Annotated in this window: 56 protein-coding genes and 1 tRNA gene; 30 read left to right on the top strand and 27 right to left on the bottom strand. The window is 63.7% G+C overall.

Annotated features, from left to right (window positions below):
* Positions 1–24: 24 nt before the first annotated feature.
* The 6 genes from QKW60_RS11585 to QKW60_RS11560 form a co-directional block, all read right to left on the bottom strand.
* Positions 25–504 carry a UPF0262 family protein gene (locus tag QKW60_RS11585; RefSeq protein ID WP_282368887.1) on the bottom strand — a complete coding sequence of 160 codons (480 nt, stop codon included), beginning with the start codon at positions 502–504 and terminating at the stop codon, positions 25–27.
* Positions 505–510: 6 nt separating this feature from the next.
* A complete protein-coding gene (gene hisD / locus QKW60_RS11580; protein ID WP_282368886.1) occupies positions 511–1,815 on the bottom strand; it encodes a histidinol dehydrogenase in 1,305 nt (434 codons plus the stop codon).
* Positions 1,816–1,987: 172 nt separating this feature from the next.
* Positions 1,988–2,464 (bottom strand): GNAT family N-acetyltransferase, encoded by a 477-nt coding sequence (locus QKW60_RS11575; protein WP_282368884.1) that lies wholly within the window; start codon positions 2,462–2,464, stop codon positions 1,988–1,990.
* The gene (locus tag QKW60_RS11570; protein WP_282368883.1) at positions 2,461–2,940 is read right to left on the bottom strand and encodes a DUF2948 family protein; all 480 of its coding nucleotides are present in this window, start codon (positions 2,938–2,940) and stop codon (positions 2,461–2,463) included. The genes QKW60_RS11575 and QKW60_RS11570 overlap by 4 nt, the downstream gene beginning before the upstream one ends.
* Positions 2,940–4,208, bottom strand: coding sequence for a UDP-N-acetylglucosamine 1-carboxyvinyltransferase (gene murA, locus QKW60_RS11565; RefSeq protein WP_282368882.1), 1,269 nt, complete (start codon positions 4,206–4,208; stop codon positions 2,940–2,942). The genes QKW60_RS11570 and murA overlap by 1 nt, the downstream gene beginning before the upstream one ends.
* Positions 4,209–4,215: 7 nt before the next feature.
* Positions 4,216–4,368 (bottom strand): hypothetical protein, encoded by a 153-nt coding sequence (locus QKW60_RS11560; RefSeq protein WP_282368881.1) that lies wholly within the window; start codon positions 4,366–4,368, stop codon positions 4,216–4,218.
* Between the two features lie 89 nt (positions 4,369–4,457).
* On the opposite strand from QKW60_RS11560, the gene QKW60_RS11555 reads away from it, so the two are divergent.
* From QKW60_RS11555 to QKW60_RS11530, 6 genes are all read left to right on the top strand, one after another.
* Positions 4,458–4,532: transfer RNA gene (locus tag QKW60_RS11555), tRNA-Thr, on the top strand.
* 143 nt (positions 4,533–4,675) lie between these two features.
* Complete coding sequence (locus tag QKW60_RS11550) at positions 4,676–4,897, top strand: hypothetical protein (protein ID WP_282368880.1); 222 nt, start codon at positions 4,676–4,678, stop codon at positions 4,895–4,897.
* A 104-nt stretch (positions 4,898–5,001) separates the two neighbouring features.
* A complete protein-coding gene (locus QKW60_RS11545) occupies positions 5,002–6,003 on the top strand; it encodes a hypothetical protein (protein WP_282368879.1) in 1,002 nt (333 codons plus the stop codon).
* Between the two features lie 156 nt (positions 6,004–6,159).
* Positions 6,160–7,542: a trypsin-like peptidase domain-containing protein gene (locus tag QKW60_RS11540; protein WP_282368878.1), complete on the top strand. Its 1,383-nt coding sequence runs from the start codon at positions 6,160–6,162 to the stop codon at positions 7,540–7,542.
* A 104-nt stretch (positions 7,543–7,646) separates the two neighbouring features.
* On the top strand, positions 7,647–7,775 hold the full coding sequence (locus tag QKW60_RS11535) for a hypothetical protein (protein WP_282368877.1): 129 nt from the start codon (positions 7,647–7,649) through the stop codon (positions 7,773–7,775).
* 89 nt (positions 7,776–7,864) lie between these two features.
* The gene (locus tag QKW60_RS11530; protein WP_282368876.1) at positions 7,865–9,151 is read left to right on the top strand and encodes an O-acetylhomoserine aminocarboxypropyltransferase/cysteine synthase family protein; all 1,287 of its coding nucleotides are present in this window, start codon (positions 7,865–7,867) and stop codon (positions 9,149–9,151) included.
* 46 nt (positions 9,152–9,197) lie between these two features.
* On the opposite strand, the gene QKW60_RS11525 is transcribed toward QKW60_RS11530, so the two are convergent.
* Positions 9,198–9,899: an SIMPL domain-containing protein gene (locus tag QKW60_RS11525; RefSeq protein ID WP_282368875.1), complete on the bottom strand. Its 702-nt coding sequence runs from the start codon at positions 9,897–9,899 to the stop codon at positions 9,198–9,200.
* Between the two features lie 157 nt (positions 9,900–10,056).
* Between QKW60_RS11525 and QKW60_RS11520 the strand changes: the two genes are divergently transcribed.
* The 3 genes from QKW60_RS11520 (at position 10,057) to QKW60_RS11510 (ending at position 14,827) form a co-directional block, all read left to right on the top strand.
* On the top strand, positions 10,057–12,870 hold the full coding sequence (locus tag QKW60_RS11520) for a hypothetical protein (RefSeq protein WP_282368874.1): 2,814 nt from the start codon (positions 10,057–10,059) through the stop codon (positions 12,868–12,870).
* Between the two features lie 140 nt (positions 12,871–13,010).
* A complete protein-coding gene (locus tag QKW60_RS11515; protein ID WP_282368873.1) occupies positions 13,011–13,241 on the top strand; it encodes a hypothetical protein in 231 nt (76 codons plus the stop codon).
* A 53-nt stretch (positions 13,242–13,294) separates the two neighbouring features.
* Positions 13,295–14,827 carry a winged helix-turn-helix domain-containing tetratricopeptide repeat protein gene (locus QKW60_RS11510; protein WP_282368872.1) on the top strand — a complete coding sequence of 511 codons (1,533 nt, stop codon included), beginning with the start codon at positions 13,295–13,297 and terminating at the stop codon, positions 14,825–14,827.
* A gap of 40 nt (positions 14,828–14,867) precedes the next feature.
* Here QKW60_RS11510 and hppD read toward each other — a convergent pair whose 3' ends face one another.
* The gene (hppD, locus tag QKW60_RS11505) at positions 14,868–15,962 is read right to left on the bottom strand and encodes a 4-hydroxyphenylpyruvate dioxygenase (RefSeq protein ID WP_282368871.1); all 1,095 of its coding nucleotides are present in this window, start codon (positions 15,960–15,962) and stop codon (positions 14,868–14,870) included.
* A gap of 117 nt (positions 15,963–16,079) precedes the next feature.
* Between hppD and QKW60_RS11500 the strand changes: the two genes are divergently transcribed.
* The 4 genes from QKW60_RS11500 (at position 16,080) to QKW60_RS11485 (ending at position 19,764) form a co-directional block, all read left to right on the top strand.
* Positions 16,080–16,553 (top strand): Lrp/AsnC family transcriptional regulator, encoded by a 474-nt coding sequence (locus tag QKW60_RS11500; protein WP_282368870.1) that lies wholly within the window; start codon positions 16,080–16,082, stop codon positions 16,551–16,553.
* A gap of 6 nt (positions 16,554–16,559) precedes the next feature.
* On the top strand, positions 16,560–18,446 hold the full coding sequence (locus tag QKW60_RS11495) for a monovalent cation:proton antiporter-2 (CPA2) family protein (protein WP_282368868.1): 1,887 nt from the start codon (positions 16,560–16,562) through the stop codon (positions 18,444–18,446).
* Between the two features lie 116 nt (positions 18,447–18,562).
* Positions 18,563–19,000, top strand: coding sequence for a type II 3-dehydroquinate dehydratase (gene aroQ / locus QKW60_RS11490; RefSeq protein ID WP_282368867.1), 438 nt, complete (start codon positions 18,563–18,565; stop codon positions 18,998–19,000).
* Positions 19,000–19,764 carry an HpcH/HpaI aldolase family protein gene (locus tag QKW60_RS11485; RefSeq protein WP_282368866.1) on the top strand — a complete coding sequence of 255 codons (765 nt, stop codon included), beginning with the start codon at positions 19,000–19,002 and terminating at the stop codon, positions 19,762–19,764. Before aroQ ends, QKW60_RS11485 begins: the two co-directional genes overlap by 1 nt.
* Positions 19,765–19,842: 78 nt before the next feature.
* Here the strand turns inward: QKW60_RS11485 and QKW60_RS11480 are convergent, their stop codons facing one another.
* The gene (locus QKW60_RS11480) at positions 19,843–20,886 is read right to left on the bottom strand and encodes a DUF475 domain-containing protein (RefSeq protein ID WP_282368865.1); all 1,044 of its coding nucleotides are present in this window, start codon (positions 20,884–20,886) and stop codon (positions 19,843–19,845) included.
* A gap of 234 nt (positions 20,887–21,120) precedes the next feature.
* Here QKW60_RS11480 and QKW60_RS11475 point away from each other — a divergent pair, with 234 nt between their 5' ends.
* From QKW60_RS11475 to QKW60_RS11465, 3 genes are all read left to right on the top strand, one after another.
* Positions 21,121–21,270, top strand: a complete 150-nt coding sequence (locus QKW60_RS11475) for a hypothetical protein (RefSeq protein ID WP_263741686.1) — start codon at positions 21,121–21,123, stop codon at positions 21,268–21,270.
* Between the two features lie 119 nt (positions 21,271–21,389).
* The gene (gene ferA, locus QKW60_RS11470) at positions 21,390–21,884 is read left to right on the top strand and encodes a flavin reductase FerA (RefSeq protein ID WP_282368864.1); all 495 of its coding nucleotides are present in this window, start codon (positions 21,390–21,392) and stop codon (positions 21,882–21,884) included.
* Between the two features lie 124 nt (positions 21,885–22,008).
* Positions 22,009–22,368, top strand: a complete 360-nt coding sequence (locus QKW60_RS11465) for an ArsR/SmtB family transcription factor (RefSeq protein ID WP_412175657.1) — start codon at positions 22,009–22,011, stop codon at positions 22,366–22,368.
* A 14-nt stretch (positions 22,369–22,382) separates the two neighbouring features.
* Here the strand turns inward: QKW60_RS11465 and QKW60_RS11460 are convergent, their stop codons facing one another.
* Together QKW60_RS11460 and mce are read right to left on the bottom strand one after the other, a co-directional pair.
* Positions 22,383–22,667, bottom strand: coding sequence for a DUF1467 family protein (locus QKW60_RS11460; RefSeq protein WP_263741684.1), 285 nt, complete (start codon positions 22,665–22,667; stop codon positions 22,383–22,385).
* A complete protein-coding gene (gene mce, locus QKW60_RS11455) occupies positions 22,667–23,071 on the bottom strand; it encodes a methylmalonyl-CoA epimerase (protein WP_282368863.1) in 405 nt (134 codons plus the stop codon). Before mce ends, QKW60_RS11460 begins: the two co-directional genes overlap by 1 nt.
* 153 nt (positions 23,072–23,224) lie before the next feature.
* On the opposite strand from mce, the gene QKW60_RS11450 reads away from it, so the two are divergent.
* Positions 23,225–23,944 (top strand): response regulator, encoded by a 720-nt coding sequence (locus tag QKW60_RS11450; protein WP_282368862.1) that lies wholly within the window; start codon positions 23,225–23,227, stop codon positions 23,942–23,944.
* 21 nt (positions 23,945–23,965) lie between these two features.
* Here QKW60_RS11450 and QKW60_RS11445 read toward each other — a convergent pair whose 3' ends face one another.
* Positions 23,966–24,670 carry a GNAT family N-acetyltransferase gene (locus QKW60_RS11445; protein WP_282369070.1) on the bottom strand — a complete coding sequence of 235 codons (705 nt, stop codon included), beginning with the start codon at positions 24,668–24,670 and terminating at the stop codon, positions 23,966–23,968.
* A gap of 268 nt (positions 24,671–24,938) precedes the next feature.
* On the opposite strand from QKW60_RS11445, the gene QKW60_RS11440 reads away from it, so the two are divergent.
* Entirely contained in the window at positions 24,939–25,067 is a 129-nt protein-coding gene (locus tag QKW60_RS11440) for a hypothetical protein (protein ID WP_282368861.1), read from the top strand.
* Between the two features lie 162 nt (positions 25,068–25,229).
* Here QKW60_RS11440 and QKW60_RS11435 read toward each other — a convergent pair whose 3' ends face one another.
* Positions 25,230–25,922 (bottom strand): hemerythrin domain-containing protein, encoded by a 693-nt coding sequence (locus tag QKW60_RS11435; RefSeq protein WP_282368860.1) that lies wholly within the window; start codon positions 25,920–25,922, stop codon positions 25,230–25,232.
* A 119-nt stretch (positions 25,923–26,041) separates the two neighbouring features.
* On the opposite strand from QKW60_RS11435, the gene QKW60_RS11430 reads away from it, so the two are divergent.
* Positions 26,042–27,001 (top strand): LysR family transcriptional regulator, encoded by a 960-nt coding sequence (locus QKW60_RS11430; protein ID WP_282368859.1) that lies wholly within the window; start codon positions 26,042–26,044, stop codon positions 26,999–27,001.
* Here the strand turns inward: QKW60_RS11430 and aspS are convergent.
* Entirely contained in the window at positions 26,985–28,763 is a 1,779-nt protein-coding gene (gene aspS, locus QKW60_RS11425) for an aspartate--tRNA ligase (RefSeq protein WP_282368858.1), read from the bottom strand. The two genes, QKW60_RS11430 and aspS, sit on opposite strands and share 17 nt — an antisense overlap.
* Positions 28,764–28,955: 192 nt before the next feature.
* Between aspS and QKW60_RS11420 the strand changes: the two genes are divergently transcribed.
* Both QKW60_RS11420 and carB read left to right on the top strand, forming a co-directional pair.
* Complete coding sequence (locus QKW60_RS11420; RefSeq protein WP_282368857.1) at positions 28,956–30,236, top strand: glycosyltransferase family 87 protein; 1,281 nt, start codon at positions 28,956–28,958, stop codon at positions 30,234–30,236.
* A gap of 69 nt (positions 30,237–30,305) precedes the next feature.
* A complete protein-coding gene (carB, locus tag QKW60_RS11415) occupies positions 30,306–33,647 on the top strand; it encodes a carbamoyl-phosphate synthase large subunit (RefSeq protein WP_282368856.1) in 3,342 nt (1,113 codons plus the stop codon).
* A gap of 199 nt (positions 33,648–33,846) precedes the next feature.
* Here carB and QKW60_RS11410 read toward each other — a convergent pair whose 3' ends face one another.
* Both QKW60_RS11410 and QKW60_RS11405 read right to left on the bottom strand, forming a co-directional pair.
* Positions 33,847–34,254 (bottom strand): hypothetical protein, encoded by a 408-nt coding sequence (locus tag QKW60_RS11410; protein ID WP_282368855.1) that lies wholly within the window; start codon positions 34,252–34,254, stop codon positions 33,847–33,849.
* Between the two features lie 327 nt (positions 34,255–34,581).
* Positions 34,582–35,148, bottom strand: coding sequence for a hypothetical protein (locus QKW60_RS11405; protein WP_282368854.1), 567 nt, complete (start codon positions 35,146–35,148; stop codon positions 34,582–34,584).
* A 373-nt stretch (positions 35,149–35,521) separates the two neighbouring features.
* Here QKW60_RS11405 and QKW60_RS11400 point away from each other — a divergent pair, with 373 nt between their 5' ends.
* Entirely contained in the window at positions 35,522–36,811 is a 1,290-nt protein-coding gene (locus QKW60_RS11400) for a DEAD/DEAH box helicase (RefSeq protein WP_282368853.1), read from the top strand.
* 46 nt (positions 36,812–36,857) lie between these two features.
* Here the strand turns inward: QKW60_RS11400 and QKW60_RS11395 are convergent, their stop codons facing one another.
* On the bottom strand, positions 36,858–37,316 hold the full coding sequence (locus tag QKW60_RS11395) for a hypothetical protein (protein ID WP_282368852.1): 459 nt from the start codon (positions 37,314–37,316) through the stop codon (positions 36,858–36,860).
* A 381-nt stretch (positions 37,317–37,697) separates the two neighbouring features.
* Between QKW60_RS11395 and QKW60_RS11390 the strand changes: the two genes are divergently transcribed.
* Positions 37,698–38,297, top strand: a complete 600-nt coding sequence (locus QKW60_RS11390; RefSeq protein ID WP_282368851.1) for a thymidine kinase — start codon at positions 37,698–37,700, stop codon at positions 38,295–38,297.
* 301 nt (positions 38,298–38,598) lie between these two features.
* On the opposite strand, the gene QKW60_RS11385 is transcribed toward QKW60_RS11390, so the two are convergent.
* The 4 genes from QKW60_RS11385 to QKW60_RS11370 all read right to left on the bottom strand — a co-directional run bounded on the left by QKW60_RS11385 (position 38,599) and on the right by QKW60_RS11370 (position 40,788).
* Entirely contained in the window at positions 38,599–38,934 is a 336-nt protein-coding gene (locus QKW60_RS11385; RefSeq protein ID WP_282368850.1) for a tRNA-binding protein, read from the bottom strand.
* The gene (proC, locus tag QKW60_RS11380; protein WP_282368849.1) at positions 38,931–39,743 is read right to left on the bottom strand and encodes a pyrroline-5-carboxylate reductase; all 813 of its coding nucleotides are present in this window, start codon (positions 39,741–39,743) and stop codon (positions 38,931–38,933) included. The genes QKW60_RS11385 and proC overlap by 4 nt, the downstream gene beginning before the upstream one ends.
* Positions 39,744–39,824: 81 nt before the next feature.
* A complete protein-coding gene (locus QKW60_RS11375) occupies positions 39,825–40,328 on the bottom strand; it encodes a type III secretion system chaperone family protein (protein ID WP_263741662.1) in 504 nt (167 codons plus the stop codon).
* A gap of 211 nt (positions 40,329–40,539) precedes the next feature.
* Entirely contained in the window at positions 40,540–40,788 is a 249-nt protein-coding gene (locus QKW60_RS11370; protein ID WP_282368848.1) for an accessory factor UbiK family protein, read from the bottom strand.
* Between the two features lie 116 nt (positions 40,789–40,904).
* Between QKW60_RS11370 and lgt the strand changes: the two genes are divergently transcribed.
* From lgt to QKW60_RS11350, 4 genes are all read left to right on the top strand, one after another.
* A complete protein-coding gene (gene lgt / locus QKW60_RS11365; protein WP_282368847.1) occupies positions 40,905–41,783 on the top strand; it encodes a prolipoprotein diacylglyceryl transferase in 879 nt (292 codons plus the stop codon).
* Positions 41,780–42,853 carry a class I SAM-dependent methyltransferase gene (locus tag QKW60_RS11360; RefSeq protein ID WP_282368845.1) on the top strand — a complete coding sequence of 358 codons (1,074 nt, stop codon included), beginning with the start codon at positions 41,780–41,782 and terminating at the stop codon, positions 42,851–42,853. The genes lgt and QKW60_RS11360 overlap by 4 nt, the downstream gene beginning before the upstream one ends.
* 5 nt (positions 42,854–42,858) lie before the next feature.
* The gene (gene pgeF / locus QKW60_RS11355) at positions 42,859–43,614 is read left to right on the top strand and encodes a peptidoglycan editing factor PgeF (protein ID WP_282369068.1); all 756 of its coding nucleotides are present in this window, start codon (positions 42,859–42,861) and stop codon (positions 43,612–43,614) included.
* A gap of 755 nt (positions 43,615–44,369) precedes the next feature.
* The gene (locus QKW60_RS11350) at positions 44,370–45,056 is read left to right on the top strand and encodes a Hint domain-containing protein (protein ID WP_282368844.1); all 687 of its coding nucleotides are present in this window, start codon (positions 44,370–44,372) and stop codon (positions 45,054–45,056) included.
* A 55-nt stretch (positions 45,057–45,111) separates the two neighbouring features.
* On the opposite strand, the gene QKW60_RS11345 is transcribed toward QKW60_RS11350, so the two are convergent.
* Positions 45,112–45,612 (bottom strand): Lrp/AsnC family transcriptional regulator, encoded by a 501-nt coding sequence (locus QKW60_RS11345; RefSeq protein WP_282368843.1) that lies wholly within the window; start codon positions 45,610–45,612, stop codon positions 45,112–45,114.
* A 249-nt stretch (positions 45,613–45,861) separates the two neighbouring features.
* Between QKW60_RS11345 and trxB the strand changes: the two genes are divergently transcribed.
* Positions 45,862–46,830 (top strand): thioredoxin-disulfide reductase, encoded by a 969-nt coding sequence (trxB, locus tag QKW60_RS11340; RefSeq protein WP_282368842.1) that lies wholly within the window; start codon positions 45,862–45,864, stop codon positions 46,828–46,830.
* 12 nt (positions 46,831–46,842) lie between these two features.
* On the opposite strand, the gene QKW60_RS11335 is transcribed toward trxB, so the two are convergent.
* Together QKW60_RS11335 and QKW60_RS11330 are read right to left on the bottom strand one after the other, a co-directional pair.
* Positions 46,843–48,351: an ABC-F family ATP-binding cassette domain-containing protein gene (locus tag QKW60_RS11335; RefSeq protein ID WP_282368841.1), complete on the bottom strand. Its 1,509-nt coding sequence runs from the start codon at positions 48,349–48,351 to the stop codon at positions 46,843–46,845.
* Positions 48,352–48,625: 274 nt separating this feature from the next.
* A complete protein-coding gene (locus QKW60_RS11330) occupies positions 48,626–49,312 on the bottom strand; it encodes a winged helix-turn-helix transcriptional regulator (RefSeq protein WP_282368840.1) in 687 nt (228 codons plus the stop codon).
* A 118-nt stretch (positions 49,313–49,430) separates the two neighbouring features.
* On the opposite strand from QKW60_RS11330, the gene QKW60_RS11325 reads away from it, so the two are divergent.
* Together QKW60_RS11325 and QKW60_RS11320 are read left to right on the top strand one after the other, a co-directional pair.
* Complete coding sequence (locus QKW60_RS11325) at positions 49,431–50,231, top strand: class I SAM-dependent methyltransferase (protein WP_282368838.1); 801 nt, start codon at positions 49,431–49,433, stop codon at positions 50,229–50,231.
* Between the two features lie 177 nt (positions 50,232–50,408).
* Positions 50,409–52,472 (top strand): bifunctional sulfate adenylyltransferase/adenylylsulfate kinase, encoded by a 2,064-nt coding sequence (locus QKW60_RS11320; protein WP_282368837.1) that lies wholly within the window; start codon positions 50,409–50,411, stop codon positions 52,470–52,472.
* A gap of 76 nt (positions 52,473–52,548) precedes the next feature.
* On the opposite strand, the gene QKW60_RS11315 is transcribed toward QKW60_RS11320, so the two are convergent.
* From QKW60_RS11315 to QKW60_RS11305, 3 genes are all read right to left on the bottom strand, one after another.
* The gene (locus tag QKW60_RS11315; RefSeq protein ID WP_282368836.1) at positions 52,549–53,034 is read right to left on the bottom strand and encodes a cytochrome b; all 486 of its coding nucleotides are present in this window, start codon (positions 53,032–53,034) and stop codon (positions 52,549–52,551) included.
* Between the two features lie 104 nt (positions 53,035–53,138).
* Positions 53,139–53,366 (bottom strand): DUF1150 family protein, encoded by a 228-nt coding sequence (locus QKW60_RS11310; protein WP_282368835.1) that lies wholly within the window; start codon positions 53,364–53,366, stop codon positions 53,139–53,141.
* An 11-nt stretch (positions 53,367–53,377) separates the two neighbouring features.
* Positions 53,378–53,794 carry an Hsp20 family protein gene (locus QKW60_RS11305; protein WP_282368834.1) on the bottom strand — a complete coding sequence of 139 codons (417 nt, stop codon included), beginning with the start codon at positions 53,792–53,794 and terminating at the stop codon, positions 53,378–53,380.
* Positions 53,795–53,945: the final 151 nt, after the last annotated feature.

Raw genomic sequence — 53,945 nt, 5'->3', positions numbered from 1 at the left:
ACTGGGGCAGCTTGCCGTCCAAGATCAGCCCCCGAAATGCAGAACGCAGATAAGGGTGAAGAGGCGCCGGGCCGTGTCGATATCCAGATCCGCCTTGCCCTCCAGCCGTTCCTGCAGGACCCGCGCGCCTTCGTTGTGGATGCCGCGCCGGGCCATGTCGATGGCCTCGATCTGGGACGGCGGCAACCGCTTAACCGCCTCGAAATAGCTCTCGCAGATCTGGAAATAGTCCTTCACCACCTGCCGGAACGGCCCGAGCGACAGGTGGAACTCCGCCACCTTGTCCTCGCCCTCGGTCGCGATATCGAAAACCAGCCGCTTTTCGCGGATGGCAAGGCCCAGCCGGAATGGCCCCTCGGGTGGCGTTTCACCGTCCTTGGGTGGCAGCGCGAACGAGTTGTCCTCCAGCAGGTCGAACACCGCGACCTTGCGTTCCTGCTCCACTTCCGGTGTCGGCGCGGGCAGGCCGCGATCGTCGATCTCGATATGGCAGATACGGCTCATGTCGCGTTACCCCCGATTCAACTGGTCAAGCCGGGCCCTGACCGAAAGCCCGTGCGCCTCCAGGCTTTCCGAGATGGCCAGCCGTTCCGCGGCCGGTCCGATGGCGGCGAGCGCATCCGGCGTCATTCTGGCAATCGTCGTCCGTTTGAGGAAATCCATCACGCTCAGCCCGCTCGAAAATCGTGCCGAGCGCGCCGTGGGCAGCACATGGTTCGGCCCGCCCACGTAATCGCCGATCGCTTCCGGAGTCCAGCGGCCCAGGAAAATCGCGCCGGCATGGGTGATCCGTTCGGCCAGCGCATCGGGGTCAGCCACGCACAGTTCCAGATGTTCGGGCGCGACCCTGTTCGACAGTCCCGCCGCCTCGTCCAGATCGCGGGTCACGATCACCGCGCCATAGTCGCGCCAACTCGGCCCGGCGATGGCGCGGCGGTCGAGCGTTTCCAGCCGTTTCTCCACCGCCGCCGCGACAGCCTGTCCGAAAGCCGAATCGTTAGTCACGAGGATCGACTGGGCGCTCTCATCATGTTCGGCCTGTGACAGCAGGTCGAGCGCGATCCAGTCCGGATCATTGTCCTTGTCCGCGATCACCAGGATTTCGGAGGGCCCCGCGATCATGTCGATGCCGACCTTGCCGAAGACGCGCCGCTTGGCCGCTGCGACAAAGGCGTTGCCCGGGCCGGTGATCTTGTCCACGGGCCGGATGGTCGCCGTGCCATAAGCCATGGCCGCAATCGCCTGCGCCCCGCCGATGCGGTAAACGGTATCGACCCCCGACAGCCGCGCGGCAAGCAGGACCAGCGGATTGACTGTCCCGCCCGGCGTGGGGCAGCAAACGACCAGCCGTCCCACACCCGCCACCTTGGCCGGGATCGCATTCATCAGGACCGAAGACGGGTACGACGCCAAGCCCCCCGGCACATACAGCCCTGCCGCATCGACCGCCCCCCAGCGCCAGCCGATCTCGGCCCCCGCCGCATCGGTCCAGCGCGCGTCTCCGGGCATCTGGCGGGCGTGATAGGCGCGGATACGCTCTGCGGCGAGTTCCAGCGCGGCCCGGTCCGCGTCGGACACCTTCGCGCATTCCGCGTCGATCTCCGCCTCGGAAAAGGCCATGGTCGCGGGCGACAGCTCTAAACGGTCGAACTTGGCCGTCAGCTCAATGACCGCCGCATCGCCCCGCTCCCGGACATCGGCAATGATCCCGGCCACGGCCGCGTCGACATCCGGCGCATCCTCGCGCTTTGCCGAAAGAAGTCTCACGAAGGTGGCTTCGAATCCGGCATCGGTGGTGGACAGGAAAACGGGCATGTTGCACTCCTAGCGTCCCGCTCCCCTTACAATCGCTGACCGCGCGCCTCAAGCACCCGGCCCCGGGCTGGTCGTGCCGCGTATCCCGGCAACCACATATTTCTGCTTGGGCCAAATACTCCGGGGGAAGCCGCGCGTCCCGCGCGGTTGGGGGCAGCGCCCCCTTGCGGCCTCACCGCAGCGCGCGCCGCATGCCGATCTCGCAACCGCAGCTATTGCGGGGACGGTCGGGGTCGGTGACGACGGCAAAGCCCGCCTGTTCATAGGCCTTCAGCGCGGCCACGTTCCCGGCCCTGACTTCCAGCCACATCTCAGTGATACCAGTGGTCTGCGCCTCCGCGACAGCCGCCGCGATCAGGGCCTGACCGACGCCTTTTCCCCGCATCCGGTCGGCAACAAAAACCCCGCCGATCCAGCCCCGCGACGGATCATCGGCCTCCCGGACCCAGGAAATGCAGCCAACCGGGACGTCGCCCTCGAACGCGAGGAACGTCGGGTTGGCGTCAAGTTGCGCTCCGAAGTCATCAAGCGGCCGGTCCTGCCAGTCGGCGAGCCGGGCCGAAAATGCCTCGGGCGCCTTGCCCAGCGCCTCCAGCCGGATCGCGCGCCAGGCTTCTGCCTCAGCTGGCCCGACCCGGCGGATCATCATTCCGGATGCCCGGGCGCCTTGCCCGAGGGCGCCGCATAGGGCCGCGTCACGTCCTTGAGCGTCAGGTCGAGACATTCGACCGAAGCCGCGATGCCGCCGTCGCCCGCCAACACAAACTCGACCCGACCCGCCGCATCCTCTGCGGGTGTCCAGACGATATCAAGGATCGACAGAACCGCATCCGTGTCGCCCCGGTCGATGCCCTGCGATGACACTGACAGAACGCCGTCGATCACCAGCAGAGACCGTACCCGCTCATAAGCCCGTCCGCGCGCCTCTGCGGCGGCCCGGTCCTCCCAGCGGAAGCGGTTGATCAGAAGCGCGAGACGGCGCAGTTTCGGCTGCCACGTCATGTCCGTGATGGCCAGAACCGCATCCTGAACCAATGCCGCCATGACCGGCACATCCTCTGCCGTCTCGGCCTTCAGATGGAGCGGCTTTTCGCCACCATCCTCGAACTTCGCGTCTTCGGCCATCACTCCCCCTTCACCCGTTCGATCCGCGCCCCCACGGCCGATAGTTTTTCCTCAACGCGTTCGTAGCCGCGGTCAAGGTGATAGACCCGGTTGACCATCGTTTCGCCCTCCGCGCCAAGCCCCGCAAGGATCAGCGAGACCGAGGCGCGCAGATCGGTCGCCATGACCGGCGCGCCTTTCAGCCGCTCGACCCCCTTGACGGTAGCATGGCCGCCATGAACCTCGATATCGGCCCCCATCCGCATCAGTTCCGGCGCATGCATGAAGCGGTTTTCAAAGATCGTCTCTTCCAGCACGCTCGTGCCCTTGGCGGTCGCGAGCAGCGCCATCATCTGCGCCTGAAGGTCGGTGGGGAAACCGGGGAAAACCTCGGTTTTCACATCTACAGCCTTGGCACGCCCGTTCGAGCGTGAAACCCGGATGCCCTTTTCGGTCGGGGTAACGACGATCCCCGCCGCATCGAGCTTTTCACAGAAGGCCGGCAGCAGATCCATGCCGCCGCCGACGAGTTCCACCTCTCCGCCGGCAATGGCGGGGGCGATCATGTAGGTGCCCAGTTCGATGCGGTCGGCAACCACGGGATGGGTCGCGCCATGCAGCCGGTCGACGCCCTGAATTTCGATGGTCGCGGTGCCCTCGCCCGCGATCTGGGCCCCCATGGCGCGCAGGCACTTCACGAGGTCCACAATCTCCGGCTCGCGCGCGGCGTTCTTCAGGACGGTTGAGCCCTTCGCCAGCGTCGCCGCCATGACGATGTTCTCGGTCGCCCCGACGCTTGCAAAGCGCTGTTCGATCACCGCACCCTTCAGCCCCTTCGGCGCATCGGCATGCAGATAGCCATCCTTGAGTTCGATCTGGGCACCCAGAGCCTCCAGCCCCGCGATATGCAGGTCCATCGGCCGCGCGCCGATGGCACAGCCGCCGGGCAGCGAGACGACCGCATGGCCCGCACGGGCAAGCAAGGGGCCCAGCACAAGATTGGAGGCGCGCATCTTGCGGACGATATCGTAATCGGCGGTCAGGTTGTTCAGGTCATGCGAGGACATGGCCAGAACCCGCCCCTCCTGCATCGACCGCACCTCGGCTCCAAGCGATTCCAGCAGCAGCGTCATCGTCTTGATGTCCGACAAACGCGGTGCGTTGGTCAGAGTCAGCGGCTCATCCGACAGAAGCGTCGCGGGCATCAGCGCCAGACAGGCATTCTTGGCCCCGGCAATGGGGATCTGGCCCTTCAGTTCGGTGCCGCCCGTGACGATGATCGAATCCATGCCTGCCTCAGCTTTCCTTGTTATCCCCGGCGGGTTTCGCGCCCCGCGCCTTTGCCTGCGCCTTACGGCGCTGAAGGTTTGCCTTCAACGCCGCCTTCAGCCGAGCCTCCCGGCTGTCCTCGTCCTTTTCAGACCGGTTTTTCGGGGTTTTCCTGTCCATGGCGCCCTCTCTACAGCGAAGGGGCGAAAGGGTCCAGATTGCCCTTGCGCGGCACGAAATTTGCGTCTAACACGCGCCCCACGAAACGGGCTGCCGTAGCTCAGGGGTAGAGCACTCCCTTGGTAAGGGAGAGGTCGAGAGTTCAAATCTCTCCGGCAGCACCAGCCGAAAAGGCAACACGTTTCGGGCATTCCGCACATTGCCGCAGAACGTGAACAGCGCCTGATGCGACCTTTTTATCTATGGCTATGCGCACCGGACGGTGTCAGCCTGAGCCCACACGGCTGCTTCCCCCGGAGGACAAAAGATGCCCCGCTACAACGAAATGTTCGAGCTGTCGGTCTCTGATATCGACATCATCGAAACGGCGCTGAGCCAGACCCGGGACGCCCTGTCGCGGGATATGGTCGGCCAGTCGGGCAACAGCGAAAAGGCCGCGCGGCTGAAGCAGGTTCAGGAGTTGCTCGGTCGGCTGCACAACCAGAAAATCTTTTACCGCCCGAAAGATGGCGTCTATATCGGCGGATAAGGCAGGTCGTATCAGCGCGGCCAGACGCAGCTTTCCCACCTGCGACAACGCGCCTATAAGGCGACTTGGGCCGGCAGAAACTCGGACAGGGGCAATCTTCGGGCATGGCAGACACGCGCACGGACAGGCGTGGTTTCAACGTCTTCTGCATCGGTCAGGCCGGACGACTCGGCTATGAGGCCGTGATCTTTGCCGCCACGTTCCGCGCCGCGAATCCTGACTTTCCCGGCCGCCTGTTCATCGGTGAACCGCAGCCCGGTCCGAACTGGCAGGCCGATCCGCGCATGACGCTTGAAATCAGGGCGCTTCTGGAAGGGTTCGAGGCCGAAATCCTGCCCTTTGACACGCCGCATTTCGGTCAGGTCTATCCCTACGGAAACAAGATCGAGGGGTTATTCGCACTGCCCGAAGGCGAACCCTTTGTCTTCTTCGACACGGACACGCTTTTCACCGGCCCGCTGACATCGGTCGGTTTCGAATTCGACCGTCCCTCGGCCTCGATGCGGCGCGAGGCGACATGGCCGCAGATCGAGCTTTACGGGCCGGGCTACGCGGCGACGTGGAAATCGCTTTATGACAAGTTCGGGCTGGATTTCGAAACTTCGCTCGACCTGACCCAGCCCGACGAATACTGGGAGCGGTATCTCTATTTCAACGCGGGCTGGTTCTTCTACCGCTGCCCGCGCACCTTCGGCCAACGCTTCCTCGATTATGCGCTGACGATCCGCGACGACGGGCCCGAGGAGCTCGTCTGCCAGTCTCTCGATCCCTGGCTCGACCAGGTGGCGCTGCCTCTGGTGATCCATTCTTTCAGCGGCGGGAGGCCGGGGCCGGGGCTGGCGGGGCTCGACGGCGGTGTCAGCTGTCATTATCGCACCCTTCCCCTGCTTTACGCACGCGAAAGCGACGCCACCGTCGCGATGCTTGAAGGCGCCATCGCCCCCAACCTGATCAAGAAGGTGCTGAAGGAGTACGAGCCGCTTAAGAAGCTTGTCTATCAGGGCAAGGGCCACAAGATCCGTGCCATGTTCGACAGGGGCGACCTGCCGCGCCGGGAGCAGGCGATCCGCAACCAGATCAAGCAGGCCAAGCTCTGGCTGCGCTGACCCGCCGGGAGTAGCGCATCGCCGGGCTTCGGTGAATACGCCGGATGGTTTCAGTGCAGTTTTCAGGGCCGACGCAACACACATCCTCCATCCCTTGAAACCGACGCCCATCTTACCAAACTTTTGTCGTGAACTTTCTGTCCAATGGAAGCTCCGATGCGCGCTCTTCTTTTTTGCCTGCCGATCCTCATCTCCCTTGCCCTGCCCGTCCCGGCCCAGACCGAGGTACCGGACAACCAGTCCCAGATATCACTCAGCTTCGCGCCGGTGGTGAAAAAGGCTGCCCCCGCTGTCGTCAATATCTATGCCAGCCGCATTGTCGCCCAGCGCCTCAGCCCCTTCGCCGACGACCCGTTCTTTTCCCAGCTTTTCGATTTCGGCCAGACCGTACCGCGGGTGCAGAACTCGCTCGGCTCGGGTGTGATCCTTTCGTCGGACGGCATCGTCGTATCGAACTATCACGTCGTCGGCGGGGCCGAGGATATCCGCGTCGTTCTGACCGACCGGCGCGAGTATTCCGGCCGGGTGATCCTTGCCGATGAGGCTGCCGATCTGGCAGTTATCCGGCTCGACGGGGCCGAGGGCCTGCCCGCACTGGACCTGGCCAGATCCGATGGGGCCGAGGTCGGCGATCTGGTCCTCGCTATCGGCAATCCGTTCGGCGTGGGCCAGACGGTGACGTCGGGTATCATCTCGGGCCTCGCCCGGGCGGGCGGCGATATGGGGCGCGGCCGGGGCTATTTCATCCAGACCGATGCCGCAATCAATCCGGGCAATTCAGGCGGTGCGCTGGTGGATACGGACGGGCGCCTTCTCGGCATCAACACTTCTATCCTTACGCGCTCCGGCGGATCGAACGGCATCGGTTTTGCCATCCCCTCCGATCTCGTCGCGCAATATGTGCGTCAGGCCGAGGCGGGGGCCACCGACTTTGCCCGACCCTGGTCAGGGATCGACGTACAGCCCGTTGATGCGGATCTGGCCGAGGCACTGGATCTGCCTTTCCCGCGTGGGGTGGCGATCCGCGACCTGCATCCCGAAAGCCCCTTCGCAGAGGCGGGCCTTATCGCGGGGGATGTGCTGACCGGCATCGGCGGCCAGAGCATCGACGGACCGCAGGAACTTGACTACCGCCTCGCCGTGCTCGGTCCCGGTGGCACGGCAATCGTCGACTATTGGCGGGACGGTATCGAAGCGACCACCGAGATCGAGCTTTCAGAGGCGCCGGGGATGGAGGTCGAAACGGTACAGATGCCCGCGGGCACGATCTTTGCGGGTCTGTCCGTCGCCCCGCTCGGCCCCGCCCTGATCGAGCGACTGGGCCTGCCCCTGACGGCCGAGGGCCTCGTGGTGACCGAGGTCGCGGGACCCGCGCGGCGCACACGACTTGTCCCGGGCGATATCCTCATCGCTGTGAACGGATCCCCGATCGCATCGCCGGACGACCTCGTGGCCGTCCTCGCGCAAGGTGGAAAAAGCTGGCGGATCGAATTCCAACGCGGCAACCGACGCGCGGTGATCCGGCTCTCGGGCCGGTGATCTGACGGTCACGCCACCTGTCCGGCAATTGATTTCCCGGTGATCGGCCCGGTCCGTAGCATGGAACCGAGGGACGGCCACAGAAACAACCGGGAGACCGACAGATGAAACCGATCACTGCATTTCTGCTTGCCACATTTGTTGTGGGGCTCGTCTCTGCCTGCCAAGTGTCGTCCGGATCGGGTTTTGCAGCCTATCCCGATCACCGCCCGAGCAAGGGGCGCGACGACTGAAGGCCGCGCACTGTTCAGAGCACCCAAGACCCGTTGTGCCGCCTCCGCCCTTGGCCTAACGTCGCCGCGACCAACTGACGGAGACAGGAATGGCCAGGACTTACGGTTTCGACACATTGCAGATTCATGCGGGCGCCCGCCCCGACCCCGCGACCGGCGCGCGACAGGTGCCGATCTATCAGACGACGGCCTATGTCTTTCGCGATGCCGATCACGCCGCAGCACTCTTCAACCTTCAGGAAGTGGGCTATATTTATTCCCGCCTGACCAACCCGACCGTCGCAGCACTCGCCGAACGCATCGCGACTCTGGAGGGCGGTCAGGGTGCTGTCTGCTGCTCCTCGGGCCACGCGGCGCAGATCATGGCCTTGTTCCCGCTGATGGGACCGGGCTGCAATATCGTCGTCTCGACCCGGCTTTACGGCGGCACCGTGACCCAGTTCAGCCAGACGATCAAACGCTTCGGCTGGTCGGCGAAATTCGTCGATACTGATGATCTTGCTGCGGTCGAGGCGGCGATTGACGACAAGACCCGTGCGATCTTCTGCGAGTCGATTGCCAATCCGGGAGGCTACGTGACCGACATTCCGGCGCTCGCCGGTGTGGCCGACAAGGCCGGGCTGCCGCTCATCGTCGACAACACCTCGGCGACGCCCTATCTCTGCCGCCCGATCGACATGGGGGCAACGCTGGTGGTGCATTCGACCACCAAGTACCTCACCGGCAACGGCACGGTGACCGGCGGCTGCATCGTGGATTCGGGCAAGTTCGACTGGTCCGCCTCGGGCAAGTTCCCCTCGATGTCGGAACCCGAACCCGCCTATCACGGGCTGAAATTCCACGAAACCTTCGGGCCCCTTGCTTACACGTTCCATTCCATTGCCATCGGCCTTCGCGACCTCGGCATGACGATGAACCCCCAGGCCGCGCATTACACGCTTCTGGGGATCGAGACACTCTCGCTGCGGATGGAACGCCATGTGTCGAATGCGAAGAAGGTCGCCGAATGGCTGGAGAAGGACCCGCGCGTCGACTACGTGACCTATGCTGGCCTCGCCTCGTCGCCCTATGCTGACCGGGCGGCGAAGCTCTATCCGAAAGGCGCGGGTGCGCTCTTCACCTTCGCGGTCAAGGGTGGCTATGCGGCTTGCGTAAAGCTCGTGGACGCGCTGGAACTCTTCAGCCATGTCGCGAACCTCGGCGATACCCGCTCGCTGATCATCCACTCGGCCTCGACCACCCATCGCCAGCTCACCGAAGAGCAACAAAAGGCGGCCGGTGCGGCACCGAACGTGGTGCGCCTGTCGATCGGGATCGAGGATGCGGACGACATCATCGCCGACCTCGATCAGGCACTGGCCAAGGCGACAGCCTGACAAGGGTAAGGTGGACCCAGGCCCACCTTACCGACTGTTTTCGGTTTTATTCGGCGATCTCGTAAACGATCGAAACGGACGCGCCGAGATTGACCTCGCCTGTGGCCACCGGCACATCCGCCGCACCCTTGGCGAAACTCGCCTCGGCCATCATCACCGGGCCGCGCGGCTGGAAGCCTGCCGGTTCCGAGATCGACAGGACCCGGCCCAGCTTGACCCCCGCGGCCTCGGCATAAAGCGCGGCCTTATGCGCCGCGTCGGCCACGGCGCGCCGCCGCGCCTCGTCGATGGCTGACGCGTCGTCCTCAAGACCGAAGCTGAGCCCGTTCAGCGTATTGGCGCCCTCGGACACGACCCCGTCCAATACGCCTCCGACCGCCGCGAGGTCGCGCACCCGGACCGTCACCATGTTCATCGCCAGATAACCGGTGATCTTCGGCTGACCGCCGTTCGAACCGCCGTAATCGTAGCGCGGGCCGAGCGAAAGGCCCGAGGTCTGGATGTCCCGGTCCTCGATCGCCTCGGCCTTCAGCCGGGCGATCACCGCCGCAACCGCCTCGGAATTGGCGCCGAGCGCTGACGAGGCGGTGTCCCCCTCGGTCGTCACCCCGAGCGACACCGTCGCCATATCCGGCGCGGCCTCGACCTGCCCCTCGCCGGTCACCGTGATCGTGGCGGGTCCCGTCTCGGCGGCCAAAGCCGGGCCGGACAGGGCAAGAATGACCGTGAAGATACTGAACAAGCGCATGAATCCCTCCATATTGCGCGACAATCATCTGTGCTTTGACGTTCCCCGCAAGCAGTTCCTTGGCGGCACGGCTTTCCATGGGCAAGAATCTGCTTTAGGACAGAAATCAGAGGGTATGCGGCTTTGGTGTGGGCCGCGATAATGTTACTTGCGCACAATGGAACCCGGTTTTTCACTTAGACTCGACCATGATGCGGTCGACCTGCTCGCCCGTGCCGGAAATGGCTGGGAGGAGCTCGGTCGTGCCGATTTCGCTGATCCCGAACTCGACGGGCGACTCGCCGAGTTACGCGACCTTGCTGCAGCGCTCTCACCGGACGGGTTCGCCACCAAGCTGGTGCTGCCCGCCTCGCAGATTCTCTACACCGAGGCCGACGCGCCTGGCCCCGACGATGACGCGCGCCGCCTTCAGATCGCCGGTGCGCTGGAAGGCCGCACACCCTATGCGGTCGAGGATCTGGTGTTTGACTGGGCAGAGCAGGACGGATCCATCCGGGTCGCAGTGGTGGCCCGCGACACGCTGGCCGAGGCCGAAGCCTTTGCGGAAGAACACGGCTTTCATCCCCTCTGCTTCGCCTCGGCGCCCGACCCGGATCAGTTCCCGCGCGAACCCTCTTTCGGCCTGACCCGGTCCGGCGCGAAACGTCTCCCCGAAGGTGGCAATCTGATCGGCGACGCGGAGCCTGAGCGCCTTGCCGAGGCCGCAAGTGCAGCGACCGATGCGGAGATCGAAATCGGCAACGCGGAGGAACCGACGGGTTCCGGCGCACCGATTGCCCCGAAGCCCGAACGCACTGATCCGTCGACCACTGCCCCTGAGCCCGCCCAGCAAAGCGCAGACGCCGCTGATGCCCCGGATGGAGATACGGAACGATCCGAAGAACCCGAACAGGCCATGATCATCAGCGCCGATATCAGCGCCGATGACATAACCGACGAAACCCTGCCCCCTCCCTCCGAACGCGTCGTGACGGAAAGCGCCGGGCGCAACGATGCCGAAACCGGGCTCGGTATCACCGACGCGCTCATGCGCGATGATGCTGACGACCTGCCCCCCGCCGACCAGCCGCATTCCGATCCCGATGACCCGCTTCAGGACGATCTGGCCGCAGAGCTGGGACCCGAACCCGTCCCGGCAGGCGAGGCGGCAGAAGCCCCCTTCATCGCGGTCGATGACATGCCGGACATCGATGAAACGGCAGACCTGCCGGTGATCCCAGCTGCACCGTCCTTCGCGTCGCGTCGGGTGGGTCCCGCGATCCCGGCCGGAAAGCCCGAAACGCCCGCCCTGACGGCGCGTCCGGCCCGGTTCAATCTGCCGGGTTCAGACAGGTCGATGCCAGAACGGAACCGCGGCGTAACCGGCGCCGACATGGCGGTGGACGACGTACCGGTCGATGAACCCAGCATCCCGACGCCGCGCGGCAAGGCTTCGCGTGTCCCGTCGGCGCATCTGACCGATGCGGGTCATGGTACACGGGCGCAGATACTGGAGCGCAAGAAGGCGGCGGAACCGGTCGCGCCAGCGGCAGACCGGCCGAAGCCCGGGCCACTGGACATCGGCCTTGGCACGCGCTCAGCCCCGCCGTTGCGGCTCAGGCTTGGTCTCGTGCTTGTCGCGGCGCTGCTCGTCCTCATGGCGCTTGTTGGCTTCGGGTCGCTCTGGTTCACGGATGCCTCTGATCCGTCCACCCCGACCACTGTCGCCGACGCCCCCGCGATTACCGAACCGGCAGAGCCGGTGACAGAACCAGAAGCACCAACCGAGGTGGCAGCCACTGCGCCAGAACCGGAAGCCGACCGGATCGATGTGGTGGAACCCCCAGAGGATACCACGCCACCGGCCTCTGAAAGCACAGTCGAGGAAAACCTCGCTGCAGCCGCGCCCGACCTCTCTGCCCCGGATGCCGGGACGATCTGGACCGCTCCGCCCACCGCCGACGAAACCCCACCTCCCAGCGCCGAAGTTCCCCCGTCCATCGGTACGGACTCCGATTCCGGTGCCGACGAAGCCCCGGTTCTGAGCCTTCTCGCCCCGGCGACAACGTCTGCCGATCCGGGCCTCGAGCCCCAGCCGGTACCCCCGCCGCCGGGCACGGAATACCAGTTCGACGCCAATGGGTTCATCGTCCCGACCCCGGACGGGGTCCAGACACCCGATGGTGTGACGATCTTCGCAGGACGTCCCCCGGTCGCCCCCATTCCCCGGCCCGCCGCACTCCTGCCTTCCGCCGAACCGGAGCCGGAAGCAGCGGAAACCGCCCCTGCCCCGGAAGGCGAACCCGAGGCCACCGCCCCGTCCGAAGCCGCCCCGTCTGACACGACCACGGCAGAGGCCCCGACTGCCCCGGCCGAAGTGGAGCCGCTGCCCGCACCGGTCGATCCGGCGCATGCCGCGCTGAAGCCGAAGGTGCGCCCGGCTGCCCTTGTCGCCGCGACCGAGGCCCGGATCGCGCGGGAAGAGGCCGAAGCCCAAGCACTCGCCGAGGCGCTCGCTTCGGCCACACCGCAGGCCGTGGCCACATCGCTGCGCCCGCGCGCGCGTCCGGAAGGACTGAGACCCGTGGTCATCGCGGCCACCCCGGCGGTCGATGACGCGGTCGCGGCAGCGGTTGCGGCCAGCCTTGCCGCGCCCAAGGTCCCGCAGCAGGCCGCGTCTCAGGCTGCACCGCAAGTCGAGATCGACGAACCCGAACCGGTCTCGGCGGCCCCGAACATTCCGACTACCGCCACGGTGGCCAAGCAGGCGACGATAAAGAACGCGATCAACCTGAGTGAAATCAGCCTGATCGGCATCTACGGCTCCTCCGCCAACCGCCGGGCCCTGGTGCGGATGCCGAACGGGCGTTATGTCAAGCTGAAGATCGGCGACCGGCTCGATGGCGGACAGGTCGCGGCGATCGGCGCCAGCGAACTGAGCTATGTCAAGCGCGGCAAGACCATCGTGCTGAAGATCCTAAAGAACGGCTGAGGCCATTCTCAAAGAGCATTTTGGGATTCATTGCAGTTTCAGAAAACCTTCAGCCCGTCTTCCGGACTTCTCTCAAGCCTTCTGACACGCTCTGAACAGGGACGGTGCGATGCTGTCCCAACCGGATCAGGAGGCAAAAAATGGCCGACATTACCCTTCATCACACCCTGCCCCACCCGCTCAGCCGCATTCAATCCGTCTGGAAGGCATACAGGAGTTGGATTCTGAAACGGCAGGCAGACGAGGAACTCCGCGCGGCGGTCGAACGCCTCGCGGCGCTCTCGCCGCATTATTTGGACGACATCGGAATCGCACCGATCGATACCGCCGGAACCGACACGACGCCACAGACGCCCGCGTGTCGCGCTTGACACGGATTGTCTCTCTCCGCGAGCATGCCGCTTCCATCTCGGAGCGTGCAGGCATGGCGGACAACAATCAGGATGGGCGCATTGCACTCGGACCGGTGTCGCTCGACGTCGACAACGGCACGCTCAGTCGCGACGGTGAGACGCTCGAACTGCGCGCCAAGTCCTTTGCGCTCTTGTGCCATCTGGCGCGCAACAGGGGCCGCGTCGTGACCAAGGCGGAACTGCTCGACGCGATTTGGCCCGACGTAACGGTCACCGAGGATTCCCTGACCCAGACGGTCAGCGACATTCGGCGCGCCCTTGGCCCTGACGCAGGTGACTTGATCCGTACTGTGCCGCGGCGCGGCTACATGCTCGCGGTGGCGCCCGATGCCGGGGACTCCGCGCCGAGAAGCACCCGCCATCTGCCCCGAATTGCGATCCTGCCGTTCACGGATCAGACCGGCCAACCGGACCTCGGCGCCCGCATCGGGTTCGTCAATGACGGGATCGGCATGGGCCTTGCACGGTTCCGGACACTGACCGTCATCGCGCGTCATTCGGTCGAATCGGCCGTCGAAGATGCCGGGCGCGACCTCGTGCGCGTGGGTGAAAAGCTGCGGGCGGACTATCTGGTCGACGGAACGGCACGCCCGGGCCCCAACGGACCGGTTCTGGCGCTCCGTCTCAACGATTGCGCGGATGGCTCTATGGTCTGGGCCGAGATCTTCGACTGCTCCGGCGACGCTATCCTGACCCTGCAGGACGATGCGACCGTCCGGATCGTCGGCCAACTTGCCTCGGCGCTCCTGATCGAAGGGCGAAGCAGCTCCGTGGAACAGCCAACCTCCAACGTGACCGCGTTCGACCACTACGCCAAGGCGATGGCCCTGATGCGGCGGGCCGACCCGGCTCTGGTCGACGAGTCGCGCGAGCATCTTGAACGGGCCATCGCGGTTGATCCCGGTTTCGGCCTTGCCTGGTCATGGCTCGCCTGGGCGGAACTGGCCCAGCATGGCTATGGCCTTGCCAGCGACGAGGTTCGGCAGCGCGCGCGCACTTACGCACAACGCGGCGTCGAAATCGCTCCGGCCGAACCGCGCACGCTGGCCGCGCTTGGCTACGTGCAGTCGTTTACCGGGGAGTACGACGCTGCCGAGGCCAATATTTCACAATCGCTGAGGCTGAACCCGTCGAGTGCGGACACCCTGCACGACATGGCGATCCTGATGCTTGTCCGGTGCAGGCCCGCCGAGACGCTGAATTGCCTCGCGCGGCTGGACGAGATCCAGCCGATCCGCAGCGGCCATTATTACGTGATCCAGTTCGAGGCGCTCTACCAGCTGCGCCGCTACGAAGACGCGGCGCAGGCGATGGCGCGCGTCGCTCATCCCGATCTGCGCCAACGGGTCTGGGCGGCGGCCATCGCGGCACAGCTTGGCCACGATGCCGACGTAAGGCGGCATCTCGACGCCGTGGCGGCAGAAGCGCCGGGCTGGGACCATCTGGCGGCCGCCGAGCGGTCCTATACCTACGAACACGAAAGCGACCGCGACCACATGCTCGACGGCATCCGCAAAGCACTGGCGATCTGGCGGCAAGGCTGAGGGGCGCGTCGCTTGCCGGACGCTGCCCCCGCCCCCTCCCTTAACTCGCCTTCAACACACCCCGCGCGATCTGGTCTGCCTCGATGGATTCGAACAGGGCCTTGAAGTTACCCTCGCCGAACCCGTCATCGCCCTTCCTTTGAATGAACTCGAAGAAAATCGGCCCGATCACCGTCTTCGAGAAGATCTGCAACAGGATCCGCGTCTCGCCGCCATCGACCACGCCTTCGCCGTCGATCAGAACGCCGTGTTTTTCCATCTTGTCGAGCGGTTCTTCATGACCAACCACCCGGTCGCGACTCATCTCGTAATAGCTCATCGGCGGTTTCGGCATGAAACGCAGGCCGCGGTCATGGATCGCATCCGTCGCGCCATAGATATCCTCGGTCCCGACCGCGATATGCTGGATGCCCTCGCCCTTATAGCGCTTCAGGTACTCGACGATCTGGCCCTTCTCCCCGCGGTCCTCGTTGATCGGAATGCGGATACGACCGCAGGGAGAGGTCAGCGCCCGTGAGTAAAGGCCGGTGAATTTGCCCTGAATGTCGAAGAAGCGGATTTCGCGGAAGTTGAAGAGACCGCCGTAGAACTTGAACCACTTGTCCATGTTACCCTTGTGGACGTTGTGGGTCAGGTGGTCGAGATAGTAGAACCCCACGCCTTCCGGTTTCGACTTCGACAGCCAGTCGAATTCTTCATTATAGGGCGAGGTCTCGTAATACTGGTCGATGAAGTAGATCAGCGATCCGCCGATGCCCCGGATCGCGGGCACATCCATCGTCTTGTCATCGCCCTCATAGGGCTCCGCGCCGTTGGCGACAGCGTGGTCGAAGGCGTGTTTCGCATCGACCACCCGCCAGCCCATCGCGGGCGCGCAGGGCCCGTGTTCTTCGACGAAGCGCGCGGCAAAGCTGCCCGGCTCGGCATTCAGGATGTAGGTGACGTCGCCCTGCTGCCAAAGCTCGATATCCTTCGTCCGGTGGCGGCCCACCAGTTCATATCCCATCCGGGCGAAAAGCTGCCTAAGCTCCTCGGGTTCGGGATGGGCGAATTCGACGAATTCGAACCCGTCGGTTCCGGCGGGGTTCTGGTCCGAAATCACGGATTTCGGGGCGGAATGGGGAAAAGGGCCCATCAAATACTCCTGTGCGCGTTCATGACCATTTTACCGCACCTGTCACGCGCCTGTTGCGCGTATGAAATAAGAACTTGATGTGCATATGCGCGTTTTCCGCGCTATACTGGCCAAACCATGCAAGATTCACGCATCACGCTCGATGAGACCGACTCACGGCTTCTGGCCGCGTTGCAACGCAATGCGCATCTGACATCGCAGGAACTTGGCGAGGAACTGAGCCTGTCGCCAAGTCAGGCGGGCCGCAGACGCCAGCGGCTGGAGGCTGAGGGGCTGATCCAGAGCTATGCGGCCAAGCTCGATCCCCTGCGCCTCGGCCTTGCCGTCCAGGCCTTCGTTCAGGTCCAGATGGCGCGCCATGGGGCCGAGACGACCGCGGCCTTTTCTCGCCTCGTCTCGACCCAGCCCGAGATCACATCTGCGTGGACCCTGACCGGAGAGGCCGATTATCTCCTCCGGGTCTATTGCGAAGACCTCGCAGGCCTGAACAGACTGATCCATCAGGTCCTGCTCGCCCACCCCGCCGTTTCACGTGTTCAAAGCCAGATCGTGATGGACCAGTTCAAACCCGACGCCCCTTTGCCGACCTAGGATTTCATGGAAAGTTTTCTGTTTCAGGCTTCGCTCTATCTGATCGCCGTGGTTCTGGCGGTGCCGGTCGCCTCGCGCCTCGGGCTCGGATCGGTGCTGGGCTATCTCGTCGCCGGGATCGTCATCGGCCCGGTCTTCGGGCTGGTTGGATCAGAAACCAAGGACCTTCAGCACTTTGCCGAGTTTGGCGTGGTGATGATGCTCTTCCTTATCGGTCTGGAACTGGAACCCCGCGCACTCTGGAGCATGCGCGACCGGCTGCTGGGTCTTGGCGGTCTGCAGATCGTCGTCACCACGCTCGTCGTGACCCTCGGCGTGCTTGCGCTGGGGCAAAGCTGGCGCATCGCGCTGACGCTCGGGATCATCCTGTCGCTCTCGTCGACCGCAATCGTGCTGCAGACGCTTTCGGAAAAGAACCTGATGCCGACGCAAGGCGGGCGCAGCGCCTTTTCCGTTCTGCTGATGCAGGATATCGCGGTCATCCCGATGCTGGCCTTCCTGCCGCTGCTAGCCCTTCCCGGCGCCCGCGCACTGGCGAAGGCGCAGGCCGCCGAAAGCCATGCCACCCTGCCCTTCCTGCAGCAGCTTCCGGGCTGGGGCGTGACGCTGGTGACCCTCGGTGCGGTCGCCGCCGTCGTCCTTGCCGGGCATTACCTGATCCGGCCACTTTACAGCTTCGTCCACCGCGCGCGCCTGCGCGAGGTCAATACCGCGCTGGCACTGATGATCGTCGTCACCATCGCAACGCTAATGCTGATGGTCGGCCTCTCGCCCGCGCTTGGCGCTTTCCTTGCCGGCGTCGTCCTCGCCAACTCCGAATTCAAGCACGAGATCGAATCCGACATCGCGCCCTTCAAGGGCCTCCTGCTCGGGCTTTTCTTCATCACGGTCGGCGCCGGGATCGACGTCGATACGTTCCTGTCGAAACCGGTCACGTTGGTCGGCTTGGCGCTTGCGCTGATGGTCGCCAAGGGCGTGGTGCTCTACGCCCTCGGCAAGCTCTTCAAATTGAAAGGCCGCAACCAGTGGCTCTTCACCCTCGGTCTTGCCCAGGCCGGTGAATTCGGCTTCGTCCTGACCGCCTTCGCCGTCAAACAGCGCATCCTGCCGAACGCGCTTGCCGGGGAACTGCTGCTGGTCATTGCCTTGTCGATGTTCCTCACACCTCTTTTCTTCATCCTGCACGACATCCTCGCCAAGCGAATGAAAGAAGAGGGCGAGGCGCATGAGGCCGATGAAATCGACGAACAACAGCCGGTGATTATCGCGGGCGTGGGCCGCTTCGGGCAGGTCGTGAACCGCATGGTGACGATGTCGGGCTTCCATACCACGGTTCTCGATCACGATCTGAAGGTGATCCAGCTTCTCAGGAAATTCGGGTTCAAGGGCTATGTCGGCGACCCGACCCGGCCCGAGCTTCTGCGCGCGGCGGGACTGGCACAGGCCAGCGTCCTCGTCGTCTGCCTCGACGACCGCGATGCAGCAACCCGGCTTGTCGCCTATGCCCGCCGCCAGCGTGACGACCTGCATATCATTGCCCGCGCGCGCGACCGCGAACATGTCTTTGAACTCAACCGCGCGGGCGCCGATGACATCGTGCGCGAATATTTCGACGGCGCACTCCGGATCGGGCGCTACGTGCTGGAAAACGTCGGCCTGTCGGAATATGAGGCGCGCGAGATGGAAAAGACCTTCTTCAAGCTCGACCGCGCCGCCGTGCGCGACCTCGCCGATCTCTGGAAACCGGGCGTACCGACCGAAAAGAACCCGGAATACATCGCCCGCGCCAAGGAACTGAACCGCGAGCTTGAGGCCGCCCTCATCAGCCGCCATGCGAAGACCCGCGCGGAGATGGCCGAGGCCGAGGCACGGACCGACACCGCCGCCGAATAGGTTGGGAACCGGGCGGCAACTCGGCAACATCTGCCGCCGCTGCTCACCGGGACCGTTGCAGGCGCACCGGCTTTCGCCCAAGATCGCCGCAGCCCGCTAATCTGGACCTATGAAAAATGCAGCCGATCCTCGTTCTCAACGGCCCCAACCTGAACCTGCTCGGCACCCGCGAGCCATCGATTTACGGGCATGAAACGCTCGCCGATGTCGAGGCGCTCTGCCAAGCCACAGCCAGGGGTCACGGGCTCGCGGCCGAGTGCCGCCAGTCGAACCGGGAATACGAGCTGATCGACTGGATCCAGGGTGCGCGCGGCACAGCCTCGGCGATCGTCATAAATCCCGGCGCCTTCACCCATACCTCGGTCGCCATCCTCGACGCACTCACGGCCTTCGAAGGGCCAGTGATCGAGGTTCACATCTCCAATATCCACAAGCGCGAACCCTTCCGGCATCATTCCTATGTCTCGGGCCGCGCCGATGCGGTGATCGCCGGGGCGGGTGTGCAGGGCTATGCCTTTGCCATAGAACGCGCCGCCCGTCTGGTGAAGGGCTGATGGAACTCGCCCCAAACCGCTTCAAACGCCGCCTTCTGGCGGGCGAGACACTTTACGGGCTCTGGTCCACGATCCCCGACGCGATGGCGGTAGAGGCGCTGGCGGGCGCGGGTTTCGACTGGATGGTGCTTGATACCGAACATACCTCGGTCGAGGTCAGCCAGATCCTGCCGCTCCTGCAGGCCGCCGCGCCCCACCCGACCGACTGCATCGTCCGCCCCGTGGTCAATGACACCGCGTTGATCAAACGCCATCTCGATCAGGGCGCGCAAACCCTGATCCTGCCGCAAATCCAGTCGGCGGACGAGGCGGAGGCCGCCGTCGCGGCGGTGCGCTATCCGCCAAGAGGCACGCGCGGCGTCGCGGGCACGATGCGGGCGGCGGGTTATGGCCGGATCGGCGACTATGCCAAACGTGCCGATAATGAAATCTGCCTGATCCTGCAGGTTGAAACCGCCGTCGCCATGGCGCGGCTGGAAGAGATCGCAGGCGTTGACGGGGTCGATGCGATCTTCATCGGCCCCTCGGACCTCGCAGCCTCTATGGGTCATCTCGGCGAACCCGGCCACCCCGAGGTGCGCACGGCGATCCTGACAGCCATCGACCGGCTCAACGCCATCGGCAAACCCGCGGGGCTGCTGTCGCTCGACCCTGATTTCGCCCGCACCGCCGTCACGCAAGGTGCCCGCTTCGTCGCGATCGGCCTCGACATGGCGCTTCTGGTCAACGCCGCCGATAGCCTCGCCCGGTCCTTCCGGGCCTGATTTCTTCTTGGACGCAATACGCCCGCCGGAGGCACGCAACTTTGGCGGGCTCGATGCCCTCCGAAGTGGCCCCGCCCGTCAGGACGCGGTCTGACGGCGGTTGTGAAGGATCGACGAGACGAGCGCGATACCGATGAAGGCTGATCCCAGAACCCCCGTCACCAGTTCCGGGATATGCCACAGCGTCTGGGCAAACATGATCACGCTAAGAACGAGGATCGAATAGAACGCCCCATGCTCCAGATAGCGGAAATGCGCCAGCGTCTGGCGTTCCACCAGCATAATCGTCATCGAGCGGACATACATCGCCCCGATGCCAAGCCCGATGGCGATCAGAAACAGATTGTGGGTCAATGCGAAGGCGCCGATCACCCCGTCGAAGCTGAAGGACGCGTCGAGGACTTCAAGGTAGAGAAACGCGCCAAGACCGCCCTGCGCGGCCACGCCCACCGTGCGCTGGCGGGCATCGAGCACATGACCCAACACCTCGACCGCGAGATAGGTCAGAAGTCCACCGATCGCCGCGAACAGAAACCGCGCCCGGTCATCAGCGGCCATGACACTGGCAAAGACCAGAACGATAGCCAGAACCAGCGCGATCTCCAGCCCGCGAACCGAGGCGCAGCGGCGAAGTTGGCATTCCAGACTGCGGATCCAGTCCACCTCCTTGCCCTCGTCGATGAAGTAGTTCAGCGCCACCATCATCAGGAAGGTGCCGCCGAACGCGGCAATCGAGAGATGCGCACCGCCGATGATGCGAGCATATTCATCCGGATGCACTGCGGCGAGCTTAACCGCCTCCACCGGACCGATCCCGGCAGCGACGACGACGATCAGCAAGGGAAAAATGATCCGCATGCCGAAGACCGCGATCAGGATGCCCCAGGTCAGGAAGCGACGCTGCCAGACCGGATCCATATCCTTCAACTTGTTGGCGTTCACGATCGCATTGTCGAAGGACAGCGAGATTTCCAGGACCGCCAGCACCGCGCCGATCAGGAAAAAGCTGATCGCCCCGCCAATATTGTCGCTATATCCCCATCCCAGCCAGAACGCCGCGGCAAGACCGAGGATGGTCACCAGAAACGCCCAACGGAAATAGTGGATCGCGGTGCTTGCCATATGAGGCTCCGTTTGCCGCCCCGTGGGGTTGCAGTGCGTGGATGGTGGCGACATAGGCATGACAATGGAAAAGGGCAACCACCCGCCGCCCCTCCGCACCAATTATCCCCGCCATGACGTGATCGTGCGACGCCAGGAAACGCTGCCGCCGTAAAAGCAGCGAATTGCCCCGGCAGCGCCGTATTCGTGCCCGCATTGCCCGGCAGATTGGCGGCAAGGGCAACGGAGAGTAATATGAGTTTCCTTAGTCAGATTTCTTTCGATGAAGTGGCAGCGAGCCTCTTTGCCTGCCTCGTTCTGCGCGAAATCATGATCCTCGCGCTTCCCGATCGCATCGCCGGTCCGGGTGGCTGGCTGGTCGATACCGGCGAAGAAGAAGCCTGATCTCCCTAGACGGCGACCGCCATCGCGGCGGTTACGGGTAGTCACCGACGCCCGATTGTGGTTTTCCTGTCGCCGCGACGCCGGGTGATCCGTCCCCGGCGAAAATGACAGGGCGTATCATGGACCATATCACACCGGATTCCGGACGACCGGAGGACTTCCGCGCCGCGCTCGGGCGCTACGCGACCGGCGTGACCGTCGTCACCACCCTCGGCGACCGTGGCCCGGTCGGGATCACCGCCAACAGCTTCACCTCCGTCTCGATCGACCCGCCGCTCGTCCTCTGGTGCCCGGCGCGCAATTCGCAGCGCTTCCCGGCCTTTGCCGCCGCCTCCCATTTTTCCATCCATGTCCTTGCCGCCGACCAGCTTTCCCTCTGCCAGCGGTTTTCGCGCGCTGGCGGCAGTTTCGAGGGTCTGGATCTCGGCCAGACCACCGAAGGCCTGCCGCTGCTGCCCGGCTGCCTCGCGCGGTTCGACTGCGCCGCCCATGCCATGCATGAAGGCGGCGATCACGCGATCATCGTCGGCCGGGTCCTGCGCGCCGCCCTGCGCGAGGGTGAGCCGCTTTTGTTCTGGGGCGGACGCTACGGCGACTTCCTGCACCACGATTGACGTTACGTCATCCTTGTTGACCCTACGTCACCATATTGCCACAAACGAATGCCAGCTTGGCGAAAGACTGGCGTCGCGATAAAGCGGCGCTTATATTTATGGCGACCAACGATACAGGACCGAAATGGCCTTGGACCAACTCGATCACATAAGAACGGCTGAAAAGACCGATCGTCACCACGACCTGACGCCCTCGGATATGGTGACGAGTGCCGATGCCGCATCGAGCTTTCTGAAAGCTCTGGCCCATGAAGGCCGGCTGATGATCCTGTGTTATCTGTCAACCGGCGAGAAATCGGTGACCGAACTGGAACAGCTCCTCTCCTCGCGTCAGGCGGCGGTCAGCCAGCAGTTGTCCCGGTTGCGTCTCGAAGGTCTCGTATCGGCCCGCCGCGACGGCAAGGCGATCTATTATTCGCTGTCCGATCCCCGGACTGAAAAGGTCATCGGCGTTCTCTACGACCTCTTCTGCAAGCAGGGCTGACGCGGTCAGGCAGCCTATTCGGCAGTCGTCTCGGGACCCAGCCGCCCGAACCAGTCGATGTCGCGCAATGTCACCGCGCCCGACAGGACCACGCTCGCGATCACCGACCAGACGATGACGGCGACCATGGTCGTCGCCACGACCTTGCGCTTCATCTGAACCTGCGCCGGGGCGCCTGCCGGGGTGCCCGGCACCACCTCGCCCGCCTCGGCCTGGCTTTTCGGCCGGATCTGCAAGGCGATGAAGAAGACCAGAAACCAGATGACCGCAAAGAGGACGATCCCGCCGGTAAGATTCATCAGACCTGCTCCAGTTCCACCAGACAGCCGTTGAAATCCTTCGGATGCAGGAACAGGACCGGCTTGCCATGGGCCCCGATCTTCGGCTCCCCGGTTCCCAGCACCCGTGCGCCCTGCGCCTTCAGCCGGTCGCGGGCTGCAAGGATGTCATCGACCTCATAACAGATATGATGGATGCCGCCCGCCGGGTTCTTTTCCAGAAAGCCCGCGATGGGGGAGTTTTCGCCCAGGGGATACAGCAGCTCGATCTTGGTGTTCGGCAATTCGATGAAGATGACGGTGACACCGTGATCCGGCTCGTCCTGCGGTGCGCCGACGGATGCGCCGAGCGTATCGCGATATTGCGCGGCGGCGGCATCGAGGTCGGGAACGGCAATGGCAACGTGGTTGAGGCGGCCGATCATGGGGGTCTCCGGTCAGACAGTCTTTCCTGCCGCCTTATGGGGCGCGGAACGCGGTCAGGCAAGCCGCCATGGGTGGCATAGCGGCAATTTACCGCCCGTTAGGCAAAGCCTGTCTTACTGCGGGAACAGTCACCGCGACATGGGAGGCGGCAGATGGCGGACGAACTCACCGATTTCATCGCGACGCGGCACCCGACCCCGGCGCGCCCGTTCCAGGGCCTGACCTTTCTGGTGGTCGAAGACAGCCGATTTGCCTGCGAGGCGATGCGGCTCATGTGCCTGCGGTCGGGGGCTAGGCTCCGGCGGGCGGATTGCCTGCGCTCGGCCCGGCGGCATCTGCGCACCTACCGTCCGACCGTTGTCATGATCGACCTTGGCCTGCCCGATGGGTCCGGACTCGACCTGATCCGCGACCTTGCGTACCACGTTCCCCGTGTTCCGGCGCTTCTTGCGATGTCCGGCGACACGACGGCGGAAGGGGCCGCGCTGGAGGCAGGGGCGGATGGATTTCTCGCCAAGCCGATCGAAAGCCTTCTGGCCTTCCAGTCCATGGTGCTCGGCGTCCTGCCTTCGGAAACAAGGCCGGTTCTGGCCTGTGGCGCCGATGGCGACCGCATCACGCCCGATCCGCTGGCCCTGCGGGACGATCTGGCCCATATTGCCGACCTTCTCGGACATGAGGCGGATGGCGAACAGCTGGACTACGTGGCGCAATTCCTCTCCGGCATCGCACGTTCGGCCCATGACGCCCCGCTTCAGGCCGCAGCCGAGGCGCTGGCCCGCGACCGTCGCGCAGGACGCGCAACGGGCGATCCTCTGTCGCGGATCAACCATCTGGTGCGCGAAAGGCTCGCCGGTGGCATGGCCTTCTGAGCGAACCGCCAGCAGGCCGGTTCACCCCATTCCGGGCGCAGTCGCCAGAAGCGGGCCTGTCAGTTCGCCGAGCCGCCGCACCTGCCGTCCGTTCGCGTCGAAATTCTCCGGTGCCAGCCATGTTTCAAAGGCCGCTTTCAGCGCGGGCCAATCCTTGTCGATTGCCGCAAACCAGGCCGTGTCGCGATTGCGCCCTTTCACAACCGCCGCCTGCCGGAACGTCCCTTCATAACTGAGCCCCAGCCGCCGCGCGGCACGCATCGACCCAAGGTTCAGCGCATCGCATTTCCACTCGAACCGACGATACCCGGCATCAAAGGCCCAGCGCATCATCAGAAACATCGCCTCGGTCGCGGCGGGTGTTCGCTGCAGAACCGGGGCCAGATTGATATGGCCGACCTCTATCGACCCCATAGCCGGTTCAATGCGCAGATAGCTTGCAACGCCTCCGGCACAGCCCGTCGCGAGGTCGACCAAGGCATAGAATCTCGGGTCCGGCTTGCCCGCCATCGCCTCGGCCCAGGTCCGGTAGGCTGCAATGTCGTCGAACGGCCCATAGGGCAGATAGTCCCATATCCGGGCATCCGCACTGTTTACCGCGAAGAGATCTTCGCTATGGCGGCCCGGATCGAACAGCTCGACGCGCACGAACCGCCCCTGTGCAACCTGCCAGTCAGGTCGTGGCCGTGGCTGCCAGCCCGGCACCGCGTCACCGAACTCTCGCATCTCGGTCATTCTGCCCCCTTTTCGCATTCCCTTGAACCGTACCGGGTTTCGGAGCAGCGGGGAAACTCCAAGTGTAGGAAATCGTACGGCAATACGCCCATTCCGACCCGAGGGTGCGGGCCAAGCACTGCTAAACGGAACCACGCCGCGCCGGTCAGGTCGACAAAATGGTCCGGAATTGCCCACCCGGCGACCCGGTTCGACCCTATTCCCGCCCCAATTGGCCGCACAATCAACGCTAGGCAAAACTGCGAGGGGATGCAGGACAATGGCTGACAGACTGATTCAGATCGCGACAAGCGAGAAACTGACCCGGGCCGCCCATTGGACGGTGTTTACAATCGGGTGCCTGTCTCTGACCTTCTCGATCGCCGCCACGGCGGCTTCGGCTTTCTGAACGCTTCTTTAACGCCGTCAAAAAAAAACCGCGCTGGTGCCACCCAGGCGCGGCCTTTTTGTTTTCAGTGGCCGGGATCAGGTCCGTCCGGGCGATCCGGACGGGCCGGGCACTGACCAGACACCCGGCGCGGGCAGCCGGCACAGAAGCTGAATTCCGCACTCAGCACAGCACGTGCTCCATCCGTTCCCAATCGCCAAACCGCCAGGGTTCGCCCATGATGGCGGCAAACAATCCTTCGAAGACCTCCTCGGGCATCGCCTGACGCATGCCGGTCACCATCGTCACGCGTTCGGACCCGGAGGCGGCACCCAGCATGAACTTGGCAAAGGCCACCATCTTCGCTGGCGGAATAGCCGACACGATCGAATGCTCGATCCCGTCTATCTCCTCGGGCGAGAAATGCGCGGCAATCAGCGGCATCAACTCGGTTTCTTCATCATGCATATGCGTGAGATCGTCAGCCATGAAGAGTGCGAACCGCTGATAAAGTCGGCGCAGCTTCGCGGCGCGGTCGCCGCCCGCCTGCTCCACCTCCCTCGCAAGGCGACGCAGCTCGGAAAAGCCGACAAGGTGGTGGTCGTGATCCTCGGCGGCATGATCGGAACCGCCGGGCAGCCGCGCCTCGACCACGTCGTGAATTTTCTGGTTCTCATGGGTCAGGTGCGACAGGCTCAGATCGAGATGCGCGGCCAGCTTGTCCAGCACATCCCTTACCTCGTCCTCGTTGGTGGCATCCGCCTGACCCAGCGCGACGAGCATACGCGCATTGGCCAGGCGGATGCCCTTATGCACTGCATAGTAAAGGTCCTTGGATACATTGGTCTTGGTGTCAAATTGCGTTTCGGCGTTCATGATTGTCTCCTGAAGGATTTCCCCGGCCCACCGGGATCAACGGCGCCTGATTATCCGGCTTCCATTTCCCGAAAAACGGAGCAAACTCGGTTTCAGTCTCTGAAAATTTCGGACAATCTATGGACCACGTCCGCGCAATGCGCGTTTTCATTCGGGTGGCCGAGCGCGGCAGCCTGACCGCTGCAAGCGATGAGTTGGGGTATGCCAGAGGGGCTGCGTCAAGCATCGTGAAAGAGCTTGAGCGCCATATGGGCGTCCAGCTTCTGGAGCGCACGACGCGCAAGATCCGCCTGACCGAGGAAGGCAATCACTATGTCGAACGCGCCCGCGCCATCCTCGCGGATATTGCCGAGCTTGAGGAAGAGATCGGCGCCGCCGAACGCAGCCCGCATGGCCTGCTTCGCGTGCAGATACCACCGGGCATCACACGTCTCATCGTCGCGCCCGCCCTGCCGGGCTTCATCGCGCAGCATCCCGGGATCGAGCTTGAAATTCTCTCGCGCTCTGACCTGCCCGACTTCGTCGGCCTGCGGCTCGATGCTGCGGTCGTCGTCGGCCCGATGGTCGAGCTTGACGTCGTGTCCCGGCCTCTGGGCCATTTGCCCGCGATCACCGTTGCCGCTCCCGCTTATCTGGAACGGCGGGGAACACCGATTTTCCCGGCTGACATAGCGGGGCACGACTGCATCCGCACCATCTCCACCGCAACCGGCAGCCCCGTCATCTGGCGCTTTCGCGAAAACGGCAGTGATGTCCGCATCGCCGTGCCGGGACCCCTCGCCTTCGAATCCCCCGAGGCCGCAGTGGCCGCCGCCCGGCGCGGCGGCGGCGTCCTGCAAATCGCGAGCTATCTCGTCTATGACGACATCCGCTCAGGCCGCCTTGTCAGCGTCCTCGACGCCTTCCGCCCCGAAGGCCCTACCTTGCAGATCGTGCACCCGCGTCACCGGCGAAAACCCCGCCGGCTCAAGGTCTTCGAGGATTTCCTGTCGGACCTGAACCTGCGCTTCAGATCGAAATGGAACATCCGCGACAGCCAAAGCCCCGGACCGGGGCGGCTCGTCACTCCTTCGGAATGACCCTCAGCCGCAGTTCGCGAAGCTGTTCGTTCATCGGCTCCGACGGCGCGCCCATCATCAGATCCTCGGCGCGCTGGTTCATCGGGAACATGATGACCTCGCGAATATTCGCGGTGTCGGCCAGAAGCATGACGATGCGGTCCACACCGGCGGCACAGCCACCATGCGGGGGCGCACCGTATTTGAATGCCTTGACCATACCGCCAAAACGCTTCTCGACCTCGTCCTTGCCATAGCCTGCAAGCTCGAAGGCCTTGAACATGATCTCGGGCTTGTGGTTCCGGATCGCGCCGGAGACCAGCTCATAGCCATTACAGGCAAGGTCGTACTGGTAGCCGAGCACCTTGAGGGGATCGCCCGACAGCGCCTCCATCCCCCCCTGCGGCATCGAGAAGGGGTTGTGGCTGAAGTCGATCCGGCCCTCGTCGTCCTTCTCATACATCGGGAAATCGACGATCCAGGCGAAGCGGAAGGCGTTTTCTTCCGTAAGCCCCAGCTCCCGCCCGATCTCGACCCGCGCGCGGCCCGCGACGGCCTCGAACTGGTCCGGACGCCCGCCAAGGAAGAAGACCGCATCGCCCTTGTTCAGCTTCAGCTGCTGGCGGATCGCCTCGGTCCGCTCGGGCCCGATATTCTTGGCGATCGGCCCGGCCGCTTCCAACCCCGACCCGTCCTCGGCCTCGCGCCAGAAGATATAACCCATCCCGGGCAGACCTTCCTTCTGCGCGAATGCATTCATCCGGTCGCAGAACTTGCGGCTGCCTCCCCCCGGTGCCGGAATGGCGCGGATCTCGGTGCCCTCGTTCTCCAGAAGCTTCGCGAAAATGCCAAACCCCGATCCGGCGAAATGCTCGGAGACGCGCTGCATCTTGATCGGGTTCCTCAGGTCCGGCTTGTCCGTCCCGTACCAGAGCGCCGAATCCGCGTAGGAAATCCGCGGCCAGACCGCATCGACCTTATGGCCGCCGCCGAATTCCTCGAAGATGCCCTGAATGACCGGCTGGATCGCCTGGAACACATCCTCCTGCTCGACAAACGACATCTCAAGGTCAAGCTGATAGAAATCCGTGGGCGACCGGTCGGCGCGCGGGTCCTCATCCCGGAAACAGGGGGCAATCTGGAAATAGCGGTCAAAGCCCGCCACCATGATCAGCTGCTTGAACTGCTGCGGCGCCTGCGGCAGGGCATAGAACTTGCCCGGATGCAGCCGCGAGGGCACGAGAAAGTCGCGCGCGCCCTCAGGGCTGGAAGCGGTGATGATCGGTGTCTGGAACTCGGTGAAGCCTGCGTTCCACATCCGGTCGCGCATCGACTTGATCACCTTCGCGCGCAGCATCATGTTCTGATGCAGCTTTTCGCGGCGCAGGTCGAGGAAACGGTAGGTCAGGCGTGTCTCTTCCGGGTACTCCTGCTCGCCGAAGACCGGCAAAGGCAGTTCATCCGCCGGGCCCAGCACCTCAAGCTCGGTCACATAGACCTCGATCTCGCCCGTCGGGATCTTCGGGTTCACAAGCGACGCATCCCGCGCCTTCACCCGCCCGTCGATGCGCACGACCGTCTCGGCCTTCAGCTTCTCGATCGCGCCAAAGGCCGGGCTGTCGCTGTCAGCCAGAACCTGCGTCATCCCGTAATGGTCGCGCAGGTCGATAAAGAGCACTCCACCGTGATCGCGCACCCGGTGCACCCAGCCGGACAGCCGGACCGTCTCACCGGCATGGCTTTTGTTCAGATCGGCGCAGGTATGGCTGCGATAGGCGTGCATGAGCGTCCCCTTTCAAGAGGCGAAAACGTGGTCCGCGCCGATACACCCTCTGGCGCGGACGAAGTCAAGGGCGGGGCGGCGCTATCGCGACACCTTGGCATCTCGGCGGCTTCACAATAGTCTTCGCGTGATCGGCCGGGCAGCATGGGCGGTGATCGGAACGATCAGTCAGAAAAAGAGATAATCACAAGAATGCCCGCAAACATTCTGTCAGATCTTTCCGCTCAAACCGATAAGCGGCTTTCCCTGACCCTGCTCGTCATCTGGACAATCGCGGTCATCTTGATCCGGTGGGGGGAATGGGCAGAGGACGTGTCGGCGCTCTACATTGCGGGATGGCTTTGGCAGAATGGCGAGCCTGAACTGATCTATGCGGCACCGCCGGGTTTCTTCGGCGGCTATGCCGATATCTGGCAGCCAGCGATGGACCGCATCGGCATTGGCGACAGGATGACGTTTCCGTATGTCTATCCCCCGCTCTGGGCCGCCCTGATTGCCCCGCTGACCACAATCCTTGGCCCGCAAGGTTTCGCCAATGCCGCAGCCATGATTCAGTTTCCGCTTCTTGCAGGCTCGGTATACCTCGCGGGTCGCTTGGTGAAACCAGCTGCATGGTCACAGACAATCTGGACGATCTTCGGACTGGCCATTCTGACGCTCAGCATGCCCAGCTACTTGGCGATCTGGCACAACCAGCCGAGCATAATGGTCACGTTCCTGATACTGTTCGCCGTTCATGCCGCCGGCACCACCCGTCTGGTGACCGCCGGAGCCATGCTGGCGCTCGCGGCAGCCATAAAGCTGACGCCCGCAGTGTTCGTCGTGCTGTTGCTTGTCGAACGTCAATGGCGGGCCCTCGGGGCGCTCATCGCAACCGGCCTCACGATCGGACTGATCAGCCTTCAGCTCGCCGGACCGCAGGCCCATGTCGATTTTCTGAACGCACTGGATCACGTAAACGGCAGTGTGCTTCTCAACGCTGTCAACACATCCCTGCTTGCTGCACTTCTGGCTCTGGCTTCTGTTTTGGGTCTAACGGACCCGCTGCCACAGGATATGTCGGTGGTCGTCATCCGCGATGCACCAGGCCTGTTGGCCCCGATCATATCTGTCACGGCACTTGCGCTGATCGCGCTGTTCCTCTCGGTGTTGCGGCCTTGGCCACTACGCATCCGGCTGGGCATTGGTCTTCTGGCACTGGGAATCATTCTGCCACTCTTCGGGCCGCTCGGCTGGCTTCACTATTTCCTGTTGCCGCTGCTTCTGCTTCCCGGCCTCGCAGGACTTGTCCCGACACGAAGCGCAGTGACCGTGCTCACCATCGTCGTTGTTCTCACCTCGTGGATCTTCTTCAGCAACATAAAGCTGCTTCCCTGGCCGGTCGCAAACTATGTCTGGCTGTCATCCGCGATGTGGCTGGCCGTTCTCGGCTGCATCTATGCGGCCATTCGCCAAAAGCGGTCCGGCACCTGATCGGCAGGGGTTGCGCGCAGGCAGGTTCTGTCTATAACCCCCGACAATTTGCATGAGGGGTCCGGGACGATGCCGAAAAGAACCGATATCAAGTCGATCATGATCATCGGAGCAGGGCCCATCGTCATCGGTCAGGCCTGCGAGTTCGACTATTCCGGCGCGCAAGCCTGCAAGGCGCTCCGCGAAGAGGGCTACCGGGTCATCCTCGTCAACTCCAACCCCGCCACGATCATGACCGACCCCGGCATGGCCGACGCCACTTATATCGAGCCGATCACCCCCGAAATCGTCGCCAAGATCATCGAAAAGGAACGCCCCGACGCGCTCCTGCCGACGATGGGCGGTCAGACGGGCTTGAACACCTCGCTGGCGCTGGCCGATATGGGCGTGTTGGAAAAGTTCAACGTGGAGCTTATCGGAGCCAATCGGCAGGCCATCGAAATGGCGGAAGACCGCAAATTGTTCCGCGAGGCCATGGACCGGCTGGGGATCGAAAACCCCAAGGCCACGATCATCGCCGCGCCGAAAAAGCCGAACGGCAAGTATGACGTCAACGCGGGCGTCGCCGAGGCGATGGAAGCCTTGGAACATATCGGCCTGCCCGCCATCATCCGCCCCGCCTTCACCCTTGGCGGCACCGGCGGCGGCGTCGCCTATAACCGGGACGAGTACGAGGCGATCTGCCGCTCGGGCCTCGACGCCTCGCCCATGGCGCAGATCCTTGTCGACGAATCGCTCCTTGGCTGGAAGGAGTATGAGATGGAGGTCGTCCGCGACAAGGCGGACAACGCGATCATCGTCTGCTCCATCGAAAACGTCGATCCGATGGGGGTTCATACCGGCGACTCGATCACTGTGGCCCCGGCCCTGACGCTGACCGACAAGGAATACCAGATCATGCGCAACGGCTCGATCGCCGTATTGCGTGAGATCGGGGTGGAAACCGGCGGTTCGAACGTCCAGTGGGCGATCAACCCGAAAGACGGCCGCATGGTCGTGATCGAGATGAACCCGCGCGTCTCGCGCTCCTCGGCGCTGGCCTCCAAGGCGACCGGCTTCCCCATCGCCAAGATCGCCGCAAAGCTCGCCGTGGGCTACACGCTCGACGAGCTCGACAACGACATCACCAAGGTTACGCCCGCATCCTTCGAGCCCACCATCGACTATGTCGTCACCAAGATCCCGCGCTTCGCGTTTGAAAAATTCCCCGGATCGAAGGCCGAACTTACCACAGCGATGAAATCGGTGGGCGAGGCGATGGCCATCGGCCGCACGATCCACGAGTCCCTGCAAAAGGCGCTCGCCTCGATGGAAACCGGCCTGACCGGCTTTGATGAGATCAGGATCGAAGGCGCCCCCGACAAGGCCGCCGTGATCAAGGCCATCTCCGTCCAGACCCCCGACCGCATGCGGCTGATCGCCCAGGCCATGCGGCATGGCCTCACCGATGACGAGATCCAGCACGCCACCGCCTTCGACCCGTGGTTCCTCGCCCGCATCCGCGAGATCGTGGAGGCCGAAGAGCGCGTGAAGGCCGCAGGCCTGCCAAGCGATGAGGCCGGGCTCAGAAAGCTCAAGATGATGGGCTTCACCGATGCCCGCCTCGCCAGGCTGACCGGCAAGGAAGAGGCCGAGGTGCGCAAGGCCCGCCTCGCCGCCAATGTCAAAGCCGTCTTCAAGCGCATCGACACCTGCGGCGCCGAGTTCGAGGCCCAGACGCCCTACATGTATTCCACCTATGAGGCCCCCGCGATGGGCGACGTGGAATGCGAGGCGCGGCCGACGGATGCGAAGAAGGTCGTCATCCTCGGCGGCGGCCCGAACCGGATCGGCCAGGGGATCGAGTTCGACTATTGCTGCTGTCATGCCTGCTTCGCGCTGACCGATGCGGGTTATGAAACCATCATGATCAACTGCAACCCGGAGACGGTGTCGACTGACTACGACACCTCCGACCGGCTCTATTTCGAACCGCTGACGCTGGAACATGTCCTCGAAATCCTCCGCGTCGAACAACAGAACGGCACCCTTCACGGCGTCATCGTCCAGTTCGGCGGCCAGACGCCGCTGAAACTCGCCAACGCCTTGGAGGCCGAGGGCATCCCGATCCTCGGCACCACGCCCGACGCCATCGACCTTGCCGAGGACCGCGAGCGGTTCCAGAAACTGCTGAACGACCTCGGCCTCAGGCAGCCGGTCAACGGAATCGCCTCGTCCGACGCGCAAGCCATTGAAATCGCCGAACGCGTCGGCTTCCCGCTCGTCATCCGCCCCTCCTACGTGCTCGGCGGCCGCGCGATGGAGATCGTGCGCGACATGGACCACCTCAAGCGCTACATCACCCATGCGGTCGACGTCTCGGGCAAGAACCCCGTCCTCCTCGACAGCTACCTCTCCGGCGCCATCGAGGTGGACGTGGACGCGCTCTGCGACGGCACCACGGTCCATGTCGCGGGCATCATGGAACATATCGAAGAGGCGGGCGTGCATTCCGGCGACTCTGCCTGCTGCCTGCCGCCCCATTCGCTGTCCGCCGACACCGTCGCCGAACTGAAGCGCCAGACCGAGGCCATGGCCATCGCGCTCAAGGTCAAGGGCCTGATGAACGTCCAGTTCGCGATCAAGGACGGCGAGATCTTCGTGCTGGAGGTCAATCCTCGCGCCAGCCGCACCGTGCCCTTCGTCGCCAAGGCCACCGACTCAGCCATCGCCTCCATCGCCGCGCGGCTCATGGCTGGCGAACCGATGGCGAACTTCCCGCTCCGCGCGCCCTACCCCGCGGGCGTCGGCCCCGATACCGACCTGCCCTACGCCGATCCGATGACGCTCGCCGACCCGATCATGCCGTGGTTCAGCGTCAAAGAGGCCGTCATGCCCTTCGCCCGCTTCCCCGGCGTCGATACGATCCTCGGCCCAGAAATGCGCTCCACGGGTGAGGTGATGGGCTGGGACCGGACCTTCCCCTTGGCCTTCCTCAAGGCCCAGCTCGGCGCGGGCACGACCCTGCCCGAAGGGGGCCGCGTCTTCATCTCGATCAAGGACATGGACAAGACGCCCGAGATGGCCGCCGCCGCCCGCGACCTCGTCGCCATGGGCTTCGACATCATCGCCACCCGCGGCACCGCGTCGTTCCTCGCCGAAAACGGGATCGCATCCGAGACCGTCAACAAGGTCTATGAGGGAAGGCAGGAGGGCAAGCTGCACATCGTCGACCGGCTGAAGAACGGCGAGGTGGCGCTGCTCTTCAACACGACCGAGGGGCAGCAGGCCATCGAGGACAGCCGCTCGATCCGCGCCGTCGCGCTCTACGACAAGATCCCCTACTACACCACCGCCGCCGGCAGCGTCGCCGCCGTGCAGGCGATCAAGGCACGGGGTGAGGGGATCGGGGTGCGGACGCTGCAGGGGTGAGCCGGATCAGGAAACTTTCCAGTGGAGAGTTTCCCCGGCGAACGCCCGGAGCGCAAGCGGAGGGCCGGGAGAGACGCGACCCCGGCCTTGGCCGGGGTAAAAACGCTCCAGTGGAGCGTTTTTAGGCGCAAACGCCCGCGCAAACCTGCGCGGGCCGGGAGAGCGTCAAGCGCGAGGCATTTGGCCGCGAAGCCTGCGTCTACAAGCAAGTCGTCGGTGCACCCTTCGCTACAATCTCCTGCCAATCCGGCCCAAGGGTTTGCCTCGCCGATAACGCGTTGTTGAACCTGCGGTCGCCTGTCTGAATGATCTCGATGATCATATCCTGGGTGTTTGTTCCGTATGTTTCGAAGCTGCCATAGCTCGTGAACATGCCCCCTTGGATGGACGAGTGGGACTGGTCACCAACGACCACAAAACGATCAGCGCCGCGCTTGATCACCTCGATTGCCGCTGTCCTGAATGCAATGTCGCGCGTACCTTTCGCCCCACACAAATCCTCTGCCTCAGACGATATCTTGAACGAAGTTTGTGTTAGCGGTTGAACGCTGGTCTCAACACAACCGGCGACAAGCAAAACCGAAACAGCAACCCCAATAGTACGCATCTTTCAATCCTATGGTCTCTTCACAACTCTAACTTGCCTTTAGTTCGGTATCGCAAGTTACGCTTGGTTAGCAACTGTCTGTTTTTCAATTTTTATAAATTAAAAAGCACAATCACAGAGAGATTTTCGCCCGATTTGTCCCGCGACAAATCGGGCCGCGCCTGCCTGCCCCCGGCAGGCGCGTTAACGCGCCCGCCAAGTCAGGCGCGCCCCGATTTTCGACCGACTGAACCAGCCGATAGCCCCTTGCCCTCCGGCTTGCGCCTCCGGGCAATCGGATCGCGCGGCCGTCCACTGGACGCCCGCTAACGCGATCCTCGTGTCACCTCATGGGGTAACCGTAATCTCGCCCCGCGCCACCATCTCGCGCCGCTTCTCGGCATGAACCTCGGCCTGCGGGCGCCAGTTGTAGCGGGTGTCGGCCACGGTCGGTGACCAAAAGAGCCGCCCGCCGTTGCGCCAGGGGTCGAGCACCATGCCGTCATAGATCGTGCCGCCGGGCAGGCTGACGAGGGCCGTCGAATGGTCGATGCCAAGGAATTCCGGCGTGGCGATGGCGCGTTGCACTTCCAGTGTCTGGAAGTTCTCCTGCCGAAGCCGCTTTTCCATATCCTCTGCCCAGTGCCAGCAGAGCCCCCGTGGCTTCAGCCCCATATTGACCTTGGTATTGTGGATGAGCGGCGGGTCCACGATCTCATATTCCCGCGCCAGATGCGCTGACCAGGAATAGGCGATCTCGGCGGCCCGCGCGGCCTCCTCCGGGTCCACCCCGGGTCCCAGCGCCCGGATCCCCGCCGCGAGGTCCGCGACCTGGTCGCGGCTGGCAACGTCCGGCCCCTTGCCACAGGCCGACAGAAGCACGATCAGCGCCAGAAGGCTTGCCCAGAGTCTCATTCCCGCCTCACGTCCTGTTCCGTCCGCGCAGCATAAAAGCGGCACGGGCAGAGTTCCAGACAGGCTCACCAAAAGCTGAACGACCCGTGCGTCCTTGCCATACATTTTGCCGACAAGACGCCGACGCTTTGCCGACGCTTGACTTGTGTCCCGAAAAGCCCCATGTGCCCTCTGTCCGACCGGCCCGCTGCCGCGTGAGCAGCCGTTCCCCTGATGATGGGGGCAGAGGCCCGGATACCGGTTCCCATGTCACGCCAGGGGTCCTGCGGTTCCGTGATGAACCGCGCCCCGACACGAGCAGGCCGGACCCGTATGGGCCCGGCATATGGACTTTTCCGGCCCTTTCATAAGGGTCGAACCTTAGGATAACACATTGAATTACTTCGAAGAACTCGGCATCGACAAACGCGTCGTCGCCAATCTCTCCGCGATCGGCCTGAATGAGCCGACGCCGATCCAGACCCGCGCGATCCCGGCCGCCCTCGATGGCCGCGACGTGATGGGCCTTGCCCAGACCGGCACCGGCAAAACCGCCGCCTTCGGCCTGCCGATCGTCACGAAACTCCTGGAAGTCGGCCGTCGGCCGAACCCCAAGACCTGCCGCGCCCTGATCCTTGCCCCCACGCGGGAGTTGGCGACGCAAATCACTGAAAATATTCAGAAATTTGCCAAGGACACCCCGATCCGCACCTTCCGCGTTGTAGGCGGCGCGAGCCTGAACGCACAGGCCCAGCGCCTCGCCTCGGGCATCGACATCCTTGTCGCAACCCCCGGCCGTCTTATCGACCTCCTGGAGCGTAAGGCCCTGAAACTGAACGAAGTTCGCTACCTCGTCCTCGACGAGGCGGACCAGATGCTGGATATCGGCTTCATCCACGCGCTGCGCCAGATCGCCCGGCTTCTGCCCAAGGAACGCCAGACCATGCTTTTCTCGGCGACGATGCCGAAACTGATGGACGAGATCGCCGCCAGCTACCTGACCAACCCGATCCGCGTGCAGGTCTCGCCCCCCGGCAAGGTCGCCGACAAGATCGAACAGGGCGTGCATTTCGTCAATCAGGGCGACAAGGCAAAGCTGCTGGACGAGTATCTCGTCAAGCATCCGGGCGAACTGGCGCTGGTCTTTGGCCGCACCAAGCATGGTTCGGACAAGCTGATGAAACTCCTCGAAAGCTGGGGCCACAGCGTCGGCGCGATCCATGGCAACAAGAGCCAGGGCCAGCGTGAGCGGACCCTGCAGGCGTTCCGCGACGGCAAGGTGAAGATCCTCGTCGCAACCGATGTCGCCGCGCGTGGCATCGACATCCCGGATGTGCGCCATGTCTACAATTACGACCTGCCGAACGTGCCGGAAAACTATGTCCACCGCATCGGCCGCACCGCGCGGGCGGGCAAGGCAGGCCGCGCGGTCGCCTTCTGCGCCCCGGCGGAGTTCAACGATCTGAAGGCGATCGAGAAGGTGATGAAGGCCGCGATCCCGGTGATCGGCGGCACGGCGCCTTCGGGGGCCGAGGCCAATGCGGCGGCCAAGGATGCCAAGGCCAAGCAGGGCCAGCGTCAGGGCCGGGGTGCCGCCCATGGAAACAAGCAGCGCCCGGAGGGCCAGCCCAAGCGTCCGGCCCGGCGTCCCTCGCGTCGGCCGAGGCGAAGCCAGGCGGCGTGATCTGTAGCGTTACGGGTTTCTACTGAAACGCTTTGAGGGGGCCGGTTCAGCCGGCCTCCTGCTCCAGACTCAGCTTCATGTCGATCAGCACCTTCTGGATCGCGAGCGTCTCGGCCAGCAGTCTTTTGGCCTCGTTGATCGAGATCTTGCCGTCCTCAATCGACTGGTTGTATTCGCCCATCAGCATGGCAAATCGCTGCGAAAGCGCCACGACATCGGAATTGATACCGCCGGGTTTGGCATTGCGACGGTCCTCATCATAAGACAGCGTGATCCCGCGCAGATCAGCGAGGGCGGCGGTCACATGGGGAAAGCGAGATGCCCCCTCCAGCGCCGCGACGACGTCGATCGGCATGAAGCGGTCGGCATGGTCGGCATCGGCCGAGTAATAGCGCCCAAGCGTCGCCTTCGACTTGCCGCAAAGTTCTGCCGCGGCTTCGATGCCGACATCCTTTACCAATGCCTCGCTGTGCTTCTTCAAGTAACTGCCGACCGTCCCGGACACGACCATACTCCCTCTTACCCACCCCGTTCCGCTACCTTTTCAGGGCAGAGGGGGAAATCAACCCTGTCATTCCCATTAATCCGCCGGCCCGGATTTGTCATTTCTAAAGCGTCCCGTGTTTGGGGATGGGTATGAGTTTCCGGCGACCCGACGTCGGTTTTGGTGGGGGTTCGTCGCGCTTCTGGCAGGTGGGAGGGTCAGAGCCGGGAAACCGGCAGCAGCGCGGCGGGCCTTTTTTGGTCATGAGTAGGATGCGTTGTGGGGCCAAGGCCGGCCACGGCGCGTCAGGGTGTTCGGGTTTCCGGCCAGGCCGGGGAAGCCTTGGGTGGGCTTCCCCGGTACTGCCTTGCGCGGCTGGTACAGGCGGCGCTATGAGGCGATATGGCCAAGCTCTATTTCCACTACTCGACAATGAATGCCGGCAAGTCGACGCTGCTGCTGCAGGCGTCACACAATTACCGCGAGCGCGGCATGGTCACCTATCTTCTGACCGCGCGGCTGGATCACCGGGCGGGCGAGGGCCGGATCGCCAGCCGGATCGGCATCGGTGAGGCCGCCGATACCTATGACACCATAACCGACCTCTTTGCCAAGATCTCCGACCGGCTCGATCAGGGCACGGTCGACTGTATCTTTCTGGACGAAGCGCAGTTCCTGACCAAGGAACAGGTCTGGCAACTGGCCCGCGCTGTCGATGATCTCGGTGTGCCCGTCATGTGCTACGGTCTTCGCGTCGATTTCCGCGGCGATCTCTTTCCCGGCTCGGCAGCCCTGCTGGCACTGGCAGATGAGATGCGTGAAGTGCGTACGATCTGCCATTGCGGCAAGAAGGCGACGATGGTCGTTCGGCGCGGACCCGACGGCAAGGCCTTGCGCGACGGGGCGCAGGTGCAGATAGGTGGCAATGAGACCTATGTGTCACTTTGCCGGCGGCACTGGCGGGAGGAGATTGGCGACGGGCTGGCAAGCAGCCCGGTCTGATCCAATTGAGGCGCCTTGCGGCGCCGAGATATCTGTCGGACCCGCGCCACGGGCGCGGTCCCTCCGCTGCCTCCGGCGGGAGTATTTGCCAGACAGAAAGTGACACGACCCGCCCCGGTTCCGGGACGGGCCGCACTTCCTGTCGCGGTCAACGGCGCTCCCGCCTGTACCGCAAAGCCGATGCTCTGCGAACAATGTAAAGAATCCCTTACCCCACTTTCTGTCTGAGAAGTACTCCCCAGGGGGTCCGCGGGACGGGACGTCCCCCGGCGGGTCGGCCAAGGCGCAGCCGCGGCCGAAATCAGTAGAGCCGCCCCCCTTCCGGGACGTCATGGCCCGGCCCGATCAGCACAACCTCGCCGTCCGCATCCGGCACTCCCAGCACGAGCACCTCGGACATGACCGGCCCGATCTGGCGCGGCGGAAAGTTGACGACGCCCAGCACCTGCCGCCCGACAAGCTCCTCAGGCTGATAGTGCCGGGTGATCTGGGCCGAGGATTTCCGCTCACCGATCTCGGGCCCGAAATCGACCCAGAGCTTGATCGCGGGTTTGCGTGCCTCAGGAAAGGGTTCGGCGCGCGTGATGCGGCCGACACGGATATCAACTTTCAGGAAATCGTCGAAACTGATGGTCATTTGCCGAGCTCCCGGCCCCGTTCGGCCGCCGCGTGCACCGCCTCTTTCAAGAGCGCCGGAAAGCCGCGCCCCTCATCCATCAGCACGTTCAGTGCCGCTGCGGTCGTTCCGCCGGGCGAGGTCACATTCACCCGCAATTGCCCGGGCCCCTCTTCCGCCGCTTCGGCCAGCGCTCCTGCACCGGCAACCGTCGCCCTGGCAAGTTGCAGTGCCAGCGTGCTGGGCAGGCCTTCGGACTCTCCCGCCGCCGCCAGCGTCTCGATCAGGTGGAAGACATAGGCAGGCCCCGAACCCGAGACTGCCGTCACCGCGTCCATCTGATGCTCGCCCTCCAACCGCACAACCTGCCCGACCGCAGTCAGAAGCGCCTCGGCGAGCTCCAGATGCGCCTCTGTCGCCTTTCCATTGCCGGTGATCGCGGTGATGCCCTTTGCGATGGCGGCTGGTGTGTTGGGCATCGCGCGGACAATGGGCGTTTCGGTGCCGAGCACCGCCTCATAAGTCGCGATGGTCGTCCCCGCAGCGACCGACAGGAAGAGCGTCGTCCCGCCACCCAAAGCCGCGATGCCAGGCAGCGCCTCGGTCATCATCTGTGGCTTGACCGCGATCAACACAATGGCAGGCGCCGCGGGCAGATCATCGTTCAGATGCACGCCCTGCGCCTTAAGCCAGTCCGATGGATAAGGATCCATCACCCAGACCGATGCGGCCGGCAGCTCGCCTTTCAACCAGCCCGCCAGCATCGCCGAGCCCATCTTGCCGCAGCCCAGAAGCACCAGCCCCCGGTCGCGCACGTCATCCATAGTCATGAAGGCCTCCTCTGTCGCGGGAGGCAGATTAGCGATCCGGCGGCGGAGGGGAAGCCCCGATCCCGCCACCGGATTGGCCCCTTACGCGCGCCCGTAGGCCTGGGTCATCGCCACATCCATGGCACGCTCGGGGCTCTCACCGCCCCAACAGGTGAGCTGGAAGGCCGGGTAAAAGCGTTCCGCCGAGGTCACCGCCTCGCCGATCAGCCGGTCGATCTGCTCCGGTCCGGCGACATGGCCGCCATTGAGCACCAGCCCATAGCGCCAGACCATGAGCCGCTGTTCGCGCCAGAAGGTGAAACCGCCGGACCAGACCATGTCATTGGCGCGGTTCAGCGCCTCGTAAAGCGCCGGGATGGTTTCCTCCGGCGGGTCCATTTCAAAGGTGCAGATCAGACGCAGGGTCTCGTCATAGCCCGACCAGGCAAGCGTGATGGAATAGGTCCGCCACTGGCCCTCGACCGCCATGGCGATCTGGTCGTCGGTCACCCGGTCGAAATCCCATTCGTGGTGTTCGGCCAGCGTCTCGACAATGTCGATCGGATGCAGGTCCTCGGTGTTCAGGAAGTCCTCGGATAGTGACATGCCCGGCCTCTCTGGTTGTGGCCTTGCGTGGATGGCAGCCCGCAAGGCTTAGGTGCCCGCTCAAGGTACGGCGGATGTTACCGCCGCCCTTACCAGATATGGTGTAGGCGAACACAGGGCCTGTAAAGCAATTTTTTGTTAATTCCCACAAAATCTTGTGGATAGGCAGTCGCCCGGCGCAAGTGAAGGGCGCGGCGCGGGCCGACCCCGGTCAGCCCTTTTTGACCTTTTCCAGCGCCTCGATCCGCGCCTTCAGCGCCTCGTTCTCTTCCCGCGCCTTCTGGGCCATGACGCGGACGGCGTCGAACTCCTCGCGTGTCACGAAATCGCGGTCGGCCAGCCAGCGGTCCATCCAGGATTTCATCGCCGTCTCGGCCTCGGTCCGCGCGCCCTGGGCCACGCCCATCGCATTGGTCATCAGCTTCGACATGTCGTCGAGGAACTTGTTCGGTCCGCTCATCGGTGCCTCCTTGCCGGGCATGATCGTGTTGCCGCCTATATGCGGGCACGCGACCGAAAGCTCAAGGTTGACTTCGCCGCGGCGCCGCGTTCTGAGAGAGGCGCAAGGAGACCTTCATGCACGCTGCCATTCCCTTTCCCGACATTTCGAACGACATCTTCTCGGTCGACCTGTTCGGCATAACGCTGACGTTGCGCTGGTACGCACTGGCCTATCTGGCGGGCATCATCGCGGGCTGGCGCATCGTGCTGGGACTGATGCGGCGTCCTATGCTCTGGCCCGGTGACAGGGCGCCGACCCGGCCTGAGCGCATCGACGACCTGCTGACCGCAATTATTCTCGGCGTAATTCTGGGCGGGCGGCTGGTCTATGTCTTCGTCTATAACCGCGACTATTTCCTCGCCCATCCGGGTGAGATCATCCAGATCTGGCAAGGCGGCATGGCCTTTCATGGCGGGTTCCTCGGCGTCGTCGTGGCCGGGCTCTGGTTCTGCCGCCGCCACGACGTGCCGCGCCTGCAGCTCGCCGATGCGTTGGCTTTGGTGGCACCCATCGGGCTTTTCTTCGGGCGGATTGCGAATTTCGTGAATGCCGAGCTTTGGGGGCGGCCGACCGACCTACCCTGGGGCGTGATCTTTCCGGGCGAAGCGGCGCAGACCTGTGCGGGCATTCCCGTCGGCGATTGCGCCCGCCACCCGAGCCAGCTTTACGAGGCAGGGCTGGAAGGGCTGCTCCTCGGTTTCATCCTGCTTATTCTATACTGGAACCGGGCGCTGAAACGTCCCGGCCTGATCACCGGCACCTTCCTGATAGGCTATGGTTTGTCTCGGTTCGCCGTTGAATTCGTGCGGCAGGCGGACGCGCAATTCATCACGCCGGACAATCCCATGGGCTATGTTGTCCACCTCGGCGGGTTCGGCCTGTCGATGGGCCAGCTTCTGTCGCTGCCGATGATCGTGGCCGGTGTCTGGCTCTGGCGCAGGGCAAGGGCGTGACACCGCTTGGGCGGCTCATCGCGGCGCGGATCGCCGCCGAGGGGCCGATGAGCCTGTCGGACTACATGGCCGAATGCCTCATGAACCCCGATCACGGCTATTATGCGACCCGTGACCCCTTAGGCGCGGCGGGTGATTTCACCACCGCGCCCGAAATCAGCCAGACGTTTGGTGAAATGCTCGGGCTCTGCCTCGCCCAAAGCTGGATGGATCAAGGGCGCCCCGCCCCCTTCCTGCTGGCCGAGATCGGGCCCGGTCGCGGCACTCTGATGGCCGACATCCTGCGGACGATCCGCGCGGTGCCGGGCATGGCAGATGCCGCAGATGTGCATCTGATCGAAGCCTCGCCTGCCTTGCGCGCGAAACAGGCCGAGACGCTGAACGGCCATACCCCGCATTGGCACGAAAGCATTGCCACCCTGCCCGACCGGCCGCTCTTCCTCGTCGCCAACGAGTTCTTCGATGCGCTGCCGATACGACAGTTCGCACGCCGCATCGAAGGATGGGCAGAGCGGCAGGTCGGTCTGAAGGACAACAGGCTGGTGCCGGGCCTCGCCCCTCCTGCACCTGCGGCACTTCTGGCCCACCGCGTGGCTGACACGAAGCCCGGGGATATCGTCGAACACTGCCCTGCCCTGCCCGCCATCGCCGGAGAGATTGCAGCGCGCATTGGCGCATATGGCGGCGTGGCCCTGATAGTGGACTATGGCGGCTGGCAGTCGCTTGGCGACACGTTCCAGGCGCTGAAGGGTCACGCACCGGTCGATCCCTTCGCTGAGCCGGGGCTTGCCGATCTGACCGCCCATGTCGATTTCGAGGCGCTTGCCGACGCCTTCACGACGGATGTGACAAGAGCAACTGCCATGACCCCGCAGGGTGTCTTCCTCGAACGGCTTGGAATCACGGCACGGGCGCAATCGCTTGCCCGGAACCTCACCGGTGAAAAACTGGAAAGCCATATTACCGCGCATCGGCGCTTGACCCATCCCGCGGAAATGGGACAGTTATTCAAGGCCATCGCCTGTCACCCGAAAAGCAGTGCGCCGCCGCCCGGATTGGACCAAGCTTGATGTCGATGACGCTGGACATTCTGACCCATGACGCGCTGTCGCCGTTCCGGCACGGATTTTTCACCCGCAAGGGGGGTGCGTCGTCGGGCATCTTTGCCGGGCTGAACTGCGGCCATGGCTCTTCGGACCAAACCGAAGCGGTGGCTATCAACCGCGAACGGGTGGCAGGGGCACTGGGTATCTCGACCGGATCAATGATCGGTGTCCACCAGATTCATTCTGCCGATGTCGTGACGGTAACCGGGCCGCTGACCGCACCGATGCGGGCCGATGCGCTGGTGACTGCTGAACCCGGGCTCGCCCTGACGGTGCTGACCGCCGACTGCCAGCCTGTGCTTTTCGCCGACCGCAATGCCGGCGTCATTGGCGCCGCCCATGCCGGATGGCGCGGCGCGTTGTCGGGTGTGCTGGAGGCGACGCTCGACGCGATGGTGGCGCTCGGGGCGCGGCGTGGCGACACGGTGGCGGTGATCGGCCCCTCGATCAGTCAGAAAGCCTATGAGGTCGGCCCTGAATTCGTCGACGAGTTCCTGACCGAAGATCCCGCGCATTCGCGCTTCTTTTCCGGCGGAAGGGGCGACCGGGCCCTGTTCGATCTGCCGGGCTTCGGGCTCTACCGGTTGCGCAAGGCAGGCGTCCGACGCGCCGAATGGACGGGCCATTGCACCTACAGCGATCCCGAGAGGTTCTTCTCGTACCGCCGCTCCGTCCATCTGCACGAGGCGGATTATGGGCGCTTGATTTCCGCAATTCGCCTTTAACGCGAGCTTCAGGTCGCCACAGAAAAGCCACAATTCGAGTCCGATTTCGCATACCCTGTCGTAAGCTTTTGAAAATGGTTAATTTAAAAGGGAAAGTCAGGTAGTCGCCGACAGATCAAATACAACCTGAGCCGCCCTATCAGCGCCGCATTGCTGGTTAGAGTGGTGACGCGGGCAGGCATCTGCACCGCATCCATGGCCCAAAAGAGGCCGGACCAAGAGGCAAGGACAAAAAAATGACGCAGAAGCCCCGCTGGATGAAAAGAATTCTCCTTGAGAGCGTGAGCCCCGAGTTCGCCTTTCCCTGGGCGCGGGCGAACCGCCCCGGATAAACCGCCGAGACTTGGCGGTCCTGCCGCAAAAATTCCTGACATACGAAGCGATTAAATCGCCTCATCAAGCGGCACCGATTCGCGCATTTAATGCAGATCGGACCCAATCTATTTCCAATACAGCGACACTCGTCGCAGCAGGTGCAACAAAGCACAGGCGTGATCGGGAATTGCACAGGCAGACCCGCCTAGTGAGCGGCCTGCTTTGACTTCTTGATGAATGCCAGATTACCGTGGGCTTCATGAATCTGCACTCGGGGTGGGGGCCCCGCAGATCTATAGTGCTGAAAGGCTGCTTTAGTGTCGTATGCCCAGTTCCCCGCCCGTTTTTCGGCGGATGTTACGCCTCCTTCGAAAAACCATAGTCAAATTGTTCCTTCAATCACACCCAAGGCCCGCAAGGCAGCGCCCACCGGCGCTCCGATGACGCGGCGCTACGAAGTGTCTTATCTCGATTCCGATGGCAATATTGAAAGTGTCATCCGTCTGGCGCCCGCGATCTCGGAATTCGAGACCGCGTTCTCGGCACTTGCCCGCGGAACGGTCATCGCGACGACCGAAGGGCCGGTCGCAATCGAAGATCTCGTGCCCGGTATGGTCGCGATCACTGCCGAAGGCCGCTGCGAAACCATCACCTGGATCGGCTCGATGACGCTCTTCCCGGCACACGCGATGCCGGGAATGTCCTCTGGCCGGATGATCCGGGTGACCGCCGACGCGTTCGGTGTCGGGCGGCCGATGCCCGATGTCGTCCTCGGCCCCTCGGCGCGCCTTCTCGTGCGCGGCGACCAGAATCCCGATCAGGCGCATCTCAGCGGCTCCTACGCCCCGGCGACGACCTTTGTCGATGGTGTCAGCATCATCGAGGTTACGCCGGTCACCCCGGTGCCGGTCTATCACATCATGCTTGAACGGCAGGGTTCGATCCGCGCCGCCGGGCTCGATATCGAAAGCTACCACCCCGGCCCCGAGCTTCAGAACCGGTTCGGTGTGGAACTGTCCCAGCGCTTCCTTTCGCTTTTCCCGCATTTGCAGGGTTTCAGCGGCTTCGGCGCAATGGCGCATCCGCGGATGACCGCCAAAGAGGTCGAGGCAGCCCTGGTCGGTTAGGGCGAAACCGGACCGGCAGCCTCCTGGGCGCGGCGCCAGGGACCGTTCATCGGTCTCAGGCGCTGCGCCCGAGCCGTTCTTCCAGCACGTCAAATGGTACGCCGGGCTTGTCCTTGGCGCAGCGGATCACCAGCGATGTCTTGACGCTGGCCACATTCGGGGCCGAGGTCAGTTCTTCGGTCAGGAAGGTCTGGAATGACGACAGGTCGGGCGCCACGCATTTCAGGATGAAATCGATCTCGCCATTCAGCATGTGGCATTCGCGCACAAACGGCCAGTCCCTGCAGCGCTGCTCGAAGGCCGACAGGTCGACCTCGGCCTGGCTGTGCAGGCCGACCATGGCGAAGACCTGAACCTCGAAACCCAGTTCTCGCGGATTGACATCGGCATGATAGCCGCGGATATAGCCCGCCTCTTCCAGCGTCCGCACCCGGCGCAGGCACGGCGGGGCTGATATCCCGACGCGGCGGGCCAGTTCGACATTGGTCATGCGCCCGTCATCCTGCAACTCGGCCAGGATTTTGCGGTCGATCTCGTCAAGACGATTGGCGCCCATCGGTACTATGCTCCTCGGATTTTTGCGGAACTTACCTTCGGGTGTCCGGATGCGCAATAATATTTCGCGCTCGCGCAATTATTTTCGCGCGCGCATGGCCACGGCAGCGAGAAAACCAGAAAGTCCTGGGAAATATCGTCGAAAGACATGCGCGCCCTGCACCCACGAAGCTGCCCAACCCGAAGCAGGGGTTTTCCCGCTGCGCAATGCTGATTATATGGCCTGCGACAGTTGCGGAAAGGAAGAACGATGGGCGCGGCACGGCATACGAAAGTTCTGATCATCGGCTCCGGCCCCGCGGGCTATACCGCCGCCGTCTATGCCTCGCGCGCGATGCTGAACCCACTTCTCGTTCAGGGGATCCAGCCCGGTGGTCAGTTGACCATCACAACCGAGGTCGAAAACTGGCCCGGCGATACCGAGGTGCAGGGCCCGGATCTGATGGTGCGGATGGAAGCCCATGCCAAGGCGATGGGGGCCGAGGTGATTTCAGACCATATCTCGGCGCTCGACCTCTCAAAACGCCCCTTTACCGCAGCGGGTGACAGCGGCACCACCTACACCGCCGATGCCGTCATCCTCGCCACTGGCGCTCAGGCGAAATGGCTGGGCCTTCCGTCCGAGGAGAAGTTCAAGGGCTTCGGCGTTTCAGCCTGCGCCACCTGCGACGGGTTCTTCTATCGCGGCAAGGAAGTGGTCGTGATCGGAGGCGGTAATACCGCGGTGGAAGAGGCCCTGTTTCTGACCAATTTCGCGACCAAGGTCACGCTGATCCACCGCCGGGACGAGTTGCGCGCCGAAAAGATCCTGCAGGATCGCCTCTTCAAGAACCCGAAGATCGAGACGCTGTGGTTCCATACAGTCGAAGAGGTACTGGGCGACGAAACGCCGCTTGGCGTGACCGGTGTGCGGGTGAAACATGTCGACACCGGCGAAACGCAGGTCATCCCCTGCGCGGGCTTCTTCGTGGCCATCGGCCATGCGCCCGCCTCGGAATTGGTTGTCGATCAGCTCGACCTGCATCACGGCAAATATGTGCAGGTCAAGCCGGGCACGACCGAAACCTCAATCCCCGGTGTCTTTGCCGCAGGTGACCTGACCGACCATGTCTACCGGCAGGCCGTCACCAGCGCCGGCATGGGTTGCATGGCAGCACTCGATGCCGAACGCTGGCTGGCCACGCAGGAGGCCGAGAAAGAGGTCGAGGCCGCTGAGTAGCCTCAGCCAGGCCTACCCGCCTGCGAAGAACGCTTCGGGGTCCTCCACCTCCTCCATCCGCCCCTTCCCGATCCGCCAAAACCGAGTGCCGGTGGCGCGGACAAAGGCGCGGTCATGCGAGACGATGAGCGCGCTGACGTCATCGGCCATCAACTCGCGTTCCAGCGCCTCCTGCCCCTCGATATCGAGGTGGTTGGTGGGTTCATCCAGAAGATAGAGATTGGGCCGGATCAGCCGCAGGATCAGCATCGCGAGCCGTGCGCGCTGGCCGCCCGAAAGATTGCCTGCCGGGCGGTCCTGTGCGGCGATGTCGATCCCCGCACCCGCCAGAAACCCGCGCACGGTCTGGTCCGACTGGCCATAGCGCCCGGCAATGAGGTCAAAGGGCGTGTCGGCCCCGCTCAGCCCCTCCAGCCCCTGATCGCAGATGCCCGGCACGACGGAGGCGGAGATACGCACGCCCTCCGCCCCGCCCGACGATATCGCCGCCGCGATCAGCGCAAGCACCCGGCTTTTGCCCGCGCCATTCGCGCCCAAGAGGACGACCCTGTCACCGGGCACGATCCATTTCGCCCCGGTGCGGAACAGCACCCGCCCGTCCGGCGTGGCCACGCCCGCATCCTCCAGCGTCACCAGTGCCCTTGCATGGCTGCGCGTCGCGTCCAGCCGGATATCGCCCGCCGAGCCTTCGCGATGGGCAGGCCGGGCCGCCGCCTCGATCCGTTCCGCCCGCTCGCTCAACTGCTTGGTCTTGGTGTTCAGCAGGTCGGACCCTGAATTGATGCCGATATTCTTCAGCTTCGCCGCCTGCCGGCGCAGCCCGGCGGCCTTCTGCATCTCATTGCCAAAGCGGCGCGCCTCAGCCGCATCGGCCTCGTCCCGCGCCACCCGCGCCGCGCTGTAAGGCAGCGCGAAGTCTCGCGATGCCTCGGGGCGCAGGAAGAGGGTGCGGTTAGTGACATGGTCCAGAAAGGCGCGGTCATGGCTGGCGACGATCAGGGGGAAGGTGCGCGGCAACCCGGTCAGGAAGGCTTCCAGCCCCGAAATCCGCTCCAGATCGAGATGGTTGGTCGGTTCGTCGAGCAAGAGGCAGTGCGGCTCCGTCACCCAGACCCGGGCCAGCATCGCCATACGCCGCCAGCCACCGGACAAGGCGGCAAGCGGCCGGTCGCGCAGATCCCCGGGCACCGCGAGATCATCGAGCACGATGTCCACGCGCCAGCTTTCGTTTTCTGCCTGATCGCTCGACAGAGCGTCAAGCACCGCCGCGTGGAACGAAAGCTGCATCAGCGTCTCGGGAATATCCTGTGCCAGATGGCCGACGCAGAGGCCGCGCGACCGGGTCAAGTCGCCGGTCGTCGCTTCGGCCTCTCCGGCAATAATGCGCAGAAGCGTGGATTTGCCGCGCCCGTTCGCTGCGACAAGCCCAAGCCGGTCGCCCGGGTTGAGGGTCAGCGAAAGGTCTGAGAAAAGCGGCGCACCAAGGGTTACGCCAATGTCTTTCAGGGTCAGAATCGTCATATCGGTCGTCTCTGCCGGGGCCGGATGCCATCCTTCGGGTCATCGCGGCGGTATCTTCGGGCGGCCCTCCGCAACAGGGAAAGGCCACCCATCCGGGCAGATCGGGGTCGGAAACCTTATTTCGATCCGCCCTGCACGTCAGTCATGCAGGGCTTGAACAGGGCCATAAGTCAGATGCCGCTTATGGATCGATCGCATTTGCAGCCCTCCCTTCCTCGTATTGGCCTTGGGTAAGGGTACTGAGCCAAGGATCCGATGGCAACCGCCTTGCCCGTCAGGCAACGGCACGCGAAACGGGCCGGATCGCCGCAAGCGGGCTGAGGTTCAGCCAGACCGGCAGCGCCTCTACCGCCTGATAGTCGCCGATTGCCTCCAGTAGTCCGTCGGACAAGGCCCGGCGCAGGGGCACATCGCCCCGATAGACGCGGATCAGGTCGGCCACGGTGGCGGAGAGGTAAAGGTCCGTCGCACCCCCCGGATCATCGACGCAAAGCTGGCAGCGCCCGTCGTCGCAGAGAAACCACCAATGCGCCTTATGTGCGGGCTGGTCGGTGAACTCGATCCGTATGACCGCCCTTCCGTCGAAGGCATCAGCCCGCGCCGCGCGCTCGATGCCCCAAAGCAGCAGGTCCATATCGACCTCGCCCTCTTCCAGTTCCCGCCGCGCCCAGCGCTGACCCCAGGCACCCATCACCTCGATCAGCGGGGTGAATTCGCGGCCCGCGAGCGTCAGGTGATAGCTGACGGCACGGCCTTCAACATTTCGTTCGACAATGCCTTCCTTCTCCAACTCCTTCAGCCGTTGCGACAGAAGCGTTGGCGACATCATTGGCACGCCACGCTGAATCTCCGAAAAGCGATGTGCCCCCCAGGTGATGTTGCGCAGGATGAGCGCGGTCCAGCGTTGGCAGAAGATTTCGGCGGCCTTGGCGACGGGGCAGAACTGACCGTAGCTGCGCATGGATGCTCCTTTCGTCTGGCAGGATCGAGAGTGGCACCCAACCAGTTTACTACAGAATCAGGACTATCGGCAGGAAAACCCGTCTGCGACCCTTTCGGGTGACAGAATGGAGGATCCCATGACGACGATGACGAATGCAGCGGCGGGGCAGGTCAGCATGTCTGCCGCCGAAATCTATGACCGTGATTTCGTGCCCGCGCTGTTTGGCCAGTTCGCCCCGATGCTGGCCGAGGCAGCCGGGATCAAGGCGGGCGATACGGTGCTCGATGTCGCTTGCGGCACAGGCATCGCGGCCCTTGCGGCATTCGAGCGCGGGGCGGCGTCGGTGACGGGCGTCGACATCAATCCCGGCATGCTGGCGGTCGCGCGCGCCAAGACGGACCGGGTGGACTGGGTTGAAGGCGCGGCCGAGGCCCTGCCCTTCGACGACGGCCGTTTCGACGTGACCCTCTGCCAGTTCGCGCTGATGTTCCTCGCCGACCGCACCCGCGCCCTGCGAGAAATGGCGCGGGTGACATGCCCTGGCGGGCGGATCGCGCTTCTGACATGGGAGGCGCTTGGCCGGAGCCCGGGATATGATCAGCTCGTACCGCTGCTGCGGGAGATCGTCGGGCCCACGGCGGCCGATGCGCTGAGCGCACCTTTTGTGCTGGGGAACATGACGGACATCGAAGCGGAACTGGGCCGGGCGGGGCTGAAAATGGCCGAACACCGCATCCTCACCGGCACCGCGCGGCATGCTTCGCTTGATGGATGGATCGACACGGAAATAGGTGGCTGGACGCTGGCTGAATTGGTGTCGCCCGACCAGCTTGTCACGCTAAAGGCCGCTGCCGCGTCACTTTTCCCGCAATACGTCAGCGGGGATGGACGGGTTGCCTTCCCCGCCCCCGCGCATCTGATCCTTATCCGCACGTAACGCCGATCGGACGCCCAATTGTCTGGGTATCCGTCCCTGATCACTCAGAGATCAAGACAATCCTGTTGCACGTGGGTCACTCAGCGCCTGAACAGCGCCAATCGGCGATAACTGCTTTCCTTTTTTTGCCGCCTATGAGATGTGTTCAGTGTTGAACACAAATTGAGTCGAAACCCGGTGCCACAAGCCGCCACATCCCCTTCGGAAGACGATCAGCTCTTCCGCCTGCTGCGTCAGCTTGACCAGCGGCCCGACGCATCGCAGCGCGCGACGGCGGATGCGCTTGGGGTCAGCCTTGGCACACTCAACACCCATCTGCGCGCCGCGACTGAGGCGGGGTATATCCGTGTCGCCGACCGCAACGGCCCGGACCGCCGCCAGCGCTTCACCTATGAACTGACCACGAAAGGCGCCGCGACCAAGGCCCGCCTGACCGATCGGTTCCTCGCCCGCAAACTCGCCGAATATGACGCGCTTCATGCCGAACTGACCGGCACGGAGAGCGGCCTTCTCCAACTCAAGAAAAGGACCCCTTTGATGCAATCCAATCTTGCCCCGATCCCGGAGCTTTATGTCTCCTACGACTCTGCCCAGAAGCTGAAGCACGAAGCGGGCGCCCTGCCCTCGTGGGACCTCACCCAGCGTCAGGTCTGCGATCTGGAACTGCTGATGAACGGCGGCTTCTATCCGCTCAAGGGCTTCATGACTGAAGCCGACTATGACGGCGTTCTGGACAACATGCGTCTTTCGGATGGCTCGCTCTGGCCGATGCCGGTGACGCTCGACGTGTCCGAGGACTTCGCGGCCAAGGTCGAACCCGGTCAGGACATCGCGCTCCGCGATGCCGAGGGCGTCATCCTTGCCATCCTGTCGGTCACCGACAAATGGGTGCCGAACAAAAGCGTCGAGGCGGAAAAGGTCTTTGGCGCTGACGATATCGCCCATCCGGCGGTGAACTACCTGCACCACACGGCTGGCAAGGTTTATCTCGGCGGGCCGGTGACCGGCATCCAGCAGCCGGTCCACTATGACTTCAAGGCCCGCCGCGACACGCCGAACGAGCTGCGCTCCTACTTCCGCAAGCTCGGCTGGCGCAAGATCGTCGCCTTCCAGACCCGCAACCCGCTGCACCGCGCACATCAGGAACTGACCTTCCGCGCCGCCAAGGAAGCTCAGGCGAACCTTCTGATCCACCCGGTCGTCGGCATGACAAAGCCCGGCGATGTCGACCACTTCACCCGTGTGCGCTGCTACGAGGCGGTTCTGGACCAGTACCCGGCCTCAACCACGCATCTGTCGCTTCTGAACCTCGCCATGCGCATGGGCGGCCCGCGCGAGGCGCTGTGGCACGCGATCATCCGCAAGAACCACGGCCTGACGCATATGATCATCGGCCGCGACCATGCGGGGCCGGGCAAGAACAGCCAGGGCAAGGATTTCTATGACCCCTATGCCGCGCAGGAACTGGTGCGCCAGCATCAGGAGGAAATCGGCATCGAGATGGTCGATTTCAAACAGATGGTCTATGTGCAGGAAAAGGCGCAGTATTTCCCCGTTGACGAAGTGCCGGAAGGGTCGACCGTTCTCGACATCTCGGGCACCGAACTGCGCCGCCGTCTGCGCGAAGGTCTGGAAATCCCCGAATGGTTCTCCTTCCCTGAAGTCGTGACGGAACTGCGCCGCACCTCGCCGCCGCGCGCCAAGCAGGGCTTCACGGTCTTCTTCACCGGTCTATCGGGGTCCGGCAAGTCGACCATCGCCAATGCGCTGATGGTCAAGCTGATGGAGATGGGCGGCCGTCCGACGACGCTGCTCGATGGCGACGTGGTGCGGAAACACCTGTCGTCCGAACTCGGCTTCTCGAAGGAACACCGCGACATCAACATCAAGCGCATCGGCTATGTCGCGTCCGAGATCACCAAGAACGGCGGCATCGCCATCTGCGCCCCGATCGCGCCCTACACGGCCACCCGCCGCGCGGTCCGCGAGATGATCGAAGCTTACGGCGCCTTCGTGGAAGTTCATGTCGCGACCAGTCTTGAGGAATGCGAACGCCGCGACCGCAAGGGGCTCTACAAGCTCGCGCGCGAAGGCAAGATCAAGGAGTTCACCGGTATCTCGGACCCTTACGAAGAACCGAAGAATCCTGAGCTCAAGGTCGAGACCGAGAATGTCGATGTCGACAACTGCGCGCATCAGGTGATCCTGAAGCTGGAAAGCATGGGACTGATCCGAGCCTGATCCGGCAGCCTTGCAGAAACCCAAAAGGTCCCCGGTTTTCCGGGGCCCTTTGTGTTTGGGGATTTGACGGAGGACGTCAGAGCGGCTTGCGCATCCGGTCCATCAGGCCGTCTTTCAGCACGAACTGGTGGTAAAGCGCACCCACAACATGCAGCCCCACGAGCAAAAGGAGCACGTTGAACAGCACCTCATGCACCTCACCCGCATCGCGGATGCCGCCGAACCATGCGGCAATGCCGGTCAGCGGAATCACAATCATCAATGCATAAAGCGCCCAATGCGTCACCGCGGCGGCGGGCTTCATCAGCGGATGCCCGGCATCCGGCGCCGCAGGGGCGCCACGGCGCCATCTGGCGAGCAGTCGCATGGCCGCAAGAACCAGAATCAGAATTCCGGAAATGACATGCACGGTATGCGCGCCCGGCGTCACCTCCTGCCCGCGGTTGAACGCGCGCCAGGCCGCGCTCATAGCATCCTCGCTGACATAGCTGACGATCATCAATGCCAGAACGCCCCAGTGAAGCGCGATCTGTGTGCGGCTGTAGCCTGTAACCTTACTCATCTTGCCCTCATCCTGTCCGAAACCACCGACAATGCGGCAGCCCTTACTTCACGGATCAGAGGGGAAATTCCGTCGCGGGTCAATTTGACCCGGGTTGCACAAACCTAGTGAACGCTGACCGGGGCCATGTCATTCTGGCGCGCCAGAATGAACGCCATCTTGCGGTCCTTGACCAGCGCCAGCCGCTCACCATCCGCATCGTGGACGGCATAGAGCGTTTCCAGCCCAACGGCCTGCGCGCGAATCTCTTCCGGCAGGTCAGCCACCGGCACCTCACGCACATAGACGATGCGTTCGCCCGCGTCCGGCCCGAAATCGTATTTGGTATCCATGCCCGTTCTCCTTACCCTTTCGTGATCCGGATCGTCTGCACGATCTTGTCCGGCACCGCCCGGGTCAGATCGACATGCAGAAGTCCGTTCTCCAGCACCGCACCGGCCACCTCCACGCCTTCGGCAAGAACGAAGCTGCGCTGGAAGGCGCGGGCAGCAATGCCGCGATGCAGGAACACGCGCCCCTCATCCACCTCGTCGGCCTGCCGACCGCGGATCATCAGTTGCCGGTCCTCGACCGTGATCGCGATATCGGCCTCGCGGAACCCGGCCACGGCCAGCGTGATGCGGAACCCGTTTTCCGAGGATTGCTCGATATTGAACGGAGGATAGCCGTCATTGCCGGATTTGGCAGTCCGCTCCACCAGACGCTCCAACTCGTCGAAGCCCAGAAGGAAGGGGTGTGCGGCAAAGGTCAGTTTCGTCATCTCGGGCATGTCCTTGGATTAAGCGACACATCATGCGGGCCCCGCCCAGCGGCGACCCGTGGAAGGAATATGGATATGGAATCGGGCAGCGGCAAGGCGGCCAGGCGCGAAAAGCTTCCCGCCATCACGGGGAATTGCTATCTTCACGGCG

Origin of the sequence: Albidovulum aestuarii, assembly GCF_029961185.1 — a bacterium.
Lineage (GTDB): Bacteria > Pseudomonadota > Alphaproteobacteria > Rhodobacterales > Rhodobacteraceae > Albidovulum > Albidovulum aestuarii.
Note: the sequence above shows the minus strand (reverse complement) of the source record. Positions and strands in the feature narration are given on the sequence as shown.

What these genes read in the sequence shown, in the direction of transcription:
- QKW60_RS11585 (WP_282368887.1), bottom strand. Translation starts at nt 504, where the DNA reads ATGAGCCGTATCTGCCATATCGAGATCGACGATCGCGGCCTGCCCGCG.
- hisD (WP_282368886.1), bottom strand. Translation starts at nt 1,815, where the DNA reads ATGCCCGTTTTCCTGTCCACCACCGATGCCGGATTCGAAGCCACCTTC.
- QKW60_RS11575 (WP_282368884.1), bottom strand. Translation starts at nt 2,464, where the DNA reads ATGATGATCCGCCGGGTCGGGCCAGCTGAGGCAGAAGCCTGGCGCGCG.
- QKW60_RS11570 (WP_282368883.1), bottom strand. Translation starts at nt 2,940, where the DNA reads ATGGCCGAAGACGCGAAGTTCGAGGATGGTGGCGAAAAGCCGCTCCAT.
- murA (WP_282368882.1), bottom strand. Translation starts at nt 4,208, where the DNA reads ATGGATTCGATCATCGTCACGGGCGGCACCGAACTGAAGGGCCAGATC.
- QKW60_RS11560 (WP_282368881.1), bottom strand. Translation starts at nt 4,368, where the DNA reads ATGGACAGGAAAACCCCGAAAAACCGGTCTGAAAAGGACGAGGACAGC.
- QKW60_RS11550 (WP_282368880.1), top strand. Translation starts at nt 4,676, where the DNA reads ATGCCCCGCTACAACGAAATGTTCGAGCTGTCGGTCTCTGATATCGAC.
- QKW60_RS11545 (WP_282368879.1), top strand. Translation starts at nt 5,002, where the DNA reads ATGGCAGACACGCGCACGGACAGGCGTGGTTTCAACGTCTTCTGCATC.
- QKW60_RS11540 (WP_282368878.1), top strand. Translation starts at nt 6,160, where the DNA reads ATGCGCGCTCTTCTTTTTTGCCTGCCGATCCTCATCTCCCTTGCCCTG.
- QKW60_RS11535 (WP_282368877.1), top strand. Translation starts at nt 7,647, where the DNA reads ATGAAACCGATCACTGCATTTCTGCTTGCCACATTTGTTGTGGGGCTC.
- QKW60_RS11530 (WP_282368876.1), top strand. Translation starts at nt 7,865, where the DNA reads ATGGCCAGGACTTACGGTTTCGACACATTGCAGATTCATGCGGGCGCC.
- QKW60_RS11525 (WP_282368875.1), bottom strand. Translation starts at nt 9,899, where the DNA reads ATGCGCTTGTTCAGTATCTTCACGGTCATTCTTGCCCTGTCCGGCCCG.
- QKW60_RS11520 (WP_282368874.1), top strand. Translation starts at nt 10,057, where the DNA reads ATGGAACCCGGTTTTTCACTTAGACTCGACCATGATGCGGTCGACCTG.
- QKW60_RS11515 (WP_282368873.1), top strand. Translation starts at nt 13,011, where the DNA reads ATGGCCGACATTACCCTTCATCACACCCTGCCCCACCCGCTCAGCCGC.
- QKW60_RS11510 (WP_282368872.1), top strand. Translation starts at nt 13,295, where the DNA reads ATGGCGGACAACAATCAGGATGGGCGCATTGCACTCGGACCGGTGTCG.
- hppD (WP_282368871.1), bottom strand. Translation starts at nt 15,962, where the DNA reads ATGGGCCCTTTTCCCCATTCCGCCCCGAAATCCGTGATTTCGGACCAG.
- QKW60_RS11500 (WP_282368870.1), top strand. Translation starts at nt 16,080, where the DNA reads ATGCAAGATTCACGCATCACGCTCGATGAGACCGACTCACGGCTTCTG.
- QKW60_RS11495 (WP_282368868.1), top strand. Translation starts at nt 16,560, where the DNA reads ATGGAAAGTTTTCTGTTTCAGGCTTCGCTCTATCTGATCGCCGTGGTT.
- aroQ (WP_282368867.1), top strand. Translation starts at nt 18,563, where the DNA reads ATGCAGCCGATCCTCGTTCTCAACGGCCCCAACCTGAACCTGCTCGGC.
- QKW60_RS11485 (WP_282368866.1), top strand. Translation starts at nt 19,000, where the DNA reads ATGGAACTCGCCCCAAACCGCTTCAAACGCCGCCTTCTGGCGGGCGAG.
- QKW60_RS11480 (WP_282368865.1), bottom strand. Translation starts at nt 20,886, where the DNA reads ATGGCAAGCACCGCGATCCACTATTTCCGTTGGGCGTTTCTGGTGACC.
- QKW60_RS11475 (WP_263741686.1), top strand. Translation starts at nt 21,121, where the DNA reads ATGAGTTTCCTTAGTCAGATTTCTTTCGATGAAGTGGCAGCGAGCCTC.
- ferA (WP_282368864.1), top strand. Translation starts at nt 21,390, where the DNA reads ATGGACCATATCACACCGGATTCCGGACGACCGGAGGACTTCCGCGCC.
- QKW60_RS11465 (WP_412175657.1), top strand. Translation starts at nt 22,009, where the DNA reads ATGGCCTTGGACCAACTCGATCACATAAGAACGGCTGAAAAGACCGAT.
- QKW60_RS11460 (WP_263741684.1), bottom strand. Translation starts at nt 22,667, where the DNA reads ATGAATCTTACCGGCGGGATCGTCCTCTTTGCGGTCATCTGGTTTCTG.
- mce (WP_282368863.1), bottom strand. Translation starts at nt 23,071, where the DNA reads ATGATCGGCCGCCTCAACCACGTTGCCATTGCCGTTCCCGACCTCGAT.
- QKW60_RS11450 (WP_282368862.1), top strand. Translation starts at nt 23,225, where the DNA reads ATGGCGGACGAACTCACCGATTTCATCGCGACGCGGCACCCGACCCCG.
- QKW60_RS11445 (WP_282369070.1), bottom strand. Translation starts at nt 24,670, where the DNA reads ATGCGAGAGTTCGGTGACGCGGTGCCGGGCTGGCAGCCACGGCCACGA.
- QKW60_RS11440 (WP_282368861.1), top strand. Translation starts at nt 24,939, where the DNA reads ATGGCTGACAGACTGATTCAGATCGCGACAAGCGAGAAACTGACCCGG.
- QKW60_RS11435 (WP_282368860.1), bottom strand. Translation starts at nt 25,922, where the DNA reads ATGAACGCCGAAACGCAATTTGACACCAAGACCAATGTATCCAAGGAC.
- QKW60_RS11430 (WP_282368859.1), top strand. Translation starts at nt 26,042, where the DNA reads ATGGACCACGTCCGCGCAATGCGCGTTTTCATTCGGGTGGCCGAGCGC.
- aspS (WP_282368858.1), bottom strand. Translation starts at nt 28,763, where the DNA reads ATGCACGCCTATCGCAGCCATACCTGCGCCGATCTGAACAAAAGCCAT.
- QKW60_RS11420 (WP_282368857.1), top strand. Translation starts at nt 28,956, where the DNA reads ATGCCCGCAAACATTCTGTCAGATCTTTCCGCTCAAACCGATAAGCGG.
- carB (WP_282368856.1), top strand. Translation starts at nt 30,306, where the DNA reads ATGCCGAAAAGAACCGATATCAAGTCGATCATGATCATCGGAGCAGGG.
- QKW60_RS11410 (WP_282368855.1), bottom strand. Translation starts at nt 34,254, where the DNA reads ATGCGTACTATTGGGGTTGCTGTTTCGGTTTTGCTTGTCGCCGGTTGT.
- QKW60_RS11405 (WP_282368854.1), bottom strand. Translation starts at nt 35,148, where the DNA reads ATGAGACTCTGGGCAAGCCTTCTGGCGCTGATCGTGCTTCTGTCGGCC.
- QKW60_RS11390 (WP_282368851.1), top strand. Translation starts at nt 37,698, where the DNA reads ATGGCCAAGCTCTATTTCCACTACTCGACAATGAATGCCGGCAAGTCG.
- QKW60_RS11385 (WP_282368850.1), bottom strand. Translation starts at nt 38,934, where the DNA reads ATGACCATCAGTTTCGACGATTTCCTGAAAGTTGATATCCGTGTCGGC.
- proC (WP_282368849.1), bottom strand. Translation starts at nt 39,743, where the DNA reads ATGACTATGGATGACGTGCGCGACCGGGGGCTGGTGCTTCTGGGCTGC.
- QKW60_RS11375 (WP_263741662.1), bottom strand. Translation starts at nt 40,328, where the DNA reads ATGTCACTATCCGAGGACTTCCTGAACACCGAGGACCTGCATCCGATC.
- QKW60_RS11370 (WP_282368848.1), bottom strand. Translation starts at nt 40,788, where the DNA reads ATGAGCGGACCGAACAAGTTCCTCGACGACATGTCGAAGCTGATGACC.
- lgt (WP_282368847.1), top strand. Translation starts at nt 40,905, where the DNA reads ATGCACGCTGCCATTCCCTTTCCCGACATTTCGAACGACATCTTCTCG.
- pgeF (WP_282369068.1), top strand. Translation starts at nt 42,859, where the DNA reads ATGACGCTGGACATTCTGACCCATGACGCGCTGTCGCCGTTCCGGCAC.
- QKW60_RS11350 (WP_282368844.1), top strand. Translation starts at nt 44,370, where the DNA reads ATGACGCGGCGCTACGAAGTGTCTTATCTCGATTCCGATGGCAATATT.
- QKW60_RS11345 (WP_282368843.1), bottom strand. Translation starts at nt 45,612, where the DNA reads ATGGGCGCCAATCGTCTTGACGAGATCGACCGCAAAATCCTGGCCGAG.
- trxB (WP_282368842.1), top strand. Translation starts at nt 45,862, where the DNA reads ATGGGCGCGGCACGGCATACGAAAGTTCTGATCATCGGCTCCGGCCCC.
- QKW60_RS11335 (WP_282368841.1), bottom strand. Translation starts at nt 48,351, where the DNA reads ATGACGATTCTGACCCTGAAAGACATTGGCGTAACCCTTGGTGCGCCG.
- QKW60_RS11330 (WP_282368840.1), bottom strand. Translation starts at nt 49,312, where the DNA reads ATGCGCAGCTACGGTCAGTTCTGCCCCGTCGCCAAGGCCGCCGAAATC.
- QKW60_RS11325 (WP_282368838.1), top strand. Translation starts at nt 49,431, where the DNA reads ATGACGACGATGACGAATGCAGCGGCGGGGCAGGTCAGCATGTCTGCC.
- QKW60_RS11315 (WP_282368836.1), bottom strand. Translation starts at nt 53,034, where the DNA reads ATGAGTAAGGTTACAGGCTACAGCCGCACACAGATCGCGCTTCACTGG.
- QKW60_RS11310 (WP_282368835.1), bottom strand. Translation starts at nt 53,366, where the DNA reads ATGGATACCAAATACGATTTCGGGCCGGACGCGGGCGAACGCATCGTC.
- QKW60_RS11305 (WP_282368834.1), bottom strand. Translation starts at nt 53,794, where the DNA reads ATGACGAAACTGACCTTTGCCGCACACCCCTTCCTTCTGGGCTTCGAC.